General features: G+C 41.9%; 37 protein-coding genes (1 of these 37 running past the window's edge). 16 read left to right on the top strand and 21 right to left on the bottom strand.

All coding sequences use genetic code 11. From position 1 onward, the window contains the following. Positions 1 to 237: 237 nt before the first annotated feature. Positions 238 to 1,017, bottom strand: coding sequence for a hypothetical protein (locus tag R2Q66_RS19070; RefSeq protein WP_316752021.1), 780 nt, complete (start codon positions 1,015 to 1,017; stop codon positions 238 to 240). A gap of 211 nt (positions 1,018 to 1,228) precedes the next feature. On the opposite strand from R2Q66_RS19070, the gene R2Q66_RS19065 reads away from it, so the two are divergent. Genes R2Q66_RS19065 through R2Q66_RS19040 form a run of 6 tightly spaced genes read left to right on the top strand, consistent with a single transcriptional unit; the run spans position 1,229 to position 6,388 of the window. Continuing rightward, complete coding sequence (locus R2Q66_RS19065) at positions 1,229 to 1,837, top strand: MarR family winged helix-turn-helix transcriptional regulator (RefSeq protein ID WP_316752019.1); 609 nt, start codon at positions 1,229 to 1,231, stop codon at positions 1,835 to 1,837. Positions 1,838 to 1,867: 30 nt separating this feature from the next. Next, entirely contained in the window at positions 1,868 to 3,367 is a 1,500-nt protein-coding gene (locus tag R2Q66_RS19060; protein ID WP_316752017.1) for a phytoene desaturase family protein, read from the top strand. Between the two features lie 2 nt (positions 3,368 to 3,369). After that, positions 3,370 to 4,206, top strand: a complete 837-nt coding sequence (locus tag R2Q66_RS19055; RefSeq protein ID WP_316752013.1) for a phytoene/squalene synthase family protein — start codon at positions 3,370 to 3,372, stop codon at positions 4,204 to 4,206. Further along, positions 4,203 to 4,706: a hypothetical protein gene (locus R2Q66_RS19050; protein ID WP_316752010.1), complete on the top strand. Its 504-nt coding sequence runs from the start codon at positions 4,203 to 4,205 to the stop codon at positions 4,704 to 4,706. Before R2Q66_RS19055 ends, R2Q66_RS19050 begins: the two co-directional genes overlap by 4 nt. Before the next feature lie 25 nt (positions 4,707 to 4,731). Then, positions 4,732 to 5,208, top strand: a complete 477-nt coding sequence (locus R2Q66_RS19045) for a sterol desaturase family protein (protein ID WP_316752008.1) — start codon at positions 4,732 to 4,734, stop codon at positions 5,206 to 5,208. Beyond that, positions 5,195 to 6,388, top strand: a complete 1,194-nt coding sequence (locus R2Q66_RS19040; protein WP_316752006.1) for a lycopene cyclase family protein — start codon at positions 5,195 to 5,197, stop codon at positions 6,386 to 6,388. The genes R2Q66_RS19045 and R2Q66_RS19040 overlap by 14 nt, the downstream gene beginning before the upstream one ends. Here R2Q66_RS19040 and R2Q66_RS19035 read toward each other — a convergent pair. Further along, on the bottom strand, positions 6,334 to 10,371 hold the full coding sequence (locus R2Q66_RS19035; protein ID WP_316752004.1) for a two-component regulator propeller domain-containing protein: 4,038 nt from the start codon (positions 10,369 to 10,371) through the stop codon (positions 6,334 to 6,336). The genes R2Q66_RS19040 and R2Q66_RS19035 overlap by 55 nt on opposite strands. A gap of 355 nt (positions 10,372 to 10,726) precedes the next feature. On the opposite strand from R2Q66_RS19035, the gene R2Q66_RS19030 reads away from it, so the two are divergent. The 6 genes from R2Q66_RS19030 to R2Q66_RS19005 all read left to right on the top strand — a co-directional run bounded on the left by R2Q66_RS19030 (position 10,727) and on the right by R2Q66_RS19005 (position 20,468). After that, complete coding sequence (locus R2Q66_RS19030; RefSeq protein WP_316752001.1) at positions 10,727 to 13,729, top strand: TonB-dependent receptor; 3,003 nt, start codon at positions 10,727 to 10,729, stop codon at positions 13,727 to 13,729. A 40-nt stretch (positions 13,730 to 13,769) separates the two neighbouring features. After that, positions 13,770 to 15,278: a RagB/SusD family nutrient uptake outer membrane protein gene (locus R2Q66_RS19025; protein WP_316752000.1), complete on the top strand. Its 1,509-nt coding sequence runs from the start codon at positions 13,770 to 13,772 to the stop codon at positions 15,276 to 15,278. Positions 15,279 to 15,319: 41 nt separating this feature from the next. Beyond that, on the top strand, positions 15,320 to 16,594 hold the full coding sequence (locus tag R2Q66_RS19020) for a family 16 glycosylhydrolase (protein WP_316751997.1): 1,275 nt from the start codon (positions 15,320 to 15,322) through the stop codon (positions 16,592 to 16,594). A 24-nt stretch (positions 16,595 to 16,618) separates the two neighbouring features. Then, positions 16,619 to 18,256 (top strand): beta-N-acetylhexosaminidase, encoded by a 1,638-nt coding sequence (locus R2Q66_RS19015; protein WP_316751995.1) that lies wholly within the window; start codon positions 16,619 to 16,621, stop codon positions 18,254 to 18,256. Positions 18,257 to 18,415: 159 nt separating this feature from the next. Continuing rightward, on the top strand, positions 18,416 to 19,252 hold the full coding sequence (locus tag R2Q66_RS19010; protein WP_316751994.1) for an AraC family transcriptional regulator: 837 nt from the start codon (positions 18,416 to 18,418) through the stop codon (positions 19,250 to 19,252). 91 nt (positions 19,253 to 19,343) lie between these two features. Further along, on the top strand, positions 19,344 to 20,468 hold the full coding sequence (locus tag R2Q66_RS19005) for an agmatine deiminase family protein (protein WP_316751992.1): 1,125 nt from the start codon (positions 19,344 to 19,346) through the stop codon (positions 20,466 to 20,468). 186 nt (positions 20,469 to 20,654) lie between these two features. Here the strand turns inward: R2Q66_RS19005 and R2Q66_RS19000 are convergent, their stop codons facing one another. Together R2Q66_RS19000 and R2Q66_RS18995 are read right to left on the bottom strand one after the other, a co-directional pair. After that, positions 20,655 to 22,184, bottom strand: a complete 1,530-nt coding sequence (locus R2Q66_RS19000) for an alkaline phosphatase D family protein (protein WP_316751990.1) — start codon at positions 22,182 to 22,184, stop codon at positions 20,655 to 20,657. Positions 22,185 to 22,200: 16 nt separating this feature from the next. Next, positions 22,201 to 25,017 (bottom strand): TonB-dependent receptor, encoded by a 2,817-nt coding sequence (locus R2Q66_RS18995; protein ID WP_316751989.1) that lies wholly within the window; start codon positions 25,015 to 25,017, stop codon positions 22,201 to 22,203. A 360-nt stretch (positions 25,018 to 25,377) separates the two neighbouring features. Here R2Q66_RS18995 and R2Q66_RS18990 point away from each other — a divergent pair, with 360 nt between their 5' ends. Then, positions 25,378 to 26,454, top strand: coding sequence for an agmatinase family protein (locus tag R2Q66_RS18990; RefSeq protein WP_316751987.1), 1,077 nt, complete (start codon positions 25,378 to 25,380; stop codon positions 26,452 to 26,454). 71 nt (positions 26,455 to 26,525) lie between these two features. On the opposite strand, the gene R2Q66_RS18985 is transcribed toward R2Q66_RS18990, so the two are convergent. The 15 genes from R2Q66_RS18985 to R2Q66_RS18915 all read right to left on the bottom strand — a co-directional run bounded on the left by R2Q66_RS18985 (position 26,526) and on the right by R2Q66_RS18915 (position 49,571). Next, entirely contained in the window at positions 26,526 to 28,694 is a 2,169-nt protein-coding gene (locus R2Q66_RS18985) for an IPT/TIG domain-containing protein (protein WP_316751985.1), read from the bottom strand. 28 nt (positions 28,695 to 28,722) lie between these two features. Beyond that, a complete protein-coding gene (locus R2Q66_RS18980; protein ID WP_316751983.1) occupies positions 28,723 to 31,980 on the bottom strand; it encodes a carboxypeptidase regulatory-like domain-containing protein in 3,258 nt (1,085 codons plus the stop codon). Between the two features lie 29 nt (positions 31,981 to 32,009). Beyond that, a complete protein-coding gene (locus tag R2Q66_RS18975; protein ID WP_316751981.1) occupies positions 32,010 to 33,008 on the bottom strand; it encodes a fasciclin domain-containing protein in 999 nt (332 codons plus the stop codon). Positions 33,009 to 33,010: 2 nt separating this feature from the next. Beyond that, complete coding sequence (locus R2Q66_RS18970; protein WP_316751978.1) at positions 33,011 to 34,336, bottom strand: hypothetical protein; 1,326 nt, start codon at positions 34,334 to 34,336, stop codon at positions 33,011 to 33,013. Positions 34,337 to 34,351: 15 nt separating this feature from the next. After that, on the bottom strand, positions 34,352 to 35,440 hold the full coding sequence (locus R2Q66_RS18965; RefSeq protein ID WP_316751976.1) for a fasciclin domain-containing protein: 1,089 nt from the start codon (positions 35,438 to 35,440) through the stop codon (positions 34,352 to 34,354). A gap of 4 nt (positions 35,441 to 35,444) precedes the next feature. Further along, positions 35,445 to 36,734, bottom strand: coding sequence for a hypothetical protein (locus tag R2Q66_RS18960; protein WP_316751973.1), 1,290 nt, complete (start codon positions 36,732 to 36,734; stop codon positions 35,445 to 35,447). Then, positions 36,734 to 38,473 (bottom strand): DUF4397 domain-containing protein, encoded by a 1,740-nt coding sequence (locus R2Q66_RS18955; RefSeq protein WP_316751971.1) that lies wholly within the window; start codon positions 38,471 to 38,473, stop codon positions 36,734 to 36,736. Before R2Q66_RS18955 ends, R2Q66_RS18960 begins: the two co-directional genes overlap by 1 nt. Next, complete coding sequence (locus tag R2Q66_RS18950; RefSeq protein ID WP_316751968.1) at positions 38,473 to 41,913, bottom strand: TonB-dependent receptor; 3,441 nt, start codon at positions 41,911 to 41,913, stop codon at positions 38,473 to 38,475. The genes R2Q66_RS18955 and R2Q66_RS18950 overlap by 1 nt, the downstream gene beginning before the upstream one ends. 282 nt (positions 41,914 to 42,195) lie before the next feature. Next, positions 42,196 to 43,236, bottom strand: coding sequence for a FecR family protein (locus tag R2Q66_RS18945; RefSeq protein ID WP_316751966.1), 1,041 nt, complete (start codon positions 43,234 to 43,236; stop codon positions 42,196 to 42,198). Between the two features lie 55 nt (positions 43,237 to 43,291). After that, complete coding sequence (locus tag R2Q66_RS18940) at positions 43,292 to 43,867, bottom strand: RNA polymerase sigma-70 factor (protein ID WP_316751964.1); 576 nt, start codon at positions 43,865 to 43,867, stop codon at positions 43,292 to 43,294. Positions 43,868 to 43,998: 131 nt separating this feature from the next. Next, entirely contained in the window at positions 43,999 to 45,597 is a 1,599-nt protein-coding gene (locus R2Q66_RS18935; RefSeq protein ID WP_316751962.1) for a phage tail sheath family protein, read from the bottom strand. 30 nt (positions 45,598 to 45,627) lie between these two features. Further along, entirely contained in the window at positions 45,628 to 46,470 is an 843-nt protein-coding gene (locus R2Q66_RS18930) for a GNAT family N-acetyltransferase (RefSeq protein WP_316751959.1), read from the bottom strand. Positions 46,471 to 46,523: 53 nt separating this feature from the next. Continuing rightward, entirely contained in the window at positions 46,524 to 46,862 is a 339-nt protein-coding gene (locus tag R2Q66_RS18925; RefSeq protein ID WP_316751957.1) for a hypothetical protein, read from the bottom strand. 343 nt (positions 46,863 to 47,205) lie between these two features. Next, on the bottom strand, positions 47,206 to 48,213 hold the full coding sequence (locus R2Q66_RS18920) for a TlpA disulfide reductase family protein (RefSeq protein WP_316751955.1): 1,008 nt from the start codon (positions 48,211 to 48,213) through the stop codon (positions 47,206 to 47,208). A gap of 47 nt (positions 48,214 to 48,260) precedes the next feature. Beyond that, the gene (locus tag R2Q66_RS18915) at positions 48,261 to 49,571 is read right to left on the bottom strand and encodes a Gfo/Idh/MocA family oxidoreductase (protein WP_316751953.1); all 1,311 of its coding nucleotides are present in this window, start codon (positions 49,569 to 49,571) and stop codon (positions 48,261 to 48,263) included. Between the two features lie 253 nt (positions 49,572 to 49,824). Here R2Q66_RS18915 and R2Q66_RS18910 point away from each other — a divergent pair, with 253 nt between their 5' ends. Continuing rightward, positions 49,825 to 50,409, top strand: coding sequence for a hypothetical protein (locus R2Q66_RS18910; RefSeq protein WP_316751951.1), 585 nt, complete (start codon positions 49,825 to 49,827; stop codon positions 50,407 to 50,409). Between the two features lie 68 nt (positions 50,410 to 50,477). Here R2Q66_RS18910 and R2Q66_RS18905 read toward each other — a convergent pair whose 3' ends face one another. Both R2Q66_RS18905 and R2Q66_RS18900 read right to left on the bottom strand, forming a co-directional pair. After that, positions 50,478 to 51,302: an NAD(P)H-binding protein gene (locus R2Q66_RS18905; protein WP_316751949.1), complete on the bottom strand. Its 825-nt coding sequence runs from the start codon at positions 51,300 to 51,302 to the stop codon at positions 50,478 to 50,480. Positions 51,303 to 51,366: 64 nt separating this feature from the next. Then, positions 51,367 to 52,185 carry a helix-turn-helix domain-containing protein gene (locus R2Q66_RS18900; RefSeq protein WP_316751945.1) on the bottom strand — a complete coding sequence of 273 codons (819 nt, stop codon included), beginning with the start codon at positions 52,183 to 52,185 and terminating at the stop codon, positions 51,367 to 51,369. A gap of 153 nt (positions 52,186 to 52,338) precedes the next feature. Here R2Q66_RS18900 and R2Q66_RS18895 point away from each other — a divergent pair, with 153 nt between their 5' ends. Together R2Q66_RS18895 and R2Q66_RS18890 are read left to right on the top strand one after the other, a co-directional pair. Further along, a complete protein-coding gene (locus tag R2Q66_RS18895; RefSeq protein WP_316751943.1) occupies positions 52,339 to 52,551 on the top strand; it encodes a hypothetical protein in 213 nt (70 codons plus the stop codon). 268 nt (positions 52,552 to 52,819) lie between these two features. Continuing rightward, positions 52,820 to 53,063: the start of an erythromycin esterase family protein gene (locus tag R2Q66_RS18890; protein WP_316751941.1), read on the top strand. It continues 1,040 nt past the right edge of the window; only the first 244 of its 1,284 coding nucleotides appear in the window; it begins with the start codon at positions 52,820 to 52,822; the stop codon falls past the right edge of the window.

Below are 53,063 nucleotides of genomic sequence, written 5' to 3'. Positions count from 1 at the left end.
CATCATTGCTCCACAAGTTTTGGGATTGATCCGCGATTCGGTGAGTCATTTGTAAAATTCACCCTACTCACCGAATTACACATATTCAACTACTGAACAGGAAGTTACACACTGAATATCTTGTAATCGTTAAACTGAAAAGCTATTTTTGTTTCACCCTTAATCACCGTTTCTTCGTCTTCCCTGATAATTCTCCATAGAAGTCAAATGTTCTTTTAACCATTTCATAGCGTTGTTTTACATCTTTTCTAATGAGCTCTGACGATTTTTCATAGCGCTAATTGTGATGAAAACAAATACAATAACTGCAACTATATAACAAGCATACACAATTAATTCCGGACCATTGTTCTTTCCATTGGAGACTGCAATTGCGATTAATGCCCAAATCCCCACAACCGCATATTCGCGCATATTTCGCAGCCTGACCATCACAATATTGACCAAGCCTGCTGCTGTAATCATGATCACCGTCCAGGTTACCGCAGAAATCCCCCATCCAGACCATTGGATTTTGGTAAGCCAGGCGGATATATTGGCAATAAAAGCAACAGAAATCCATCCAGAATACAGTGCAAAAGGCCAGTAAATAAAAAGGTAACTTTTAAAGGGATGAGCATCCAACTCCATGCGGGTTTTGATGATAATCTTACCTAAGGAGATCAGCAGTACCGCCATCAGGAGAACAGACAATCCGGTATAATCATACAACCAGGCAACGACCCAAAGGGAATTGGCAGCACAAGAAAGTACAAACCACCAACCAATTTTCAGGACCACCGAATCCTCCCCTTTTTTTAAAAAATTACGTCCGGTATAAAATACAAAAGCCAGTAAGCCCAGGTAAATCAGTCCCCAGATAGAAAATGCATATCCCGCAGGCGTAAAATAATTGAAATACCGATCTGATACCGTTTTCATGGTATTCCCATTCAGCATTCCTGAATTAGAAAGGTAGTTGACAAAGATCGTGACAATTAGAGCGATGCCATTGGCGATAGGAAGTATTTTCTTCATGTGATTGTGGATTAATTACCCTTTTTTACCAGATGATCATGTTTTTGAGCGCATGTACTATACCTCAATAACAGCCTCAGCGGTAATTTGTTCAAGCCTGTATTAGTACAATAATACACTTTAAATGATCATAAAAACAAATTTAATTTATCTATTAGTGCAATATAACACTATATTAGCGTAATTATTAGCCTTAGTCAGTCTAGAAACTATGTATTACGATTTAATAAAGGAGGTGGTAAGTCTGATTGAGATTTACGAAAATGAGTCTGATCAGCATGCTCAGGATGTGCATTCATTTGGGCTATGGCTCAACGAATATTCCAAAAAAAAAGGCCTGCAGCCCCCTTCAGAGCCTGAATGGGAAGGGAAATCCAAAGGAAGATCAGCCGATAGCGTGATTAATACGTCCTTGGTACACCTGTCCAGGTATGCAAAACTACAGGCAAAGGTGGCGATCGCGAACACTTCATTTTCTACTCCTGATGATTTCATCTATTTAATCAGTTTGGTCGCTTTTGGAAGTATGACAAAAACTGCATTGATAAAATTGAATGTTCATGAAAAATCCGCTGGTATTCAAATCATCAATAGATTGATCAGCATGGATTTAGTAGGACAAACGACTATAGATACGGACAAAAGGAATAGAATGATCCACATCACTGCAAAAGGAACCCGGCTTTTAAATGAAAGTATGGAAAATATAAGAGCAGCAACGAAGAATGTCACGGAACCGCTCTCTCACGAAGAAAAAATGCAATTGATCAAAATACTGACCAAGCTTGAAGATTTTCACGAAGCAAAGTCAAGAGCATAAGCCCTAAACTCATCCAAAGGAACCACCAGAATGTCAACTAACACAAAGAAATCACAAACTCAAATTGCCATCATTGGTGCTGGTTTTGCCGGAATCAGCGCTGCAGCATACCTGTCAAAGCAAGGCTACAAAGTAGACGTTTATGAAAAAAACGCAGACATTGGAGGAAGGGCGCGGCAACTGATTACTGATAACGGCTACCTATTTGACATGGGCCCAAGCTGGTATTGGATGCCCGAAGTATTTGAAAAGTTCTTCAACGATTTTGGCTATAGAGCGGAAGACTTTTATGAGTTACAATTGCTTGATCCTGGTTTCACGGTAGTTTTCGGTGCCGATGATGTGTTAAATGTTCCGGCCAATTTTGAGGAATTGTGCCAGTTATTCGAAAGTATCGAAAAAGGAAGTGCCGTGAAGCTTAAGCAATTTTTAGCCGAAGCAGCGTATAAATACAATATAGGCATGGGCAAACTGGTGTACAAACCCGGACTTTCCCTATTAGAATTTGCAGATGTAGACCTGATCAAAGGCCTGTTTAAACTGCAGGTGTTTACCTCTTTCAGCGAGCACGTTAAAAAGTACTTCCAAGATCCCAGGCTCATTGCATTAATGGAATTTCCGGTCCTGTTTCTTGGCGCGATGCCTGAAGATACACCAGCACTCTACAGCCTAATGAACTATGCAGGGCTAAAACTAGGCACCTGGTACCCAAAAGGCGGCTTTGGAAAAGTAATCAAAGCGATGAAAACCATTGCTGAGACACAAGGTGCAAAATTCCATACCAATGCAGCGGTAACCGCAATCGAGGTAAAGGAAAATAAAATTGTGAGTTTAGTTTCCGAAAAAGGAAGTCAGCAATATGATGGGGTAATTGCGGCTGCAGACTACCATCACGTAGAAGAAAAATTGTTAAATGCTACGGAGCGGAACTACTCCGAAAAATATTGGGACAATAGAGTGCTGGCTCCCTCCTGCCTGATTTTCTATTTAGGGGTAAAAACGAAAGTAGCACGTTTAAATCACCATACCTTATTCTTTGATGAAGATTTAAAACAGCATTCAGAGGAGATCTATAAACAAGCCCAATGGCCAACAAAGCCATTATTCTATGTCTGCTGTCCGAGCGTCACCGATCCATCGGTAGCACCTGCCGGCCATGAGAATTTATTTGTATTAATGCCGCTTGCACCAGATATAAAAGACCCGGAAGCCATCAGGGCACAATATTTCGATCTAATTATGGACCGACTAGAGGCCTATACAGGGACTCCAATAAGAGCATACCTGGATTATAAAAAAAGCTATTGTGTAAGTGATTTCATCACAGATTACAATTCCTATAAAGGGAATGCCTATGGCTTAGCAAATACGCTGAGGCAAACCGCAAACTTGAAACCATCTATAAAGAATAAGAAAGTCAGCAACCTATTTTATGCCGGACAGCTGACCGTTCCTGGTCCGGGAGTACCTCCCTCGATTATTTCAGGAAATCTTGCCGCCCAACAATTGATTAAGCACCTAAATAAATAGCCATGAAAGAGATATATGATAAACTATCGGCCGAATGCAGCGAAATGATCACCAAGCGTTATAGTACTAGCTTTTCATTGGGTATATATTTTTTAGAGGAACGACTTCGTCATCCTATCTATGCCATTTATGGCTTTGTAAGGCTGGCCGATGAGATCGTAGATAGCTTTCACGATTATGACAAGGCTATTTTACTGTCTAAATTTAAAAGAGATTGCTTTGAGGCTATTGAAGATGGAATTAGCCTGAATCCGGTGCTCAATTCCTTTCAGCAGGCAGTCAATAAATATGACATTGATAAAGAGCTGATAGAATTGTTTCTTCGCAGTATGGAAATGGACCTTGAGCAAACGCTTTATACACCCGATAAATACAATGAATACATACTTGGATCAGCTCAGGTGGTAGGTTTAATGTGCTTGCAGGTTTTTACTGAAGGAGACAAATTGCAATACGAAAAATTGAAGGATTCGGCCATGCAACTAGGTTCTGCATTTCAAAAGGTAAATTTCCTAAGAGATGTAAATGCGGATTATTATACCTTAAGTCGCAATTATTTTCCAAATGTGAACCTGGCTACCTTCTCTAATATAGAGAAAAAACAGATTGAGGCAGAAATAGAAGCAGAATTCAAACAGGCGCTGATCGGCATCCGCCAATTACCTTCATCGGCAAGAAATGGCGTTTATCTTGCTTATGTTTACTATAAAAAATTGTTTCATAAAATTAAATGCAGCACAGCGGAGAAAGTCATGACCCAAAGGATCCGAATTTCTAATGCCCATAAGTTCGGATTGATGTTCGACTCTATCATCCGTTACAAAACAAACACCATATGAAGCAGACCCTCTTTTTTATGTTGCTCCTGTTTGTAACCAATGCTTATGCAGGAGAACCGAATATTCAGGAAATAAAAAATCTGTTCCAGGCCTCCGCGAAAAGCAAAGCTGCTGCAGACCGGCTTTTAAAATTATTAGCTGAGGTTGATGAGTCCTCACACCCGCTTTTAATCAGCTATAAAGGGGCTTCAGAAATGATGCAGGCGAAATATGTGTTCAGTCCAATCACTAAACTTAAGCGATTTAACAATGGGAAACGCCTGATAGAAACAGCGGTAAAAAAGGCACCTGATTACCTGGAAATAAGATTTTTAAGATTGGCAATTCAAACGAATCTCCCGGCTTTCCTGAACTACAATGACGAGATTCAAAAAGATAAAAAGTTTGTGTTGGCCAATTTAAAAACTACCAAAGACAATACACTAAAGCAAAACATAGTTAAATATTTGTCGACTTCTAAGTATTTAACTGCAGAAGAAAAGAAAAATTTAGATTTATGATCGAAGAAACGTTAAAATTATAATCATGGATAACTGGATGATTTATTTATTGATTACCATAGGCACGTTTATTTTTATGGAGGGAGTAGCATGGTTTACACACAAGTTTGTCATGCACGGGCTATTGTGGGTGCTCCATAAAGACCACCATCAAAAAAAACCACATTTCTTTGAGAAAAACGATGCCTTTTTCTTAATATTTGCTACTCCCAGCATTCTTTTGTTCTTTTTCGGGGCAAAAGAAGGCTTCAACTGGATGTTTTACATAGGATTGGGAATTCTATTGTATGGAATTGCTTATTTCATGATCCATGATGTAGTCATCCATCAACGTTTCAAATGGTTTTCAAGGAGCAATAATAAGTACATAAAAACGATCAAAAGAGCCCATAAAATGCACCATAAGCATCTCGACAGACATCATGGAGAATCCTTTGGCATGTTGTTCGCAGCAAAAAAATACTGGCAACAATCACAAAAGAACAAGCATGGAGCACTTTGATTATATCATAGCAGGAGCTGGATGTTCCGGACGAAGCCTTGCGGTACGGATGCTGCCCTATCTGAAAACAACAAATAAGCGGGCGTTACTTGTGGACCATACGGAGAAAAAAGCGAATGACAGAACATGGTGTTTTTGGGAAGAACATCCGGATGTATTTGAGGCTGTGGTATATCGGAAATGGGATCGTTTATCATTTGCCAGCAAATTTATTGATCGGGAACTGGACATCCAGCCCTACCAATACAAAATGATCCGTGGACTGGATTTTTATGCGCATACGGATCAATTATTAGCACAGCATAGTCAGCAAATTACCAGCCTGCAAGGAAAGGTAGAAAATCAGTACACTCAGAAAGACAAGGCCTATATAGTCATCAATGGCGAAACTTTCAGCAGTGACTATGTGTTTAGCAGCATTCCTCAAATCCAGGAGAAAAAACCAGATCGCTACCAATATTTCCTTCAGCATTTTGAAGGCTGGGTCATAGAAACTGAAGGTAATTTCTTCGATCCAGACTGTGCCACATTGATGGATTTTAACACCTCTCAGCAAGCAGGTACCTCATTCGTATACGTATTGCCGCTCAGCTCAAACCGCGCTTTAGTAGAATATACTATTTTCTCCAGGCAGGAATTGGCTCCTGAAGATTATCGTACTGCACTGCAGCAATACATTCGGGAGCAGCTCAAATGTGAGCACTATACCATAGTTGAACAAGAGCATGGCGTGATTCCAATGACTGATCATCCGAACAAACGACAACAAGACCGCATTATTTATTTAGGTACCGCAGGAGGATTTACAAAAGGCTCTACCGGTTATACCTTTCGATTTATACAGAAACATACCGCAGCAATTGTTAAACAGTTGATGAGATCCGGGCATCCCAACATTTCAGCAATTTCAGCAGCAAGGTTTGACCTTTACGATGCCACGCTTTTAAATTTACTTAGCAGGGAACGCATTTCCGGTGAAGAAATCTTCTCAAGGATGTTTCAGAAAAATAGCGCTGTGAAAATCTTAAAATTTCTGGACAATGAATCTTCTTTGCTGGAAGAACTGCAGATTTTCAGTACTTTACAGAAAAGAGAATTTGCTATGGCCTTCTTGAATCGTAGCGCTTATTTGATCAGATTAAACTCTTTACTAAAGGAATTTCGATATTTCTTAATGTAATCCGATGGGTTCATCCCATATAGTTTCTTGAATTGTGTCCTAAAAAACTTGATGTCATAAATCCCCACTTTAAATGCTGCCTCATTAACATTTGTATTGGTACTCAACATCAACAATGCTGCTTTGCGTAACCGGATAGACCTTATAAATGCATTTAAAGATAGTCCTGAGATGGATTTCACCTTCTTGTAGAGAATAGAATAGCTTAGGTTACAAGACCTGGCCAGCCATTGCGCATTGAAATCTTCGTTACTTAGGTTCTCCTCCACAATGGCAATACAATTCTCCAGAAAGGCCTTATAAGTAGCCGATATTTTCTGGTTGTTATTACGAAGAGTAATGTTGTCCCTAAAATATTGGTGCAAGGCATCTCTATTGTCTAAAACGGCATTTATTTTAGCAAGCAGCAGGTCCTTATCAAAGGGCTTAATGATGTAATCATCTGCCCCGCTTTCAATCCCTTTTAATTTACTTTCCGAAGAGCTGAGGCCAGATAAAAGAATCACAGGAATATGGTTTAGCATAGGATCCGTTTTTATCTTTTTGCAGAGTTCCACCCCATTACCTCTCTCCATCAGCACATCACTGATCACTAGATCCGGCACGTATTTTTGCGCCAATTCAAAACCAATATTACCATTTTCCGCTTCATAAACTACAAATTGCTGGATAAAAATCTTCTTCAGGTACTGTCTAAGTTCCGTGTTGTCATCCACGATCAGCAAGGATCTTTTTTCAGTAATCTCCAAGGTGTTGATATTGGGCATCTGCAGGATTTCTTCATCCGGGATCTGCTCAACTCGCTGCAACAATTGATTTTGATGTCCTTCTGGCTGGATGGATGTATCAAACCAGAGTCCTTTTTTAAGCTTTATATGAAATGAAGTCCCGGTATTCGGATCGCTGGAATAATTAAGTTCTCCTTTATGGGCATCAATAAGTTGCTTTGCCAGGTACAAACCAATTCCAAAGCCTTTTTCTTTATTTATGGAGCTGTCTTTTTCCTGATAGTACTTTTCAAAGAGCTTGTTCTTGACATTATTGTTGATTCCACATCCTGTATCATTAATGAAAATCTTTACTTCAAATTCATCCTCTTCCACCTTAAACAGAATCCGACCGTTTTTAGGTGTAAACTTGAAGGCGTTGGAGAGCAGGTTGAAAATGATAATTTCCAGTTTTTCATAATCACCAAAAATCATCAGTTCCTGGTTTTCACAGTCAAATTCATACTGGATATTTTTGCTGGAAGCAATCTTCAGATAGCTTTCATAAGTCTCTTTACACAGCTGGTAAAGGTTAAGTTCATTGATCTGGATATTGGTACTTTCCTGCTCAGTGGTCCTGAAAAGCATCAGCTGATCCACTAGCGCCAACAAGCGGTTCGCATTTCTATAGATGATATTCAGCTCCTGCTTTAAAGTATCTTCCGTTTTACTGATTAACTCCTTAACGGGGTTGACGATCAATGTGAGCGGGGTCCTCAACTCATGGGTGATGTTGGTGAAGAAAGAAAGCTTTTTTTCATTGAGTTCTTTTTCCTTTTCAATTTCAATTTGTGCCAAACGCACTTTATAGTTCAGATCCAGCTGTTGTTGCTTGTACCTGACGTATAAGTAAACACCAATCCCAACGACCAATGCATACAGCGAATAAGCCCACCAGGTACGCTGCCAAGGTGGTAAAACGATAATACTGACTAACTTTTCATCGCCCCATTCACCTTCACTATTACTTGCTTTGAGGTGAAGCGTATACGTTCCTTCTTTTAATCTGCTATAATTTGCCGTTCTTATTTTACCAGCGTTGATCCAATTGTTATCCCAGCCTTCCAGAAAATAGGCATAATTGATTTTATCTGGTTTAGAGTATTCCAGACTGGTATATCCAAAGGATAGCGAAGCCTTATGATAAGGGAGTACGAGCTTTTCAATTTCGCCGCCAGTTCTCTTTTTAATAAATCCAGCATTCGCAACATCACTTAAAGGCGAGTTGTCTATACTTACCTCAGTAAGTAATATCTGCTGTCTTTCTTTGGAAAAGCTTATTTTCTCCGGTGAAAAAACATTAAAACCTTTGATCCCTCCGAATATCAGCTCCCCTGTTTTTAATCTGGCAGCAGCCAGGTAACTGAACTGGTTACTTTGTAAGCCATCGGAGGCAAAGAAATTATGAAACTTCTGATTTGTCGGATTGAATTTTGAAAGCCCGTAAAAGGTGCTCAGCCAGAATGCCCCTCCGTTATCGCGCAGGATATTCAATACCGCATTATTTGGCAGTCCATCGCTTTCTGTAAATCTCCTGTACTTCTGGTTGCTGGTGTTCAGCGAGATTAGACCTCCACCCTCCGTTCCTAGCCATAATACCGCTCCTTTATCTTCAAGAATGGTCCTTACGCGATACCCAATATCATACACCAGGTGTTTTTTAGATTTCTTGTCAATACGAATCAGTTTGCTATCCGTACCCGCCCATAAATTACCTTGCCGGTCTTCCACAAAGCAGAGAACATTTCCAATCGCATCATCAAACAGCTCAAACCTATTCGATGATGGATTAAACCTATATAGGCCACCATTATCGAATGTACTTGCCCATAAATTCTGCTGTTTATCCTCGTATAATTTCCATACATTTTCGAACTCCAAACCTTTCGTAGGATGGATACAGCTAAAATGCTCAAAAACTCCTTTTGAAGGGTTGAATCGGTTAATTCCGCCACCCCAGGTCGCGATCCAAAGGGTGTTTTTATGGTCATTTAGAATGGTGGTGATATTATTGCTACTCAGGCCATTCTTAGCTTCTTTTTTATAGTTTACATATAAATTCTTTGTTCGGTCCCAGCGGCTCAGCCCATTCCCATCTGTCCCAATCCAGATATAATTGGCCGCATCCTGCGCGAAAGAAGAGATAAAATAATTATGGTAACTATTCTTTTCCGAGGGATCAGGATTAAGAGTTTTAAAGCGGTACCGCTGATCGTCTATGATGTTGATCCCTCCTCTTAAAGTAGCAACCCAGACCCTGCCCTGATTGTCTTTTAGCATTCCCTTTATCGCTGTGCTGGTAAACAGCTCTTTGCCATTCAGATTAAAAGGCTGGGTGATCTTTTCTTCATTGATGTTCATCATGAAAATACCGCCGCCATCTGTGGTGATGCAAAGCTGATCCGGCTGATCTAAATACAAGCTCGTCACTGTCCGCGGTAAGGGTTTAAAAGAAAACTGTCCGGCGGATACGCTGTATTTATATATTCCTGCGCTTGTGCCCAGCCATAGGTTTCCAGAGCGGTCCGCCTGGATACAGGAGGCATACTTTAAAGTACTGTTTAAAAGGCCAACTGTATGCGTTTTCCTATCGTATTGGCATAAACCAACACCCTCAATAAACAACCATACCTGATTGTTTTTATCAATTTCAATAGCCGTTACCTGGTAAGAAACACGTTTTGAGGAACCGGCGGAGGATAAAAGCGGGATCTGGATCGTCTTTCCAGTTTCTTTCACATACCGTAGCAGGCCATCTTTGGCAGTGCCGATCAGCATATCATCATTGCCTTCTCTTTTTAAGACCGTCGTATTGTCGACCCGCTGTGTGCCCGATTTTGAAAAAGGATTAAAATATAGCGTACTGAATTTTTCCTGTGGCTCATTGTAAATGGATACCCCACCCATCGTGCCAATCCAGAGATTTCCAGCGTCGTCTTCTGCCAGACATTGCACCCTGTTGTTGAGGAGCGAATTTCTATCCTTCAGCTTTTTCCGGAAGATCTTAAAACTGTATCCATCATAACGGTTTAAGCCATCAAAAGTCCCGAACCACATAAACCCATTTCTGCTCTGAAAAAGACAATTCACCTCATTATTAGAAAGGCCATGTTCAATGCCCAAATAGAACACAGAAGAAAAATCAATTGCAGCTAAGGGCAATGTGATCCATAACAATGAAACAGTGATTGCAAGTCTTTTAAGCGGATTAAACATGTGGAGGTAAAGGAATATGATATTTAGGGCTGAATGTAGGTATTATTTGTGTTTTAAATAGCGGACTTACCGAGTTTACCCCCCTTTTTTAACTACTTCACCCCCTTTCCCAGCTGTTAAACCTATATACCTTAGCAAAGCGATTTACCACATCTTATCGCCAATTACCTAACCTAAACCAAATATTATGAAAACACCGGCATGATCATGCGCTGTTTTATTCTGAGCTAATCAGGGCCCGGTATAAAATCAGTCTGCAAGAACCGAAGGCTTCCGCAGCAGCAGGTTCCATCTTTATACGCTCCAACAAAAAACCTAATTCTTTATATAAAAAAACAAACCAATCCAGTTAATTATGATCAAAAGACTATACCCTTCTTCTTTTTTTAAACACCCTATAGCGATGAGAACGCTCCTGCTCTTAGTCGTTCTTTTCTCCGGAATTTCGGCATTTGCCCAGCAGGCGATCACAGGAAAAGTAACCGAAGACGGCGCTCCTTTACCAGGGGTTGTGGTTAGGGTAAAAGGAGCTTCCATATCCACACAAACCAATCCGGAAGGTAAGTTCTCCATCAACGCCCCTACGGATGCCACGCTGTTATTCAACTATGTGGGCATGAAAGAAAAACAAGTTCCCGTGAACAACCAGAAAGTCATCAATGTAAGTCTGGAATCAGACGTAAAGACCCTGGATGCCGTTGCCGTAATTGGTTATGGTACGCAGAAACGTAAGGACCTGACCGGATCTATTACGACCTTAAAATCTGACGCGTATAAAGATCAGCCGGTGCTCAACGCAGCCAATGCCTTGCAGGGAAGAGTAGCCGGTGTATCGGTTACCCAAAGCTCTGGAGCGCCAGGCGGACAAGCAAAGATCAGGATCAGAGGGGCCAATTCCATAGGTGGCAGCAACGAACCTCTATACATTGTAGACGGTGTAGCGCTGGGAAGTATCGGCATACAAGACCTCAATGTCAATGATATTGAAGCGATGGATGTGTTAAAAGATGCCTCGGCGACTGCCATATATGGTTCAAGAGGTGCAAACGGCGTAGTCATTATCACCACTAAAAAGGGGAAATCAGGCGCAGTAAAAGTGGCCTATAATGGTTTCGTCAACTTCAGCAGTCCAATGAAAAGATACAAACTGATGGATGCGGTGACCTATGCAAACATCGCCAATCTTACTGCAGGTGCTCCGGTGATCCCCAATCCGGAATCCTATGCGGGTAAAACCACAGACTGGCAGGAGCTGCTTTTTAAAGATGCCATCACCCAAAATCATCAGCTGTCTGTAAATGGAGGCTCAGACAATGTAAAATACTATGTTTCCGGGTTCTATACCGAACAGGATGGATTACTCGTAAATACCAACCAAAATAAATTTGGACTTCGTACCAATCTGGATGCTAAATTAAGCAATAAAGTATCCTTGGGAGTTAACCTTTTTGCACAGCGCATCAACTCTAAAAACAATGGCGTTCAAACCTCTAAAGCAAATCCGGTGATGGCTTCCATTGCATGGGCACCTACAGAACCTGTTTATGATGATGAGGCGACCAAACAATACAACCGCACCGGATTGTCGCCGATTTGGCCAAACCCTTATATGACCGGTATGGAAAGTGACAATAACGTGTTTGCAAATGTAGCCACCATGAATGCAAACTTAAAATATAACATTACCGACTGGCTAACCTTTACTTCTACTTTTGGACTAGACCTTAACCTGTCAAAAGCAGCTTCTCTTTCGAACAACTGGATTTCCCAGGGCAATATGAAATCTGCACAGAGCTTCTCCGAAAATTACAACTTCCAGAACAACAATGTCCTGACCTTTCATAAAGTATTCCATGAAAAACATGACCTTACCGTTACCGCTGTAGAAGAGAGTACGCAAAATACTTCCAATAGCTTTAGTGCCAATGGATCAGGATTAAGCACTACTTCCAATGGTTATTATAATCTAGGGCTGAACTCCGCTCAAAGTATCTCCTCAGGCTATTCACAATGGTCGATCCTATCTTTTATGGGTAGAGCGGCCTACAGTTATGATGGAAAATACCTGGCCACAGTGACCATCAGAAGAGATGGATCTTCCAAATTTCAGGGCGACAATAAATGGAGTAATTTCCCTTCTGCAAGCTTAGGATGGAACCTTTCTGAGGAAACCTTCATCAAGAAACTGAATGTCTTTTCTGCGCTAAAGCTTAGAGCTGGCTGGGGAGTTACCGGAAACCAATCTATCGCCCCATACAGTACTTTGGGTTTATTGAGCCCGGTAAATTATTCTTACGGCAGTACCAGCTCCTTCCAGGGCTATACTTTGGGTAATCCAAATACACCGGATATCAAATGGGAAACCACAAAACAGACTGATATTGGTGTGGACATGAGCTTTTTCAACAGACGTTTGAACATCACCGCAGATTACTACAATAAAAACACCACAGATCTGCTGCTCTTCACCCCTATCGACAATTACCTGGGAGGCGGCACGCTATTAAAAAACATCGGTGCAGTGAACAACAGAGGTTTTGAATTTATGGTGGATTTCAACGCCATTGACCACGAAGATTTTAAGTGGAATACGAGTTTCAATGCTGCCCTGAATAAGAATAAAGTAGTCAGCCTTGGTGATCAAACCATGATCAGACGCGCTCAGATCGGCGGTGGTTTAATTAATTCGCCAATCCAGGTCATCCAGGTGGGTCAGCCCTTGGGTTCATTTTACCTGATTCCATGGGAAGGGGTATACCAAAATGACGAGAATGGACATAAAGCCGGAGATTATAAATATACTGACGTGAGTGGAAATGGTACAATTGGCTTTGAAGACATGGTGATTTCAGGAAATGCCATGCCAAAAGTGCAATGGGGTTTCAACAATAATTTCAACTATAAGGATTTAGAGCTAAATGTATTTATTCAAGGTGCTTATGGACATCAGATGTTCAATGCCACTTATGCTGCATCAGCAATTGCCAGCAGCGATGTAGCCTATCCAACACTTGCCGAAGCGGCCAATTACTGGACTCCTCAAAACACAGGTTCGCTATGGGCAAACCCGACAAGTACTGCAAAAGAATACATTGAATCTACACAGTTCCTGCAAAACGCTGCTTATGCCAGACTGAAAAACGTCAGCTTATCCTATAATTTCCCAAAAAGCATGCTGCATTTTGGAAATGCAAAACTTACGTTGAGTGGTCAAAACTTGTTTACCATCACAAAATATAAAGGATTTGATCCTGAGGCCAGTTCAACTGCTGCAAATAGTGATTCAGATGCCGGTATTGATTTAGGGGCCTACCCTTCTCCAAAAACCTTCACCATCATGCTCAATCTAACCTTTTAAAATCAGCCGGAGATGGCATCACAAACTTAAAACTATTCAAATGAAAAAATATATCATTACCCTTCTAATACCCGCGCTACTGATCTCCTCCTGCAAGAAAGATTTCTTAAAGGAAGATCCAAAAGGAAGCATCACCCCTCAAACTTTTTACAAGACCGGCGAAGACTTGAATGCCGCCACCCTTGGAATTGCGTTAACTTATAACCTGGCCTGGAATCAGACCGGTGGCCTGGCTACCACCTTTGGCAGTGATGACATTACGACGCATGCCGGAGGAAACAAAATGGGCTTTTCGAATTTCGACACCTTTCAGGCCAATTCTTCCAACGACAGGATGGCCATTTGGTGGAACTATTTCTATAAAACCATCAAGTCTTCCAACTCCCTGATTGAAAATTATCCAAAAGCAACGGAAGCTACGGAAGTAGAGCGGAACAACTCCGCTGGTGTAGGTTATTTCTACCGCGCCATGTCCTATTTTTTCCTGACGCGTACCTGGGGAGCCGTGCCGATGCCACTACAGGCTAGCCTGGAACCGAAAACAAATGCTTTGCCACAGGAAATCTATGCATTGGTGGTTGCCGATTTACAAAAAGCAGAAACGATGCTGCCAAATGCCTGGTCAGGTCCGAGGCGACAAAACAATACCGACATCCTGCCTACAATAGGGTCCGCCAAAGCATTGCTGGCCAATGTATACCTGACTATGGCCGGCTGGCCTTTGAAACAAACCGACAAATATGACCTCGCCGCCAAAAAAGCTAAAGAAGTCATAGATGGCAAAGCGACCTGGGGTTATGGACTGGTAAATGCCTATGCTGATCTTTGGGATAAGGATTCCAGGTTCAATAAAGAAGCCGTTTTTGCCTGTTATTACAATAAAAATATGCCAAGTATCTGGAATTACGGAGACAACTGGGGTAACGGCAGTCAGATGGGACCTCCAAACTTTGCCCCTGGTGAAGAAGGTGGATGGGATGAGGCTTTCGGAGAGATTGCATTTTACAACAAATTCCCTGCTGGTCCGAGAAAAGAGGCCACTTACCAGACGGTTTACTTTTTGGGTAATGACCCAGCTAAAGCAGTAGACTACACGAAACTGACGCACAAACATCCTTATTTCTTAAAATACAGAGATGATGAATCTTACGATCCAGTTACCCATAAATTGAACGACTGGTGGGGAAGTGCAACAGTGTATATGATTCGCTATTCGGAAGTACTCCTGACCTATGCAGAAGCAAAAGCGATGTCTTCCGCTGGACCAGATGAAACCGCTTACCAGGCCATCAATGAAGTGAGACTCAGAGCCGGTCTTGGTGAATTAGCCAAAGGTTTAAACCAAACTGATTTTAGAAATGCGGTCATCGCAGAGAAAGGCTGGGAATTTGCCGGTCCGGAGCCTGCAGCAAGATGGTTTGACCTGATCAGAACGGAAACAGTAGCCAAAGCAAGCGCAGACCGCGACCCATCTGAACTTCCATTGAAAGGGAAACCGAATGATGCTACACATGAATTTTACTGGTCTCCATTGCCTATCATTAAATAAACCTTAATCAATATCAACCAATCATCCCTAAACCAAAAATCATGAAAATCATGAACCTCCTGATGGGCAGCTCCATCCTGTTATTTTCTTGTTCGAAAACACTGCAGCCTGGTCAGGATCTGGCCGGCAGTAAAAAACAGGCAAGCACCGCGACTACAGCTGCTGCGCTGCAAAACACGGGGCTTGCTGCCCTTAGTTCTTCCTGGGACCTCGTTTTTTCCGATGAGTTTAACACTACCGGAAGCTTCGACACCAGCAAATGGACCTATTGTACAAGGTGGTCCCCTGCATGGGCGAAATACCTGACCTCCACAACAGATTATGTGTCTCAGAATGGAAGCGATCTCGTGTTGAAAATGGACAATGCAGTGATCGCCGGAGATCCGGTTCCCTACCATTCAGGAGGAATTCAGACTTCTACAAAGTTCAGCTTCCTTTACGGAAAGGTGGAAGTCCGGGCGAAGTTTAAACAAGGACAAGGTTCATGGCCTGCCATCTGGATGATGCCGGAAACGCCTGTGGCTTATGGAGACTGGCCAAACAGTGGTGAAATAGACATCATGGAGCATGTAAACTATGAAAATTCGATGCACCAGACGATCCACAATGGCGCAGTAACCGGTCCATCCGGCGGCAGTTCTGCCACAAAAACGACCGCTTACAATACTGCCGATTACAACATTTATGGCATCATCTGGAGCCCTTCTTCGATTCAGTTTTATGTGAACAATGTGCTCCAGTATACCTATACGAGACCGGCCAATGCCACCACTGCACAATGGCCATTTGACAAGCCGTTTTACCTGATTTTAAATCAATCCGGTGGCGCAGGATGGCCTGGCGCAATTACCAATACCGACCTTCCTTTTAACATGAACGTGGATTATATCAGGGTGTATAAGGAAGTGCCTGTCTTGGGAAATCCTGGTTTTGAGGACACTGCATTAGCGCCATGGGGCAATTGGAATCCTGCAGGAAATACCGCTGTCGTGACTACCAATTTCCGTTCCGGTGCAAAAGCGATCAGACAGCAAGGCGGCGAGACTTCGTTAGAGCAAGTGATTACTGGCCTCAGTCCAAATACCACCTACATTTTTGGAGGTTATGGAAAGGTAGGTACCGCTGGAGAATCCGCGATGTTTGGCGTTAAAAACTATGGCGGTGCGGCAGTAAACACCGCAATTACCGCAACTAGCTATACCAATTCCTCTGTTACTTTCAGCACCGGAGCCACCAATTCTTCCGTTACCGTTTACATGTATAAGCCGGTTGCGGGCACCGCCTATGGCGATGACTTTTACTTCAATAAATTATAATTCTATAGCGTTAAACACACACAAATGAACAAGTTCCTTCTTTGCATTTTTACTTTACTGCTGTTAAAAGCAGAACTATTTGCCCAAATTAATATCATCCCTCAACCCCTGGAAGTCAATAGTACTTCCAAGGGTTCTTTTAACTTGTCGGACAAGACTCCTGTGGTCTTTAAGCAGCAAGATTTAGCGAAATCAGCGGCTTTTTTAAACGATTATCTGAATCAGTTTTATGGATTTGGTCTGAAAAACAACAGCAAGACTGCTGTAAAAGGGATTTACCTCGCGCTGAACAATAAAACAAGCAAAACTAGTGAGACCAGCAAAATTGCAGAAAGGAGTAAAACTACTGGAAACTACTCCCTTGAAGTAAAAAAGGAAGGTATTTTCATTACCGCTGGCACTGAGGAAGGTGTTTTCTACGGTATTCAAACCTTAATTCAACTACTGGATCCAAGTACAAAAGAGAAAACATTGGCTATACCTTTTGTGAAAATCAAGGACGAGCCAAGGTTCCAATACCGCGGAATGCACCTGGATGTAGCCCGTCATTTTTCTACAGTGTCTTTTGTAAAAAAATACATTGACTACCTGGCGCTTCACAAGATGAACTATTTCCACTGGCATTTAACAGACGATCAGGGCTGGAGAATTGAAATCAAAAAGTACCCAAAACTGACGGAACTAGGTTCTATCCGCAAAGGAACGATCACTGGTTTCTTACCTGGTAACGGAAACACGAATAAACCTCATGGAGGATTTTACACCCAGGAGGAAATCAAAGCAGTGGTTAAATATGCTGCAGACCGTTACATTACGGTCATTCCAGAAATCGAAATGCCTGGCCATGCTTCCGCAGCATTAACGGCTTACAGTTATTTAGGATGTACCGGCGGGCCATACAAAGTTCAGGAAACCTTTGGTGTTTTTGACGAGGTTTTCTGTGCGGGAAACGAGCAGACTTTTACTTTTTTCCAGGATGTGATGGATGAAGTCGTTGCCCTTTTCCCTGCTAAATATATTCATATTGGCGGTGACGAATGTCCGAAAACCAGCTGGAAGAAATGTCCGAAATGTCAGCAGCGCATGAAAGACCACCAGCTGAAAGATGAACATGAATTACAAAGTTACTTTGTACAGCGCATGGAGAAATACATCAATTCAAAGGGGAAAAGCATTATTGGATGGGACGAGATACTGGAAGGTGGCCTCGCTCCTAATGCAACAGTAATGAGCTGGCGCGGTGAAGAAGGTGGTATTGAAGCGGCAAAACAAAATCATTATGCCATCATGACCCCTGGAAACTATATGTATTTTGATTACGCCCAAACTGCTAAAAGAGATTCATTAACGATGCCGGGTCTGACTACTTTGGAAAAGGTATACAGCTATGAGCCGATTCCTGCTGGTCTTCCTTTGGAATCCAGAAAATACATTCTTGGCGCACAAGCAAATGTCTGGACGGAATACATGAACAACCCTTCAAAAATAGAGTACATGATTTTCCCGCGGATGTCTGCGCTAAGTGAAGTGTTATGGAGCACTAAGGAAAGCAGGGACTGGACTTCATTTGAAAATCGCCTCAAACTGCAGTTTAACCGTTACAAACGCTGGGGCGCAAATTATTATAAAGACGTACTGGAGAACTCCGGTAAGGCAAAATAATCAACCCTATTTTAAGACACAAAGGCGGTATTTTGCATGCCCCTGGAAAGTTAACTACTTTCCAGGGGCATTTTTTTTCTCCTGTTCGCTTAAAGCCGATCTTAGTTCCGGGCACCTTTTTTGATTAGAAATTCTATTCATCCATGAACGGCATAAAAAATGAATAAAGAGGCATCTGCAAACCTGAATTGCGTTTACAATACCATTAGCCTTATTGAAAAAAACTACGATCAGGTGATTTCTATTGAGGAGCTGGAGGATGTCTCTCATTATTCCTACAGAAACATTCAAAGGATATTTAAATATACGTGTGGAGAAACGGTTGGTGCTTATCAGAAACGGCTGAAGGTAGAGAATGCTTATAAGATGATGATTTATACCCGTGCTAATATTTCTTCTATTGCCTTAAAAGTAGGATTTGCCAACCTGGCCTCATTTTCAAAAGCCTTTAAACAGCATTTCGGCATTGCCCCAAAAGAAGCAAAATCTCAAAAGAACCCATTGATGACCAAAGCTGAAATCTTTCCGGTTGAAGCAGCACATTTGTTAAAACCGAAAATTGTCTACCTCAGACCGCTAACCGTCTATTATGGAACTGCTTTTATCAGCTATATAGATGAAGAAATAGAAGAATTATGGGATAAGTTTATGCAAAATGAGTTTCCGGAACATGGAAATGAATTTTATGGAATTATAGCCGATGAGCCTTTGATAAGGGAAAACCTCAAATGCAGGTACGATACCTGCTCCGCGATGCAGGCAAAGAACTTTCGCCTGCCTTCGAAAACAATAGGCGGAGGGAAATATGCTCAGTTTATACACCCGGGGGGATATGAAACAATCGAAGACACCTATACACAGATCTATTCAGGCTGGATTTTGGAAACCGAACTAGAGTTTGGCCCTTCACCTGTAATCGAAAAATACATCAGACACCCAGGTAATACAGCCATGGCTGAAGAGCAGCTGACCTATATATTGCTACCGTTGAATTGAAATATCAGATTGTCAATTTTGGACAACAATACGGGTAATGGTCTGTATAGTTTTGCAGTACCAAAATCTTATTATTTAAATCATGAACAAAATGGCACTTACATTAATGATCTTATCGACCCTGTTTTTTTCCTGCGCAAAAGAAGGTGCAGACAATGGCACAGATATCGGACCTGGCACTCCCGCCGATTCTACCATATCGTACATCATGCCTGAGGAGTCTGCTCCCCATGAAGGTACCTGGCTACAATGGCCACATGAATACCAATATGGCAAAACTTACCGCAACCGCCTGGATGAAACCTGGGTGGCGATGACCAAAGCACTGGTACAAGGTGAAAAAGTGCATCTTGTAGTCTATGATCAATCTGAAAAGGAAAGGGTGACCGGGCTGCTGACCAATAACCATGTTCCTCTTGCGAATGTGGATTTTATGATCAGAAAGACAGATGATGTTTGGGTGCGCGACAATGGTCCTGTATATGTAAAGGATAAAAACGGGAAACTGTTGATCCAGGATTGGGGATTTAACGGTTGGGGCAAAAAAGCAGACTACAAAAACTGTAATCAGGTCCCTTCGGAAATAGCGCTCGATAGGAACACGCCGCGAATAGACCTCAATAACGTGATGATCAACGAGGGAGGAAGTGTGGAAATTGATGGAAACGGAGTTTTAATGGCCTGCAAAAGCTCAATATTAAACGACAATAGAAATCCCGGGATGACACAGCAACGGGCTGAAGCCATATTCACCAAATACCTTGGCGTTACCAAATTTATCTGGCTGGAGGGTAAAGCCGGTTTGGATATCACAGATATGCACATTGATGGTTTTGCGAGATTTGCGAACAATTCGACCATCGTTACCATGTCTGAAGATGATCTTGCGTATTGGCAGGTGCCTGATAAGGACATCACTATATTGTACAATGCGACAAATAAAACTGCTTCCGCCTATAAATTTGTAGAGGTACCGCTGACCAAAAATGAAGTGGTAACGAAGTACGGTAAAGATGTAGGAAAAGGTTCTTATGTTAACTATTACATTGGGAATAATGTGGTACTCGTTCCTAACTATAACGATCCGAATGATGCTGTTGCCAATAACATCATTCAGAAGCTCTACCCAGGGAGAAAGGTTATCGGTATCGATTGCCGTAACTTATTCGCTAACGGCGGAATGGTTCACTGTGTAACACAACAACAACCGAAGTAAGCCCTGTAATCATAAGACCAACAACACCTGGGCTGGACTACTGAAGTTGCCATTAGCTTCCATATAGGGAGAAAATCAGTATATGATGAAAGAACATCATAAAAGAGGTTTGATAAATAACACCCTCATGGGGAGCAGTCAAAACAGGGAGTAAAGGCTGCTTTCCCATAAAAGGTGTAAAAATATTTAGTTAGAAGTGATGCCAAACGTTTCTGCGTCAAGAATAAATGAGGCGGATTTATGCTCATTAGCAACATTTGTCAGCAGGTTATCTACAAAGTAATAATCTATCTGCATGCGTTTTTTGTTCATTGTAGCAATAAAATAGCCGTGGCTTTTAATGTCACCATAAACTAAATGAGGGTTAATATCCTTGTTATGGAGCATCTTTTCAAACGCCGCGATTTCTGACTCAGATCGTCTGTCAGCATTCTTCGAAGTTATAGAAGGTGTGAGCAGTTCCCATGCCAATGGCCTTTGCCGGTAGCTTTTGGTATACTCCATAAACTTATCCTCTTGATGTACAGCCAGTACAAATGACTCATGATGATCTCCGGTTAGAAAGATGGCATTACCTACTTTTTCCCTTTCCAGCAGGTCCAATACTTTAGCCCTTTCGTATGGATAGCCTAACCACCAATCGTTATATTTTGGCAATTTGAAACCTTTAGCTACCGCATAGCCCGAAAACATGACCTGGTTTCCAATCAATTTCCAGGTGGCCTTACTCTTTTTCAACTCATTAGCCAGCCAGCTATATTGACTCTCGCCAATAATTTGCCTTTCCTCCGCATTAAAACCAGGGTTGGTATTGTCCATTTGACGAGTACGGTCACTACTTCTTTCATCCATCAGATAAAGCGCAATCTCATCACCAATTTCAAATTTCCGGCGAACCTCAGTGGCATTTTTTGCTCTGATTGGCATCCACTCCAGATAGGCTTGTATGGCTGCTTTTTTCCTTACATCCCAGGTTCCTTCATTTGGCTGGTGATTCTTTGCACCATTTTTATAAGCATCATTTGCCAGCTCATGGTCATCCCAGATCAGATAAAAAGGCTTTTTAGCATGCAAAGCCTGTAAATCCTGATCGGTTCTGTATAACGCATACCTGGTTCTATAATCTTGCAGTGTCAAAATTTCATGCTTTGGCTCATTGATACGGCCCGATGCAGGATTTCCATACTCCCCCGTCGCATATTCATAAATATAATCCCCAAGATGGAGCACCAAATCTACTTCAGGTTTTTGGGCAAGAAACCGGAATGAATTAAAATATCCATCCTCCCAGTTGTTACAACTCACAACCGCCATGCTAAAATCAGCGCCGTTCAATTCTTTTGGCAAAGTTTTCGTCTCTCCGATTTCGGACATCATTTGCTGGTAGGAGAACCTATAGTAATAGGTACACCCGGCCTTCAGCCCTTTCACATCTACCTTTACAGTATAGTCTGAATGCGCTGAAATTTCAGTCCTCCCCTTCTTCACTACATTCAGGAACCCTGGATCGGTAGACACTTCCCAACCCAATGCAGTATCAGCATAATTGATGGGACTTATCCTCGTCCAGATAATTACCCGATCCTGCAGGGGATCGCCTGAAGCAACACCATGCTGGAAATAGTTCCTTTTAAAATCAACGCTCTCCGCCATCAGTCTCGACACAGGAACGAGTAAGACTGCTGATAACACGAATTTTCTTCTGGATATTTTCATTACAGATCTACTTTTGTTAGAAACTCCAGTTTACACCTACACGCCCCCTGGCAGAATAATATTCCACCTGTTCAGGTCGGCTTTTAACACCATGATAATAGCGAAGCGCTGCATTGGTCAGGTTGTTTGCATCCAGAAACAAAGTGATGTTCTTTGGGAAATTGTAGGACGTATTCAGGTCAAGGTGGAAATCTTTATCCTGGTACCGGTCTGCCCCACTATTGTCACGAACTTCTACGAGAAAAGCCTGACGATAATTGGCGGCAATACGGAATGAAAAACGATCTTTTTCATAAAACAGCGCTGCATTGATGATGTTCGGCGACTGGTTTAGCAAGCCAATTTTTTCATCTGGACGGTCATTAATCGTGGTTTCCGATTTAGTATAGGTATAGTTCAAATTAATACCCAACCCACTCAGTATGCCTGGAAGGAACGTTAATTTCTGGTTATAGCCCAGCTCAATTCCATAAAGTTTGGCATTATCTGAGTTTAAAGGCTGTGACACCTTGTAGCTTGCAGTTGTACCATCTACAGTCTGACTTTGATTAAAGGACTGTGTGTACACCGCATCTTTGATTTTCTTGTAGAACAAACCTCCGGTTAAATAGCTCGTATTGCTTAGGTAATAACTACCAATCAAGTCATAGTTCCAGGAGAAAGTTGGACGTAAATCCGGATTCCCAAGGGCCACAGTCAGTGTATTTGGATTTACCCTTGTTGTTGGACTAATTTCATTAAAAGAAGGTCTTGCAAAAGTGCGGGTAACCGCTGCACGCAGGTCCGTTTTGTCATTTGGCTTGTAAATAAAATGTAACATCGGAAGAACTGCAGGCACACTTTTACTCCCTGAAACCGGACTTACCTTTTTCGTAATGTCATTATAAACATAGCTATTAGATATAGCTGAAGTATGCTCAAAGCGCATCCCGCCAACGATTTTCCATGCTGCGTTCAAACCCCATTCGCCCATAGCATAACCTGCACTGACTTTTTCCGTTGCATCATAATTACCTGTAGCATAAGAAGAATTAGTAGCATCGTTTAACGTATAAGTTAAATTCGCTCCAACCTTAGGAATACTGTAAGGGTTGATAAAAGATGCTGCGGTCGGGTAATCAAATTTCAGGTTATCATAAGTATTGTTTAGCTCAGGAAACCAGTTCTTTGCAGGAAAGGCTTCTTTTTCCCATAATCCAAGATATGCTTTTGGAGCGGTGGTTTTATAAACCCAGGTGGCATAACGATAATCATAGGTACTGGTTTTATGTCTGAATTTTCCACCGAATTTCAAGAGCAGGTTATTTAATAGCTGATACTTAAAATCTACGGCAGCCACCTTATCATTATCGCTCACATTACGGATAGAGGTCACAAATCTATCCAGATAATAATTATCTGCACTGTAAGGTGTAGTTGCAGAGAAATGCGTTTGTACATTGTTCGGATCATCACCTTCATAACCTGCAGGGCCATCTCCTTTTAAGAACTTATAATCTTTTCCATCTACATTAACCATGTTGTCGTATTTTACGGTCTGTACCCAGTTGCCATAATAATAGCCTCGTAAATCCTTTGTAGCAGAAGACGGCCCCTTATAACCTGCCCATGATTTATACCAGGCAGCACGTGCATTCATGCTGAGTTTGGCACTAAGCGTGGACTCAATACCAGCTTCCCCACCATAATTCTTAAAATAATAGTCTACAACATTCCACCTTAAAACCGCATTGTTGGTTGCGCGATCAAAATAGTGCATGGTTTTACGGTTTCGCTCATTATCCAGCAATTCCGTATAATACCCTCTCGCATATACTTTAGTGCCGGGTGCAAGGCGATAATCTACTGCCGCATTCAGTCCTTTATTAGTCCGGGTTCCCTGATAGTTTCTAACATCAAGACTGTTCACATTGTGAAGCTGATTTCCATAGCCTACCTCATAATCATCTGTACCATAAGTACGTTGGTTGACCGTACCCAGCACTAAAAATCCGAATTTATCGTTTAGCAACCGGTCTCCATATAACAAGCTACCGTTATAACCTAGCTTATCATTTGGTCTTTCAGCATAAGGCAAAGCGCCCATGATACGGAATGTTCTTTTCTCAGGAGAAGTACGTGGAATAAAGTTAATTGTACCACCGATAGCATCCCCTTCATATTCCGGGGTAATTGCCTTGATGACTTGTATGTATTGAATAAACTCCGATGGCAATAAATCCATTGGAACGGTACGGTTCCCCAGCAGATCGCCTGATGTTTTAGCTGCAGGCATACGATCCCCGTTAATGGTGGTAGAGCTCCATTGAGATGGTGTACCTCTTACGGTTACATAACGACCTTCCCCCTGATCACGGTCTATACTCACACCGGGTATCCGCTGTACAGCTTCTGCAGCATTGATATCAGGAAGCTTACCAACCGCATCTGCACTGGCAACATCCATAATGGCGCTTGAATTTCTTCGCATCGCGATGGCTTTACGTTCTCCGGAGCTATACATTCCCTGAATTTCCACCTGTTGTAAATCTCCATTTGGGCTGAGGTTTATATTGCCTAAATTGGTTGTCTTACCATTGATCATATGAATCAGCGTATCCACTTTTCGGTATCCGACCATAGTTATGGAGATCTTGTGGAATCCTTCTGGTAATGAGATAGAGAATGTTCCGTCCAGTCCCGAAAGCTTTTGTATTTTTAGTTCGGTAACGCTGACGGTGGCGAAGGCAATTGGGTTGCTGCCATCAATAACAGTTCCCCTCAATGTACCCTGAGCATAAGAAATACTTAAACACAGGAAAAACACAGCAATTGTTAGATAAAAATATCTCATAGCAATTACTGATTAAAAAGTGGTTGATTTATGAACTGATAATTGAAGAAACTACGCGTTTCCATCTGCAGAAAGGCCAGTACCTGATTTTTTTGTTTAAAGTAGAAGTTATCCATGCTTTAGAAGTTTATGATTAAACATTGTTTAGCAAAACTAAACTTTGTTTACAACCATAAACCTACCTCAGCATTAAGTTTATGTTAAATTAAACCATCACCTTCTCTTGGTCATTTTTTGGAAAGGCTTTAAATTTATAAATGAGCACACCTTCTTGGTTATATAATGTAATCGAATATTTGACGCGGGGCCAAAGCTCATTAAAGATTTTTTATATTTGCAGCTCAATTAGTGAATCATAAAATGTCGACAAAGCAAACAAAAATTGAGAATTTCGATCCATCACAACCTGGATTGCCAGATTCAAGTATATATGGATTACCATTTACAGCAGAAGAAAGTGATATTATTATTATACCAGCACCCTGGGAAGTAACTGTAAGTTATGGTAGTGGCGCAAGTAATGGTCCTGAAGCTATTTTAAATGCCTCATTTCAAGTAGACCTATTGCACCAGGAATTTCCTGATTTGTGGAAATTAGGGATTTTCATGGACGAAGCTCCTGAACATTGGTCTCAAAACAGTGAAAAATATAAAAGTTTAGCCTTACCCATTATTGAAGCTTTGGAAAACGGTGTTGATATCAATACAGTACCTCAATTACAAAGTGATTTAGCGGAAATAAACAAAGCCTCAGCACAGTTCAATTCCGAGGTAAAAGAACGCGCCTTATATTGGATGAATCAAGGTAAAAAAGTGATCTTACTGGGTGGAGACCATTCTACACCGATGGGATTTTACCAGGCCTTAGCAGAAAGACACGCCTCCTTTGGAATCCTGCACTTTGATGCACACATGGACCTGCGTAATGCTTATGAAGGCTTTACTTATTCCCATGCCTCCATTATGTTTAACGCCATTAAACTCCCACAAATAGAGAAAATTGTACAAGTAGGTATTCGTGATTTTAGCGAGGGAGAACTGGAAGCGGTTCAAAACTCTGGTAAAGTTAAAGTATTTACAGATACTGATTTAAAAGGCAATAATTTTGAAGGAAAGAACTGGAAAGATCAATGCGATGAAATTCTGGCTCATTTACCTGAAAACGTTGCAGTAAGCTTTGATATTGATGCCTTACAGCGTTGGTACTGTCCAAATACAGGAACTCCGGTACCAGGCGGTCTATCTTATGAGCAAGCGACTTACTTATTGACTAAGTTGGCTAATAGCGATAAAAACATTATCGGTATCGACCTGGTTGAAGTAGCACCAGGTGAAGACGATTGGGATGGTAACGTAGGTGCCCGACTATTGTTCCATTTGTGTGGCGTATTTGCCAAAAACAATCAATTGGCAACAGGCGATAAAATTATTTTTTAGTGAAAACAGCATAAAAAAACAGCCTGTTGACTATGAGATCAACAGGCTGTTCTCTTTAAAAGCCGAACTGTTTACTTCAGAAACACTTTTCTTATCGCCTTATTCTGGGCATCCAGGATGTAAATATTGCCATCTTTATCAACGGCCATATCATCCATTGAACCGATTTTTGCCTGGGAGAATGCACCATCAGCAAATCCAGGATTCAATTTCACAAGCGTTGAAACTTTTCTGCTGTTCACATCAATCTCTCTTAATGCATAATTGTACCTGTCACCGGCAATCAATTTACCAGGACCATATATCGCCAATCCACCTCCAATACTGTTGAATCTTACAGAGAGTCCTGCTCCGTCCTGATACCCTGGATCAGAACTACCTATGAAATAACCTTCATTTCCAGCTCCGGCAGCGATACGTGAAACTGCATTGTTACTACTTGAACCAGAATCTACATAATAAAGATTTCCATTCGCATCTACTACCGCCTTAGCCATTGGCCAGGATGGCCCGCTAATTTTCGAATAGCCACCCGCAGTATTTACTTTGTTCATCCCTGCATAAGCAGCCACAACATTTACATACAGATTACCTGCATTGTCGAATGTCATCAAACCAGGTGAAAACCCGGAAACATAGACCGTATTTTGTCCGGATGGTGTGATCTTCCTGATGTGGTTACGTCCAATATCCGACACATATATATTGTCCTGTTTATCGATAACCACCCCATAAGGCGTATCAAAAACAACATCCGCACCATTGATTTGTAAAACACTGACTACACCTGCTGGCGTAATCTTTTTCACCAGATGATTCAACCTGTCGGCCACATAGATATTGCCAGAATTGTCTACTGCTATTCCGGCCATGAAACCTCCAAAAGTATCACTGTTAGGTCCACCAGCTAGTGTCAGCATTCCTGCTCTTCTAAAATCCTGTGGTGCCAGGGCTTCTTCCCCATCCACCACTACTTTTAGATCACCGGTGCTTAAGCCTGCCGGTGCATCCAGTACCAATGTATTTTCTGTGGCGGTTTTTACAGTTGCCAATAAGCCGTTAAAGTATACCTTATTGTTTACCGCGCTGCTGCTAAAACCCGATCCTTTAATTGTCACTGTGGTACCAGCCAGACCGTTATCCGGACTTACCGAAAGGATACCGAGCGTTTGGTCTTTAAACTGAGGACCATTCGTCGCCTGATCATTCACGACCACTTTTACCAATCCAGTCCCTGTACCGCCTGGCACTAACAACTTAATCTGGTTTTCTGTGGCAGACTGAACGGGAATCTCAATTCCATTAATGAACACTTTATTTTCGTCCAGTACCGTACTAAACAAAGCACCGGAAATGGTCATTTCGGCACCTTTTGGTCCGCTTAAAGGTGTTACGATTTGAATTGATGGCGAGGCTACTACCGTAAAGACAGGTCCAGCAGTTTTCTGACCATTGATATTTACAGAAAGTGGTCCGGTTTTAACCCCATCAGGGGCCAGCACAACCAGTTTTTCTTTCGTTGCTTCCAATACGGTCGCCGTTGTTCCGTTAAAATCGATCTGGTTACCTTCCGCTAATTCTTCAAAACCAACCCCATTAATCGTCACTTTTGTGTTTTTACCACCGCTTAAAGGTTTAATGCTGCTAATCGCCTGATAAGTGAAATTCTGACCTTTCGCTTCCTTGCCGTCCACCTTCACTACGATCGGCCCGAAACCTGCGTCTAAAGGCACTTCGGCAACGATAATCTCGTCAGATACGCTGACCACCAATGCCGGTTTTCCATTGATAAAAACCGTAGCCGGCCCGGTGGTACTGCTGAAACCCGCTCCGGTAATCCGGATCTGAGAACCCGCAGGTCCGTTGGCGGGGAATACATTTTGGACGCTTAAAGCCTGGTAGATATATTGCCCCAGGTTAAAATCACGTGAATCATATTTCAGTGCCAATGCACCGGTTGCGCCACCTTCCGGCATCCGAACCACGATGTTGCTTTCTGTGGCACTGATCACTTCCGCCGCTTTTCCGGAAATGGTAGCCGAGTACAAACTGAGATCAGTTCCAAAACCCTCGCCAACAATGGAAACCAGGGTCCCTGCATTCCCACTATTGGGGTAATAGCTGTCTATCTTGAAAGGCACCACAGGCACTGCTACCTTATCCTTTTTACAAGCGCCAATAAACAGCAGGAAGCACAGCATCATGCCAATACTAAAATTCCATTTGTGTTGAATATTCATCTTTTTATGACTTAATTTCTAAAATAAACTAAAAGCTATACCTCAATCCCAACTGCATTTGCGCTCTCGATCCGAAGTAATCTATACTATATGGCTGACCAGGGTTGTTAAAAGTAAAAACAGGATAATTACCCTCATTTTGCTGTGGTGGAAACAACGAAGGCGTTAAACCTACACTGCTGGTGGAATTAAAAGTGTTTGGCGAGAAATACTGAATGCCCCAGGTCTTGCTGATCAGGTTGGTGATATTCATAACATCTACCGTAAAGCTTAAAGACCGGGATTTCGCAGCGTTCACAAACAACTCATGGGAAAGGTGTAAATCTGCCTGTACATTCCAGGGTGTTCTGCCTTTATTCCGCTCCGTATACCTGCCTCTTCTACTGCTCAGGTATTCATTCCCATCAATAAACTGATTGAATGCTACGGCTTGCTGAACCGCAGTCTGAGTAGAAATATCCTTAAAATAACGGATCGCTTCCGCTCTTAAAGGGATGTAAGTTAAACTCAGCTGCTGTGGTAATCCCTGGATATTGCCGTTTACGATCCCATAAGTAAAAGGGCTCCCCGATTGCGCACTGAAAAACAAACTGATATTGGTTCTACCCGCTCTGCTCCATTCGTAATTATAACTGATGGTAGACACAATACGGTGGCGAATGTCAAAATTACTGGCGCTTAGTGTTGGGTTGTTTGGAATCAAAGCCTGATTCAATTGCCAGTTACTTTCCATGGAGTTACGCACCCCATTGCTCAGGTCTTTTGATTGTCCGTAGGTATAAGAACTGCTCAGATTTAGCCCATTGATGAATGTTCTGGCAATGGTACCAGTCAGGCTGTAACGATAGCCTTCTTTGGTATTGCTCAGCAGGTAAATATTGGAGAAACGTGGATCTACTACACCACCATAAACCGGCTGCTGCTTTTCTTTATCGTAACCATAATAAAGGGGATTGTCTTTGGTATTCAACTGCTGGAACAACACGTCTTTTAAGTTTTTAGTGTACATTCCTTCTACCGTAAATCGCCAGTTATTTGCTGTTTCGTAATCGATGCCTAAACTTCCACGCAATACCTGAGGCATTTCAAAACCATTATCCACCAGGTCGACTTGTGTACGACCGCTATTTGGATTATTGATAACTGTTCCGTTTTGTTCAATAAATCCGGCTATGCCATTCGGACTTGGTTTAATTGGATCTGTGCCTGGCAAGAACGCCTGCTGATCGGCCCTCTGATCAATCGCACCAAAAGTATTTCCGGTATTATAATAGGCATAAGCTAACCATGCAAAGGGAATCCGGCCGGTAAACATTCCTACTCCTCCTCTAAAGATTAATTTTTGATCACCCAATGCATCGTATCTGAAACCTAACCTTGGCGACAATTGCACCTTGTTTAAGAATTTGTTGTTGATTCGGTTCAGTGGTGTGTAGGTGTAAGTGCTTCCAAAATACGGGTCTGCATTAATATCGCGAACCTTATCGCTTAAAGTCGGCATGCCTGGCAAATTCACGAAATCAGCACGTAATCCTGGCGTGATGCGTAATTTATCACTGATCCTGATTTCGTCCTGCACATATAAACTGTACATATTGACGTTGAAATCCGCTGCCGGATTCGCCATCAAGTAATCTCTGCTATTGTTGAAATAATTGTAACTGCCTCTTACACGGTAAGGATTGTTGTTCGTAAAATCTTCAATACTCTGATAATCCACACGACCATTCCAGGCATTTACGAAACCATATTGAATGTTATACAGCTCGTTATGCGTCCCGATCAAGAACTTGTGACGCCCTTTTGTCCAGTTTAAGTTTGCGGTAAATTCCCAGGTTTTCTGTTTCATATTGAAGATACTCGCTTCGCGATCTGTCCCTAAATAAATGGTAGTTCCTGGTGTGCGCCCCATAATCTGCACTTGCGGCAAGGTTGGGTCGCTTAGTGGATCCCTGTTGTCATTTACATGGGTAAAACCGACTAACAAATTACCGGAAAGCTCATTATTGAATCTGCTTTTCAGCTCAGCAACCGTACTGGTCTGGTTGTTTTCCTGTAGAAAAGCCATGCTGCTGAACCGGAAATCCTGCTGATCGCGATCCATGTGGGTCGCCTTACTGAAAATCGTATTATTTCTAACTGCCAGCTGATGTTTATCGCTGATGTTCCAATCTAAACGGTTAAAGAATTTCTGCGATTTGCTCCAATTGGTGTATACGTCGGCAGTACCAGCGTCAAAGATGCTTCCATACCGGTTTTTCACGGTATTTGCAATGGATTTCGCATCTGCTACACTGAAAATAGCATCGGTTTCCGCAGTGCCTACAAACAATTGAGTCGGGTCCTGACGTCGGGTAATCTCTTCATTACTAAAAAAGAAGAGCTTGTTTTTGATGAAGGGAAAACCTATACGGAAACCTGCCTGGTAATCGTAGAAATCATTGTTCATTTTACCCAGACCACCTACCCGATCCTTGCCGGTAATTGCAGCATTTCTTCCTAAGCCATACACGGAACCTGTAACCGTGTTGGTACCGCTACGCGTTACAGCATTGACCGATCCACCGGTAAAGTTTCCGATTTTCACATCAAAAGGTGCCAGGTAAACCTGCATGTCTTCTATGGCATCCAGAGAAACCGGATTGGTCCGGGTGCTGCTGCCGTTCATGCCTGAAGTACCGGTTTGTCCGCCTTGTGAAGGGCTAAAACCAATGGCATCGTTGTTTACGGCCCCATCAATAGTCACGTTATTGTACCTGAAATTGGTTCCGCCGAAACTATTGTCGCGGCTGCCCTGAGGGGTTAAACGGGTGATATCAGTGATACTTCTGCTGATCGTTGGCATATTTTTCACCTGCTCCGAGCTGATGTTTTTACCGGTTCCGTAATTGCCCGCTTTCTGGCGGACGGTTTTTCTGGCGGATATATCTACGCCTTTCAGCTCCTGTGACGCTTCCAGCAAGACAAAGTTGAGCTGCTGACTGCCACCCAGACGAACTGAAATGTCATTTCGCACTGCATTCTGCATCCCCATCGTAGAAACGGTCACCAGATATGCTGCGCCAATACGCAGGTTATTCAGGAAATAACGACCGTCTTTATCCGCCGACATGGCGTAACGGGTACCCGATGGCGTGTGAACTGCTACAACCGTAGCACCAGGCACCGGTAATCCTTTGGCATCTTTCACCTGTCCGGTTAAGGAGCCACTTGTTTCTTGCGCCATGCTATAAAACGACACCAACATCAGGGCGCAAAGCATAACGACTGAATATATTTTCTTCATTTTTTAAGTTTAATTGTGTTACGAAGCCTTTATTGGGTGATTCGCAAAGCGCCATCAATAATATGTAATACACCATTTCCAGAAAGAATGTCTTGTTTAAGCAGTTTTACCTGACTGGTATTTCCGATTCCTTTCAGGGTAATTCCTTTAAAACTTCCAACGACACTTTCATCCGGCACCAGGGTCATCGTTACCGAATTACCGTCCAGCATCGTTTGCAGACTTGCATTAGAAGGTCCGCTGCTTAAAATATAATCGTAGATGAAGCGCCTGTCTTTCAAAATATGATAGTTTACGAAACGCTTCAGCAGGGCCTGATCAGTATGGCTGATTTGTTCGATACTGTGATACCCCATGGCCTGCATGGCGGTATTATCAGGTGCGAAAATGGTGAATGGACCTGCTTCATTAATCGTTGCTAAAAGACCCGAACTTCTTAAAGCCTGGGTAAAAAGTGTGGTGTTGGCTTCTGCAGCGATCGCATCACCCAATAAATCATGTAAGTATGGCGTCAGTACCCGGTTAACCACCTGAATCAATCCATTGGAAGCCGGAATATTCTGCGAGATTACCCGGGAACCATTCAGGGTCAGGATGGTATCCTGCCCTTTGATCCAGTGTGTGGCATACAGCTTACCTCCCCGGGAACGCAACTCCTGATTAAACAGGAAAGGGAGCTTGTTGAGCTCATACTTTCCGTCCAGGGTATGGTAGTTCGCAATCCGCGAAATGATGGTCGGATTGGCCGTCATGACACCTACCGCTCCTGAATACCCCGCAGCGGAAAAAGCGGCATCCGAAGGCACCAATGCCGTATAAGGACCCGAACCTTCCTGTAAGGACTTATCTAATCCACTACGTTTTAAGGCAGCGCTAAATGCAGAGAGGTTAAAGTTATCGGCAATCACCAGGTTGATCTTATTGTTATCGTATTCGTTCTTTTCCTGATCATCTTTACTGCATGATGTGCCCAATATGGTCAGCAGCATTAAAGAAAGTAAGGCGTTCTTTTTATATAAATTTGCCATGTTTAGTTTAATTTAAATCCTTTAGGAAAAATCAGGCGATCCACCACATGGATAGGTCCATTTAAGGTATTGATGTCAGTATCAATCACCGTTGCTGCCGGATATGCGGAGCCTTTTGCCTTCATCTGGATGCTGTTGTTTACTGATGAAAATTCGATTGGCATTTTATAGGCAAATTCTGCCGGTGGATTTCCCCCTGCATTCACCATGTAATCGTTCAGTCCAGCATGGAGTACATTGCCGTAGAACACCGTATTATTGGCGATCGCTTTATCACCACCAGTTGTTGCAGGCTGGAACATCCTTCCCCAGTCGCGGTGAAAGTTGTAAACCGTATCCATCGGATAACCACCCACTCCAGTAAACAAGTTCTCATCAAAGTAAATGGTACCTGCACTGCGCTCATTGAATTTCATCACATCGGCAAGCGTTTGAAATCCTGCTTGCTGAAAAGCTTCATCTGTTGGTGCAAACAAGGTCGATATCGTGATATTTGGCCCGATATACCCTTGATAAATCGGTTCATTAATGCCCCATCCAACGGAATACAGCTTTCTGTTACTGATGTAAGGCAGCACTTCTTCCGGCTCAGGTCTATAGCCGAAAAGCGGTTCCATATAATTGATCATGGTCTCGATATAACTTTCATCGGCCAGGCGCTGGGACTCCAGAAATATCGTAAATCTGCCATCCGCTTTTAAAGCTTCCAATATGGTTTTGGTTGGTTTTTCTATGGCCTTTTCCAGGACATACAATCCACCGTCGACCGCTGGAGCATAGTTCAGTTTACCGGAGTTTTTGCCATTGATCAGCAAAGATTCTCCTTTGATACCGACATAGTTTTTATAGTAATAAAGGTCATAGCGATTTACTCCTTCCCCTGTATTTTCATAATAAGGAAGGTAAAGACCCGGTTTCTGCAGCAAGGTTTTCACTACAAAATTGTCGACCCGCTGTTTCAATTCTGTCTGCGATACTATGCCAAGAGTCGTATAAAACATCATTAAACTATCCAGCTCTGCTACCGGCATCTGAGCGATTGCAGCAGCGCTTAAACCCGCAGCCTGCATCGCCGCATCATTTGGGGCGAAAACCGTATACACTACTTTGCTGCTCCTGGCTTTCAGGATCGTTTTGAGGTTACTTTTTTGCCAGGCACTATAGTATAGTTTTGCGGGAGATGCCGCTAACAATTCTTCTACGGTCTGTGTGGCTTCAGGTTGAAAAGGAACCTGGCTTCCTGCCGGGTCAGGTAGAAATTCGCTCTTGGTACAGGCGGCAAAAAGCAGCAGACCTGAGCATAAAATAACTGACCTTAAATTTCTCATATTCATCATGATGTTTTATTTTTTTATCGCTTGATCTGGTGTTACCATTGCATCGGCCAGGTGATGAACAAGCCCATTGCTACATAAATTGTCATTTTTCGCGACGATGTCGCTGGTCGCTGAGTTGATCAGATTACCCGTTGGTCCGTCTTGACGTAAGTTTAATCCATAACCGAGCTTAAAGGTGGGATATAGTTTTCCGCCTCCGAAGGTCATGTAATAGCTGCTGTTCTTTAGGTAATAATTAAAGGCGCCATTCGAATTGATCCTGGAGAATACCTGAGTATCGGACACAAAAAAGTGCCTGTCGTATAAGAGGTAAACCCCAAAAAGCAAGTCCCCCTGATATTTGCTGGCATCCATTTCATTTAAGGAAGCAGCAGTGATCCCTACATTTTTAAGGGCTTCATTATTGGGTGCAAAAACAGTAAATTCTGATGTTCCTGCCAGTTGATCCCATAAGTTGAACTTCTTTAAACCGCTCACAAACACGCTGTAATCCGGATGTCCAGCCAGCCAGGCTTGTACGGTTTTTTTGAAATTAGGTTTCATAACGTTATCCAGCACATGCAGGTTACCATTGGCCAGTACCACATCTTGTCTGATCACCTCAGATCCAGAGAAATACAATTCATTTTCTTCCCCGCCATTTGGGTTGGTAGATGCCCTGGAAACGTACAGATTCGCGTCAGATAAAGTGGCATAACGCACATCAATGCCATTGTTTGGAATGTCGCTTACTTTCAATTTACGAGGTATCAAATGATATCCAATCACCTTTTTTAAGCTATCCAGGTTCATTTTATCAAAATCCGAAGGGTTATAAACCCCCATCCTGTTGAATGCTTCATCGGTAGGTACCAATACCGTAAAAGGCCCTGCTCCATTCAGCTGATCTGCAAATCCTGTTTTTACAAGCGCGGCATAAAACAGGCGCATTTCATAGTTGTTCTTCACAAAATCACCTGCCGGACGGATGTTCTCATTCGGTACAGCAACCGTTAAATCCTCATGCTTACAGGATGCCAGCAATAAGATTTGCATTCCTATCGCCAGTATCATCAGCGTTTTACTTCTATATTTTCTTTTTTCTATGAAAGTCATATTCTTAATAAATTGGCGGTGCATATTTCCTTTGAACGGTGGTTAAATAAACCTTTCCGTTTACTATTTCAATGGTGTTTACGGTAGCGAATGTGGCAGGATTGTTGACTCCAGAGTGGATGTTGACCAATAGGTTAGGCAATATCGCAGCGTTATCATTGCTCTCCATTCTGATTTTACCGTTTCGCAGGCAATTCACAGAAACCCAGTTCCCACCATTATCGGTAGAGCCACTATAGAATGGATTATTAGCAATGTCCATTCCCGGCACAAAAAAGTCGAAGCGCTGCCAAATGTTGGTGCTGATGCCATTGGCTGATTTACTGGCCCAGATCGGGAAGCTAGAATAAGGGCTAACCGCCGGACTTTCGGTATTTAGCTTCACATTGGCGAAGTATTTCCCTTTATAACCCGGTACGGTAGGCGCTTGCGTACTCAATACTTGCTGATCTTCGAAAAGCGAGAGATAAACGTTCATGTCGTCCTTCATTCCCCACTGGAAACTTGCCAGCAAGAAATTGTCTTCTTTAAGCGACTTATCGGCCTGCCAATACCCTTTTGCGCTCATGTTATAGAAATTCACATAGGCCAGTGAGTCGGACAGCGGAAGTTTATGGAAGATCTCCTGACGCAATAGCACACCTGTCTTTTTACTCACAAAATCCTTCTGTAACAGATGCAGGGTATAAACTTCCTGATTGGTTAAATTGATGGTGGTATCAATCAGAATGTCCTTTTTAAGGTGGTTTTCCAATTGGAAGAAAGGCACGGTATTTTTAGGTCGGTAGGCAAACATGATGCGTACTTTTCCTGAAGGCACCTGTGCCCAGCTGCTCAAATCAAATCCGTTTAGAATCGGACCTACCAATACATTTTCTTTTCCGGGATACTCCGGATTGTTGATCGAAGTACTGTTTCCGATATGTGAAGGATATGGCGGTGCATATGCATCCCGCTGATCCAGAAAATCACCTACAATTTCTGCGCTTACCGGCATGCCGCTGGCATCGACTACCGGGTTGATGAACATACAGAAAAACGGCACTTTATTGTCCTTGCTACCCAGCGTTTGCACATAGTTCAGGTTGTTGAATACGCGCAGGTAGGCAGGTTCTTTAATTTTACTATATTCGACTTTTACACAACCCGAAGCCAATAGCAGAAAGTTACAGGCTAGCAGCCAGAGAAATGTTTTGTTCATTTGAAATAGCCAATTCTTTTTCATCAGATTATATTTTTTTATAGCGTAAAAGGCGATCATCAGCGGAGTCCTGAGGTTTTTTGCTGCTTTCATTATTTGTTATGTTTGACAATGATCATTTTTGCTTTGGTGGCTGCTACGCTTCCTGTGCCCGACTGCCCGATTAAGCTGACCGTATAAATCCCGGGTTCATGTACCGGCAATGCTCTTCCCGGCCGCAGGTACAGGTCTTTATTGGCGATAAAATCATCGCTTTTAAGCACCTCTATATCACTTGCCCAAATACCGGGAACCACGTTAGGCTTAGAGCGGTAAGCCATTATTTCATATGGGCTTTGCGCATAACTACTACTCACATAAGGACGTTCAAACAAAGGCACTCCCGGCTGAAGGTTGACGCCAGCATTGGGATTATCCTCGCCAGTGGCAATAGACTGGCCGTTATTCAGTGTAAACGTGAGGTATGGATTGCCCGTTGAAAGGTTTAAAAACCTTTTAAAGAAGAAATAGCGGTACTGATTTCTGGCATATGTAGCATCTTCCTGCGCAGGGCCACCGGTATAAGTTGCTCCACTCAAATCGTTGGCTACTATTAATAATTTAGGACTCCCCGCAGCATCCGGAGATAGCCAGGCGGTATAATTTTGCGCAGGACGAAGTACCTGTGATCCCGTAGCAATAACCTTACCTGAGGCAGCTACAGCTTCAATGGTATGTGTGCCCTGAATGAAATTGCTATAGGCACCAGCAGCGCCAAAACCAAGATCAGTTGCAATGGTTTTACCATCCACTCTAAAACTTACTTTTTCGGTGTTCAAGGCATTAACACCCTGGACCCTGAAATAGGTATTATTAACCGCAGCAGTATTGTCATTGAGTATTTGAAATGAATTCTGATACGTATCAGCAGTCTCCGAATTCTCATTGATCAGGTAATTAAAACGCTGTGGCGCGATTAAAATCGTGTAAATACCTCCAGGTTGATAGGTTTGAATCGGCGCATACGTTAAAGCGGTTGAGTTCATCATGTCCTTTGGAATCGTAGAAGTTGGCGGATCCAGGATCGTGTATGGATTCAATTCCGTACCAAGGGCAGGCATTTGTCGGCCATCTTCCATCAACACTTTAAACTGGTACGTGCCATAAGGCAACTCTACATACTCAGAAGCGAGATTAACTGAATTCATGTTACTGGTTTGCGTATTCACTAAAGTGCCATCCGAATAAGCCAGAGAAACGCGACCCGTTAAATCTTCCTGGCGGCCGCTGCTGTTGAAGGCGGGGTTTTTAATTTTACCGGCAAGGTTGACGATCCTGATTTTAAAATGATCCGGTTTTGAGGGTGCCGAAACCCCTCGTTTCACCGGAACTACGTCCGGCTGCCCTTCCATTGCAAAGGTTGGCATCAGGAAATAATCCGTTGGGTTGTTGTAATCATTTTTGATCTCGGTTTTGATATCATTCCCTAAGGAGGCTTGATAAGATCTGGTCATGAAGTCCAGCTTGACGACTTCCTGCGCATTAAAAAGGTTTTGCGGGATGTACCAGGTCTTGCTCAAATACCCGTTGACAGGGAAATACGGGGTTCCCGGTAATTTAACCGGTTGTCCAACAACCGGGCTTGGGGTGATAAAACTGGTCAGACTATCGCCATTGGCGATCACCTGATTATAAAGCGAAAGATTGATCACCCTGGCCGTAGAATTGGCGCGGTTCTCCGTTAACACACGGTTGTCTGCTTCAAAATTCAGCTTATCCTTTTTACAAGCCTGAAATAAGAACAATGCGACCAGGAAAAACAGGGGGAGGAATTTATATTTTAGCTTATTCATTATTTAAGAAGGTTATAGGTAAAGCCCAGCATAATTTCTGCACCACGGGTAAAACTGCGGTTGATGTATTCGTTACCGTACCATTTACCACCAGTCTGAGGATTTGCGTAAACAGTTTTTATAGCCGGATTCAGGATGTTCTTGGCATATCCTTTAAATTTTACGCTTTTAGTGATGCGCTGACTGAACACAAAATCCAATACTGGTACTGGTTGGGTGTACAAATCAGGTTCGCCGGTCAGGTTGATCTGCACCAAACGCTCTCCGACCATGTTAAAAGTCATGGTTAAATCAGTACCCGATTTTGGATTTTCATAGTTTAACCAAAGGTTGATAGAATACGGTGCCTGTTCAAAAAGCGGAGAGTTTTTTGGCGTATAACGATCCAGGGAACGGATGGCTTCATAACGCTCCGGTGTTTTTTTGATGTCACTCTGTGCCAGTAATAAGTTAGAGCCGAAGTAGAAGTTTTTCAAGGGATCATATAAAGAACCAAGGCTTTTCACGACCTCTAACTCCAATCCCCATACCCTACCTACGTTCGGATCGTTCTGAAACTGGATGGTTGGAAACTCCGGGTAAGTGGCTGCTAAACCTGCGGTTTGCAGACTAAATACCTTTACCAATTGGTTTTCGATACGTTTACCAAAGGCTGAAACCGCCAGTACTTCTCCTTTTTCCGGGAACCATTCCCAGCGGAAATCCAGATTTTGCGTAGATTGGTTTTTCAGGTTTGGATTACCAACCACCAATCCCATCTGGAAAGCATCGAACTCAAACACATTGGTGATTTCCCTTAACTCTGGTCTGGCCAAAGTGGTATTGTAAGCGGTCCGGAAATTCATGTTATCGTTCAGGGTGTAAGTGGCGTTTACCGAGTAATAAGGTTTAAAACCAGTCTTGTATACGGAATTAGGGTTGATTGGATTCAAGGGAATCCGTCCACCGTTGGCACCTCCGGCAGTTAATGAAGGATCTAAGAATACGCCGGCGGTATCTACTTTCGATCCGATATTAGTAGTTTCAAAACGCACACCCCCTGCAACACGTAGCTTTTCAGTGATTTTCAGATCTACCATCCCATACAGGGCATTGGTTTCAAAATAGCCGGTATAGTTGTTTGGAGACTTCTGGGTATTGTATAGGAAACCACCGACAGGCATCATGCCTTCGCCCTGATTGGCTGAAGGCAGCTTCACTCCGATCACCTGGTTACTTACTAATCGATTCAGGTCGCCCTCCACATCGTACAGTGGGATAGACTTATAAGTAGTGAAGTTAGAACCTGGCAAGAACAACTGGTTCTCGGTGAAAGTGCGGTCGCGGAACAGGTAATTTACCCCTGTTTTAAACTGCTGGGTTTGTCCGAACAATTTAAAAGGAATACTCAGATCTGCTTTATAGTTGTAATTTTTCTCATCCAGGTTACGCCATCTACGTCCGTTTGGTTCTGCCTGCATGATGCCATAAGGACCAAATCCATTCACATAACCGGAGGTTAAAGCGTAAAGATGTTTCGTATAGGTAAGCCCTTCAGAAGTACTTCCGGCGCCAATCCCTGGTCTCGAGTACCAGCCGCCGCCTCTTGGCATATAGTCTACTAAACTGGCGAAACGGAAATCCGGATCGTTTTGCTTAGACCTCGAGCTGGCCACATTATAGCTTAAACGAGGCGACATTTCTGTGTCCAGAAATTTATGCTCTCCCTGTAAATTGAAAGTATTCAGGTTACGAAAAGTCTGTTTTAGCGAATAAGTAGTGGTATATACATCGCCGGGTAAGCCGGTATATTCATAACGGCCGTACAGATTTGTTGCCTTGCTTTCTCCTCCCCAACTGCCCAGATACTGCATGCTGATTTCGTTACGACTGTTAAAACGGTAAGTTAAACCTGCCAGCGTACCGTAATTGAGCGTTTCTATGCCTGTGTTTTCTTTATAGGTCTGGTATTTACCCATGTATAGACTGTTGGGCGTGATGTAGTTTGGGATATTCCGGGGACTATATACATCGGGGTTACCAGTTACGACACCTTGATAGATACTGTATTGGGTTAAATCTCCCCCCGAAATATCGGTGATGCGCCGGTAGTAATTCCCGCCAAGGATCAAGCCTATTTTGTGCTTTTTAAACACATCGAAGCTATTTCCATAAGTTGCAGAATACAACTGATTTAAGGGCGCTTTTTTATATTGGGTAGTCATAACCGGATCAAAAGACTGCATGATGCTATTGATGCGATTGACTTCCTGATAAGCGTTTGGACTATAATTACTGTTCGCAATCATGCTTTGAATAGATCCCAATCCATCAGGATACTGCTTCGCCAGGTTCTTAAAATCAGTGCTTAGGTTTTTGTCTTTGATCTTTCCACCGAAGGTTCCCATCTCACTGTTCCAGAAGCTATTGTATTGACCATTTAAACCTACATTTGAATTCAATCCGCTTTGCGCGATAATTTCAAAGGTCTCCTTTTCAGGAACAGATTTGGTTTTCAACTCTACAATACCTGCAGCTGCGTCGGCAGGTTTATCCGGGGTCACTGTTTTATAAATGGTAATGTTGTCTAATAAAGACGCGGGTACTAAATCTAAAGGAATAGTACTGCGGTCCGGATCTGAAGAAGCCAGTCGAACGCCATTTAGCTGCCCGATCACACTCCTGTCACCCAAACCACGGATGGCTACATATTTATCATCAGTTACTGTTACGCCCGATACGCGTTGTAAAGCTTGCGTAGTGGTAATACTTCCGGTACGTTCAATCAATTGAGAAGAAATCGCATCCTGTATCACCGAAGATTTCTTTCTTTCGTCCAATACGGCAACTTCTGTATTCGCTTTCCTTCTTGCCTGTACCGTTACCTCATTCAAGGCATTGCTGGAAGCAGTCATGGCTATATTCAGGTTAGCGCTGTTTTTATCAATTTTAACAGTTCTGGTATGGTAGCCCATATAGCTGAATACCAGCGTCACTTCCATATCCGTAAGGCTCAGGCTAAAATTACCATCTACATCAGTGGAAGTTCCGCGCTGCTGGCCTTTGATCTGGATAGATACTCCGGGTAAACTTTCTTTGTTTGCAGCATCGGTTACTCTACCCCTGATCCTTTGCTCAACGGGGATCGCTTCAATCACCACATAATGTGCCACCACTTTATACCTTAGACCAGAATTGGAAAGCACATTTTTGATGGCTTCCGCAACGGTCATGTCATTTGTATTCAGGTTTACTTTTTTTGTACTAATGTCCAGCACCTTCTGTGGAAGCAGAAACTTAACGCCAGTCCGGGCTTCAATAAGAAGCAGACTTTCTTTAACGCCTATTCCTTCCAGCTTCAGATCTACCTTGCGGTTCAGATCCTGGCCGGTTACCGTGTTGGCATACAGCATGCCTACCATGGTCAGCTTAGTAAACAACAGGACAAATGAACATCTCATCAGCAAATAAATTATTCTTAAAAATCTGGAACCACCGGGTTCCTCCAAAAGTGAAGGATTAGCTATTGATCCTTTTTGCATATATTTGAATGTTATACGTGTTAAAATGCCCTCCGGGCTAATAATAGGTGTATCAGCCGGTTTCCCGGCTTTCATTTCATCCTGCCTCTGTGTCTTCGAAAACTAATAAGGCAGGAAGAATTTAATGAAGCGTTCCCTCTAGCCTTCCAGGGCCATTGGGAACGTTTTGTTTAGTAGCTAATCTGTCATAACCGCCTTTCCTTATTTAATGATGATGTTTTTACCTTGTATCTGATATTTGAAATGTGCACCGGCACTTAAAACCCGAAGGGTTTCGTTTAGAGGAATATTGTCCTGAAGGGTAACGGTGACCACTGTTTTTGCTTTTTCGGGAGATTTGAAGCTAAAGCTTACATCATAGGCCCGTTCCAGCTGTGCTGCGATTTCCTCAATAGTCTGACTATTGAAAACCAGCCTTGAATTCTTCCATCCCTGGATATCTGCAACCTTCACATCGCTGGAAACAGCCTGGTCATTTAAGGTTTTTAAACTGAGCTGCTGTCCGGGGGTTAATACTGCGAGTTGTTCTTTCCGGCCGTTATTGATCCGGTCTACCCTTACTTTTCCCGTAGCCACCTGCACCCTGAATGGTCTTCCCGAAATGGCATTCACTTTAAAGGAAGTTCCCAAAACCCGGGTGCGGATGTTTTTTGTTTGTATAATGAAAGGCTGTGCAGGGTTCTTTGCTACTTCGAAAAAGGCTTCTCCCTTTAAGGATACGCCCCGGATGGAATCTTTAAACTGTTCCGGATATTCCAGGCTGCTCTCTGCCCCCATGTAAACGATGGTTCCATCGGTTAAGGTGATCGTTGCCCGCTGTCCTTTTACCGTAGTAAATGTTTTTATGGACAACTGAACGGTTTCGGCTTCTGTAAGCGCCTTATCCTTAACGTTGTTAAAGGTATAGATCCCAATACCCAGAATGATCGTGCTCCACACTGCAGCATATTTTAGAAAGTTATTCCTTCCGAAAAAGCCTTTTACAATTTTTGGCTGATTACCTGATGTAGCCGGTTTACGCTGTTCAAATTTCGATTGCCAGCTGCTGAGCTGCGCATCGTATACGACAGGTGCCTTAGTTGCGCGCTCCCATTCTGCTTCAGATTCCTCATCGATCAGTTCCTGTAAAATTTCCAGGGTACCTGGTCTCTCTAAATACCCACGTACCAATTCCAGCTCGCTGGAAGTACAAGTATCCTTCAGGTATTTTTTTAGTAGTTTTTTATCTATGGGGTGTTGCATATCCTGGCTCCTTCAATAGGTATAGCGCAGAAAATGAGGGATAGGGTGAATGGGTTTAAAAAAATAAATTTACGTTCAGGTATTCATGTAAACTTTTACGCAGGTGGTTCAAAGAATAGCTCATATGACTTTTCACGGTATTGGCGGAAAGGTTCAGCTGATGCGCGATCTGTGGATAGGTCAGATCTTCTTCCCTGCTCATTTCATATACCTTGCGTCGCTGTGGACTCAATTCATTAAGTTTTTCCTGGAAGCAGGCTTCAATTTCGGTATAGATCTGGTTGTGGTCAGCATGTCTGGAATCAGGCATGGTTTCTTCATGATAACCTTCCAATGGCTGAGTAGCTAAGGTCTTTTTACGGAAGAAGCTGATCACGCTGTTGCGTATCGCGCGAAAGAGGTAGGCTTTTAAGTTCCCATCCGGACAAAAATCCAGGTGTCGCTTTTCCCATACCCACATCATCAGGTCCATCACCAATTCTTCGGCAACTTCCGGATCACGCACATATTTTAAAGAGAGCGAGTAAAGCGGTTTAAAATATCGCTGAAAGATGAAGTCAAAAGCTTTATCATTTCCATTGCAACAAGATTTCAACAGCTGATGGTCTGATAATTCACTTAATTCTTTCATAATCTTCCTGAATCTAACGGTGGTAAACCTAGCAGGAAGAAATAAGCTTATAGTTAATGTGGAGTTATGTGATTGTTAACTTCAGCAAAACGCATGATATAGCTGACGAAAATTATAAATCGCTGTTCAAATTAGGACTGTTGCAGCTGTTGCTGGAAGGTAACAACGATAAACTCAGCTGGTCTTACGATCGCTACTTTTAATGTAATGAGCATTTTACCATCTAAAATATCCGTTGGAGTCATGGTAGAGCCAAGTCCAATCTGAACATCAAAAGCTTGTTCCGGGTTTGCCCCTGCCAGAGCACCTTGTTTCCAGAGATTAGTGAGAAAGGTGTTCACCATCGACTTTACCGTCAACCAGGTATTGGCATTATTCGGTTCAAAAACATATGCCCTCAGCGCAGCCTTTATTGACTGTTCTATCATAATCAAGGTTCTTCTCACATTGATATACCTCCAGTCCTGGCTGTTTCCATCTAAAGTTCTAGCTCCCCAAACTAAGGTACCAATCCCTTCGAATGGAAGGATCACATTGATCGATTTTCCGGTATAAATATCTATATTAAAACACTGCTGGGCTTCGCTGGAAATTTTTACAGTAGGTGTCTTCACGCTATTCAGTGAGTAATTAGCCGGAGCTTTCCATACTCCCCTTGTATTGTCTACCATCGTATATAAACCAACCATAGCACCACATGCCGGCATCTTATTGAAAAGATCTCTTGCCTGATTTAAGAGCATACGATAAAATGGGCTGGAAGATTTTAAGGCCAGATGGTGTGTTTTATTAAGGTTAAAAATGGCTAGCTTAGTCTGATCATAGTCTTTTTTATCTTGTCTAAACGAAACAAGCTGTGCTTCAAGTTTAGTTTTCTCGTTTTGATAATTAACGAAAATTTCCGCCAGCTCTGCTTCTAGAAAAGTACTCAGACTTTCCGGGAGATTTTCAAAAGTCAATTCATCAGCATCAACAATTACAGTATTTAGCCATGGATAATAGGCTGCTCCATAATTCAGAAAATTAGTACCAATGCTTGTTCTGAACTCCTCAAGCACCGCATCAGGGTTTTCATTAGCGCTGTGATTCCTTAAATCAAATACAACAAAACAGCTTTGCATCGCTGAACAATGAATAAGTACTTGCTGATAAATATCATAGGCAGCCTTTCCCAGTACAATGATATCAGGTATCACGATCAGGGTCGGTAACGGTTCATTTTTAAGGAGGTCAAAAGGACTTTCCGGTAGTTCATCGCTGGGTTTAAAATCCCTGTCGGAAACCTTTATGCCTTGAGTCTTTCCACTATTATCTCCAGGATCGCCATAAGTACCAATAGACAAAATCACACAAGAACTACCACCATTTGCATAAAATAATCGAATGCTATTGTAAAAATAGAGTTCATGATCCTCCTCATAACACAAGGTGTAATCCTGAGTACCAAGCTTAAATTCCTGAACTGATTTCAGGTTAGTGATATGATCTGAACTACCCGCTGAATCCTTTTTCTGTACTAAAAACGAAGGCTTAAATGCGCCACCGAAACTTTCAATATATTCGGCGAATGAATTAATCTTAGTAGGGATACGGATCAGGGATTTACCAGCTCTTTCCGCTTTGAAAGTATAGCCGATAAAAGCAGGGATAGCGGTTTCAACTGCCACTGCAGAATTAGGGAAAGCATTTTCTTCCACGATGTAAACACCCGGTGAACTGTAATTTGCCATAAGAGCGTTTCAGATTAAATTATAATTACATCAGACCATTCTACTCATTTCAAACTGTGTTGTTTTTTTACAAAGCCCAAGTCCTTCTAAAAACACGGTGGCAGAAACAGCCGTATCATCTACATTATAAACATAGACTTCCTGTTGTTCAACAACCTTATAAATATAAGAAAATAACTGACTACCAACTCCTTTACCCCGATAAGCCGGGGCAACGGCAAATTGATTTACTTTTCTTGATGTTGGATTAAATATGGCATAACCTACCAATAAATCATCGAGATAAGCCCCTATAATCCGACCATGTGCTTTGCTATTTTCCAGGGATTGAATATCATTTTGCCAGGATGGAAGCGTATCCCAAAAAGCGATGAACTCCGGCCATTTAAAGCTGTCCATTTCTTTCAGAGAAGCGATCTGGTTAGGCTCCTTAACCTGAATTTTCCCTGAATAGCAATTCAGCGTTCTGGCCACAGTATAGCCCATTTTCTCATAGGCCTTTATGGCAGGATGGTTTCCGGTGATCACTTCCAGCACCATCTGCTGTACTTTTAGCTTCTTCAATTCAGGCAGCAGATGATCATACATTTTCCGCACTAAACCTTTACCCCGGTAATCTGGAATTACCCCTGTAGCACCATTGTAAACAGTTAATCCATTAGGAGTATCCCTTAATCCATGTAACATCACAGCAACCATCTGATCGGCATCAAAAACACCAATAGATAATTGAAGCTTAATATCTTCTGCAGCAATTTTAGACTTCAATTGATCCAGGGTCAGCTGTAATGGCACGATATAATCCGAAAATGATAAATTGATTACCGCAACCAACTTTTCAAGATCCAGATTTTCTAAATTTTTTATTTCCATATTCATTAGCAAGGAACACAAAAATAGAAAAAGCCCCTTATTAAAATAGTTTTTTAATTTATCCTGACAAAAATCTCTGGATCCAGCTCAGAACATACTACGGTCAGCGTATCACCGACCATCAGGGCATGCTCTTTATTAACTATATGCTGGGTCCAGATTTTACCATTAGCCGGATAAGAAAACACAGCATAGGGCGTTTGTCTATTCTTACTGTGTCTCACATACAACTCTGTCACGACTCCATCTACCTTAAGTTCGTGTCCAAACAACTGACTATCAACAAATAAATTATGCAAGAAAATCACTAAACCAGCAGCTGGTATGCAAACAAACAATCCAAACAAAATCGATTTCAACTTTTGCCATTTACCATGGTCAAGCCAGATCATATATAGCGCATACAAAGATCCCAGCCCGATTATACAGAGCCAGGTAACCATATTAAAACCATAATAACGATGGGAATGAAAGATCCCAAGGTAAGTACAGATCAAAAGGAGAAGCAGGATTACCCAGGACCAGATTATTTTTAATTTCGAAGCAGGCTTTCGGTTAGATCCGTAAAAGACATCACCCTTCATAAATAAATTTACCTTTCATTATATTCTCAGCATCTTATTAGTTAATCAGGGCAAGTATAATTAATAATCAGCAATATTCAACTGGTCTGAATGATTATTTTGAGATTCTCCAGGTGGCTATCGCCCTACAGATCAAAACTAAACAAAGGCATTACATCTGTTGATCTAAAAAATCATACAATTTAGTACCTACCAGATTTTCAGCGATAATCTTTCCATTCGGATCTATTAAATAGTTTTTTGGTAAGGAATTTACGTGATAGATACCTCTTGAAACACTATTCTGCCAGCCATTTAAATCAGATACATGTTGCCAATTTAATTTATCTTTTTCAATGGCTTCCAGCCAATTTGCTCTTTTCGTATCTAAAGAAACACTAAGAATTTCAAACCCTTTTTTATGAAAAGCCATATAAGCCTTTACCAAAGCCGGGTTTTCGGCTCTGCAGGGAATACACCAGGATGCCCAAAAATCCAGTAAAACGTATTTCCCTTTATAATCTGAAAGGTTAATACTTAGCCCATCTGGATTTAGCTGCGTAAAATTGGGGGCAGATTTGCCCATTAAAAACCTTGATTCTAATACCTTTAAGTCGATAGACCATGAATTTTGGTTATAAATTTCTGGCACCATTTGATGTAACCTTACAATTTGATGCTCAGGTAGTGTATACAGGTAAGACAATAAAAACCTGGTTCCGAAAGGAGTTTGTATATATTTTTCTATGCCCTTTACCAATAATGTCGTGTCATTTTTAACCTCCCTCAGTTCCTTTCGGGCTGTTTCAAAGCTTTCCCGAAAACCTTTATCCTGAATATCAAATGTTTTCAAGAGTGTATCTAAAAACCTGATTTTTACGTCCTGAGGTATAAAATCAAAAGATCGATTGTATTTTTCCCCATCATGTGTCATCTGAAAACTATACAGCTCCAGTCCTTTTGCAGTAGTTTCAAAAGAAAATTTGCCGTTTTTTATAATGGTCTCTAAAACTGGAGGTGTTTTTAAACTGGAAGCATTAGGAAGGATAAGGTACATCCTGATCACCTTGTTATCCATTCGTTTATCAATTTCCCCATGAATGACGAAACTCTTTTGTGCGATTAAAATATTAGGAAATATTAATAACCAAAGCACGCAAACGAACTTGAAATTCTTCATATTATGGGCCGATTAAATTAATTGAAATTGTACATTGCAGGCAGATCTTACACTCTCCATTCCTTTTTCATACTTCTCGTAGTTAACTGATTAGCTTCTTTATCATTATCGAATTTTTCCTTAACCGGATCCCATTTTAACGGACGTTTTAAAGTGTAAGCGATATTTGCCAAATTCCCTACAGTTGCAGTTCGGTGACCAGTTTCTACACTAGCAACCGTTTCTCCACGTTGTTGTATGGCATTAATAAAATCAAGATAGTGATTTGTGCTTACATAAACCTTTTTCTCCGACTCAGAAAATACGTGATCTTTTAAGTTTATTGGATCAGTTACCAAACTACCCCTTTGAACTTCTAATTTACCCTTACTTCCAATAATTTGTATTGCATTATTTTTGCCAAAATTCTCGTGCGTTACCTTAATTCCATTTGCATAGGTTAAGGATAAAAACGGTTGATCTTTGCCATTTGGTGGCGTGATAAGCTCAGGCCCACTTTTATCCATATCCAATCCCCATTGCACGATATCGAACATATGCGCGCCCCAATCCGTTACATCACCCCCACCTAAACCCTGATAATAACGCCATTTGGCCCAGTTAGATGGCTTTGCCAGCGTCGGATTAAGTAAATTATTATAATGCACATATTCATTCGGTCCCAGCCAAAAATTCCAATCTAAACCGGCCGGAACTTCTTCCTGAGGTAAGTCGTAAGGTAATGGTGCTCCCCCGATACTAACTTTGATGGACTGGATATCCCCCAAACAGCCATTCCTCATGATTAAAGCCGTTTTTCTGAATTCTTCATGGGAACGCTGCATGCTCCCGGTTTGGAAAACTCTTTTATATTTATTTGTCGCATTCACCATGGCCCTACCTTCCCCAATACTTAATGAAAGGGGTTTTTCGCAGTAAATATCTTTGCCTGCAGCCGCTGCTCTTACTGCAATAGGCGCATGCCAATGATCTGGCACTGCAATGACTACTGCATCAATGTCCTTACGGTTCAATAATGTTCTAAAATCGTCGTCTCTATAACAACTATTAGAAGAACCCGAGGCATTCCTGCCCGCGTAAAATTGGTTTACTTCATCCGCAAAAAGGTTCATTTTAGTTTTATGAACATCACAGGCGGCTAATATTCTGACCTTATCAATTCCCCTAAAGGAGTTAAATAACCCAAACGACTGCTTTCCTGTACCAATAAAACCCAATGCGATCTGATCGCTAGGTGCGATAAAACCAACACCCCCCAATACATGACGGGGAACAATCATAAAGCTGGACAAAATCGCAGCTCCCTTCAGGAAATCTCTTCTATTAATGCCTTTGGGCTTTTCTGGTTCAGAATTCATAAAAATTAGATTTAAAATAGGTTTACAAAAAAATTGCTCCAAATTTAATTGGATCACATTTAAAAATAACCACCCGACACCAACCAGACAATAGCGGATTATACTAAAATGATGGATTATGCTATCATTTTTACTCCTTTCTCATTTGGTCACCTGGATTGATTTGTAGAAATAATATAAATTAACAAACTTTTTTCTTTTCAGATTATGCTTAGAAGTAAGCAAGCCGTACCTTTGCGGAAAATTAAAAGACATGAGCGACTTCAAACCATACCCAGTATTAGAATACACTGTAAACCTAATTGAAAAGACCATCAGTGGTGCTAAAATTGAATATGCTTCTGCAAGCCTAGCAACATTGAAAGATGGTAATGACACCATAGATCTGGAACTGGATTTTGATAGCACTGGAAAATTGATAACCATCATTATTAAAGATCCAAAAGAGATTATCTATAGTGAAGATTTAATGGGCCCTTTAAATAATCTGGAGGAAAATGCTAAAGGAGAAATAAAGGCGGCATTAAAAGGTGTTACCGTTATCGTTAATGGTTTAGATGTAGCAACTAATATGATTTTCCAGGAAGTAAAAGACGAATTAGATCAGGTTAGTAACAGTTATGAATTTATAAGAAGTATCGAAAGAAAAGGAACAAAAGCTAAAAGCAGATTTAAATTTGGCAAACACCTTTTTGAATTAACGGTGATCAATGAACCAACTCAGGTTATTGTTACCGCAGAGTTCCCTGAGCCTTTTGATGCAACGATCAGAAAAACGATAGAAGCAGATGTATTAAAAGTACAAAGTGCAGTGTGTGCTGAATTCAAGTTCAGTTAAAATCAGCCTGCTATCCAGGTGATATTCATCAGATTATTGAATATCACCTGGCTTTACCACAAGCTACCTTACCAGATCTTCTCCGGGAGGCTCTCTTTTACAAACTGGCTAAAATCTTTTGGTTTTCTTCCCAGGGCATCTGTTACACCAGTGGTGATAAACTCATTACGTCCATCCAGAACTTCAGTAAACAGGTAAGCAAATAAATCAATGAATTCTTCGGGGACTTCATATTCCCGCATTTGAGCGACATACTCCGTTAAAGGGATATCATGGTATTCGATGGAGCGATTGCTAGCCCGGGCAATTTCATCAACAGCCTCCTTGAAACTCATCAGACGTGGACCGGTAAGCTCATAAACCTGCGCATTGTGCCGTTCTTCGGTAAGCGAGGCGACTACCACATCAGCAATATCATCAACATCCACAAATGGTTCTTTTACCCCCGCTACAGGCAGCGCAAAATAACCGGCTAAAATGGGTTCCAATAAAAAGCTTTCGCTAAAATTCTGATTGAACCAACTGGCCCTAACAATGGTCCATTTTAAACCACTTTCCATGACTAACTTTTCGCAACGCTGTGCCTCAGGTTCGCCACGGCCAGACAAAAGCACGACCTTTTGAACACCCGATTTTATGGCCATTTCCAGGAAAGCAGCGATAGATTCTTCTGAACCTTTAACCGCCAGATCTGGCTGAAAAGTGATATAAACACTCGAAATTTCTTTAAGCACCTCTTCCCAACTGGATTGATCCTCCCAATCAAATTTGGGCACAGCGCTGCGGGAGCCCTTTCTAACTGCAATATTTAAGGCCTCTAGTTTTTTGGCGACCCGACTTCCCGTCTTACCATTGGCTCCTAAAACCAATATTGTTTTTGAACTATTTTCCATGGTTTCTTTTTTTACTAAAACTATTGCTTTAGAAAAATAAAAAATAGAACAAAGCCGACAAAATTTAAAGGATCAATTCAGTAAGATTCTCCACCAATTCTGTAGAACGTTTTTGATATTGATGAGGAGATAACCCCGTAAACTCCTTGAAAGACCTGATAAAGTGCGATTGATCCGCATAATTATTTTCATAAGCAAGATCCGAAAGCTTATCAAACTGATTGGTCTGGAGTTGTTTTAAGGAAGATTGAAAACGACATATCCTGGAAAACAACTTCGGGCTAATCCCTACATACTCCTTAAACTTTCTTTCAAAGCTTCTTTCTGTAAGGCATAGTTCTTCCTGTAGCACTTTTAGGGAACTGGTGCCACCGGAATGTAGGAGTTGATCCAGGGCGAACTGTATCCCCCCTTCCTTTCCAGATCGTTTATCTTTAATTTTGCCTACCATAAAATGACTTAAGACTTCTATTTTCTGTGCGGTGGTGCAAACATCATTAAGTTTATCCGACAATGTAGACTCCTTTCGCGCAGAAAGTGCATCAAGTTCAAGACAGGAATCTGTTAGTAATTCCGCATTCAATCCAAATAATGAGTTTAAAGCGTTAGGATGAAGACAAACGCCCAGCGTATCAAAATCACCAGTCATAGAAATCTCCGAAGGCCTGGTGGATTGTCCGAACAAAAACAAGCTGGGTAATAATTTTTGATCCCGAACCAGTTTCCCTTTACTATTTTCCTGAAAAACAATTCCCGGACAGCCGTCTGCAATAGTCCTAAGGGTCTTTTCAGCTGTTGGAAGCCCCACATCGGTTTCCAATTTATAAAAATACCTGACATAGGGTTTCAATATTTCGGAAGGTAAGTAGGTCTGAAAATTCATAGCCTTGAATATTACTTCGGTATATTTGGTTCTCTCTAAGATACCAAAACGGATGCTAAAAATCATGCTAATTTTAATCTATACGATGTGGATAAGTTAGGCGCTATAAAACTATAAGTTCTTAATATCTTTACTCCCATGAAAATCGGGGTAATGATCATATTTGCTTTTTTAGTTTTTGGAACAGGCTATTATGTAGGCGTTATCCTGGAGTCTCCCCTGGTTGCTGCCGCAATCGGAATTATCATGATTTCTTTATTTTTCTGGAACCGCATCAGTCGCTCCAAAAAAGCAGCTCAAAGGAAGCATAGAGAACGTATGTTCCTATCACATATGAGAATGACTCATAAAAATCAATGGCATTAAAATATTAAGCTCTCAAAGTTAAAATCAATATGACTTTTCCTGGAAAACTCCTGTTTACAGTATTATTACTAATCCCTGTTTTATTCCTTTCCTGCAAAAAGAAGAAACCATCCCATCCGGATGAAGAACCACATGGTGGACAGTCCATATTCAATGATCATAATAGCGGAAATTTACCCACTGAAATATACCAAACCAGTTATCAGGAACTAAAAAATTAACCCGGGCAAAACAAACCTGTTGCAGCATTTGTCATCAACTATAGAAAATGGCTTATCGAATCAAATACTTCCTCATTGCCTTACTTTCAGTGAGCTGTAGCACGAATAATCTCTTTGCGCAAAAAACCAATAATTTAGTTAATGCCATCAATGAGCAACTAATTCCATTAAAGACAGTTTCTGATGAGCTGGATTTCATGGATTTTGCCCCATTAAATGCAATATTAAAAGACAAGCAAGTTATCGCCCTCGGCGAAGCCACTCATGGCACCCACGAATTCTTTCTGTATA

The organism is Pedobacter gandavensis (assembly GCF_032677645.1).
GTDB classification, from domain to species: Bacteria; Bacteroidota; Bacteroidia; order Sphingobacteriales; family Sphingobacteriaceae; genus Pedobacter; species Pedobacter gandavensis_A.
This window is presented reverse-complemented; position numbering and strand designations above follow the sequence as displayed.

Excerpts from the sequence above, each read along its gene's own strand:
- R2Q66_RS19070 (WP_316752021.1), bottom strand. The coding sequence starts at position 1,017 with ATGAAGAAAATACTTCCTATCGCCAATGGCATCGCTCTAATTGTCACG.
- R2Q66_RS19065 (WP_316752019.1), top strand. The coding sequence starts at position 1,229 with ATGTATTACGATTTAATAAAGGAGGTGGTAAGTCTGATTGAGATTTAC.
- R2Q66_RS19060 (WP_316752017.1), top strand. The coding sequence starts at position 1,868 with ATGTCAACTAACACAAAGAAATCACAAACTCAAATTGCCATCATTGGT.
- R2Q66_RS19055 (WP_316752013.1), top strand. The coding sequence starts at position 3,370 with ATGAAAGAGATATATGATAAACTATCGGCCGAATGCAGCGAAATGATC.
- R2Q66_RS19050 (WP_316752010.1), top strand. The coding sequence starts at position 4,203 with ATGAAGCAGACCCTCTTTTTTATGTTGCTCCTGTTTGTAACCAATGCT.
- R2Q66_RS19045 (WP_316752008.1), top strand. The coding sequence starts at position 4,732 with ATGGATAACTGGATGATTTATTTATTGATTACCATAGGCACGTTTATT.
- R2Q66_RS19040 (WP_316752006.1), top strand. The coding sequence starts at position 5,195 with ATGGAGCACTTTGATTATATCATAGCAGGAGCTGGATGTTCCGGACGA.
- R2Q66_RS19035 (WP_316752004.1), bottom strand. The coding sequence starts at position 10,371 with ATGTTTAATCCGCTTAAAAGACTTGCAATCACTGTTTCATTGTTATGG.
- R2Q66_RS19030 (WP_316752001.1), top strand. The coding sequence starts at position 10,727 with ATGATCAAAAGACTATACCCTTCTTCTTTTTTTAAACACCCTATAGCG.
- R2Q66_RS19025 (WP_316752000.1), top strand. The coding sequence starts at position 13,770 with ATGAAAAAATATATCATTACCCTTCTAATACCCGCGCTACTGATCTCC.
- R2Q66_RS19020 (WP_316751997.1), top strand. The coding sequence starts at position 15,320 with ATGAAAATCATGAACCTCCTGATGGGCAGCTCCATCCTGTTATTTTCT.
- R2Q66_RS19015 (WP_316751995.1), top strand. The coding sequence starts at position 16,619 with ATGAACAAGTTCCTTCTTTGCATTTTTACTTTACTGCTGTTAAAAGCA.
- R2Q66_RS19010 (WP_316751994.1), top strand. The coding sequence starts at position 18,416 with ATGAATAAAGAGGCATCTGCAAACCTGAATTGCGTTTACAATACCATT.
- R2Q66_RS19005 (WP_316751992.1), top strand. The coding sequence starts at position 19,344 with ATGGCACTTACATTAATGATCTTATCGACCCTGTTTTTTTCCTGCGCA.
- R2Q66_RS19000 (WP_316751990.1), bottom strand. The coding sequence starts at position 22,184 with ATGAAAATATCCAGAAGAAAATTCGTGTTATCAGCAGTCTTACTCGTT.
- R2Q66_RS18995 (WP_316751989.1), bottom strand. The coding sequence starts at position 25,017 with ATGAGATATTTTTATCTAACAATTGCTGTGTTTTTCCTGTGTTTAAGT.
- R2Q66_RS18990 (WP_316751987.1), top strand. The coding sequence starts at position 25,378 with ATGTCGACAAAGCAAACAAAAATTGAGAATTTCGATCCATCACAACCT.
- R2Q66_RS18985 (WP_316751985.1), bottom strand. The coding sequence starts at position 28,694 with ATGAATATTCAACACAAATGGAATTTTAGTATTGGCATGATGCTGTGC.
- R2Q66_RS18980 (WP_316751983.1), bottom strand. The coding sequence starts at position 31,980 with ATGAAGAAAATATATTCAGTCGTTATGCTTTGCGCCCTGATGTTGGTG.
- R2Q66_RS18975 (WP_316751981.1), bottom strand. The coding sequence starts at position 33,008 with ATGGCAAATTTATATAAAAAGAACGCCTTACTTTCTTTAATGCTGCTG.
- R2Q66_RS18970 (WP_316751978.1), bottom strand. The coding sequence starts at position 34,336 with ATGAGAAATTTAAGGTCAGTTATTTTATGCTCAGGTCTGCTGCTTTTT.
- R2Q66_RS18965 (WP_316751976.1), bottom strand. The coding sequence starts at position 35,440 with ATGACTTTCATAGAAAAAAGAAAATATAGAAGTAAAACGCTGATGATA.
- R2Q66_RS18960 (WP_316751973.1), bottom strand. The coding sequence starts at position 36,734 with ATGAAAGCAGCAAAAAACCTCAGGACTCCGCTGATGATCGCCTTTTAC.
- R2Q66_RS18955 (WP_316751971.1), bottom strand. The coding sequence starts at position 38,473 with ATGAATAAGCTAAAATATAAATTCCTCCCCCTGTTTTTCCTGGTCGCA.
- R2Q66_RS18950 (WP_316751968.1), bottom strand. The coding sequence starts at position 41,913 with ATGAGATGTTCATTTGTCCTGTTGTTTACTAAGCTGACCATGGTAGGC.
- R2Q66_RS18945 (WP_316751966.1), bottom strand. The coding sequence starts at position 43,236 with ATGCAACACCCCATAGATAAAAAACTACTAAAAAAATACCTGAAGGAT.
- R2Q66_RS18940 (WP_316751964.1), bottom strand. The coding sequence starts at position 43,867 with ATGAAAGAATTAAGTGAATTATCAGACCATCAGCTGTTGAAATCTTGT.
- R2Q66_RS18935 (WP_316751962.1), bottom strand. The coding sequence starts at position 45,597 with ATGGCAAATTACAGTTCACCGGGTGTTTACATCGTGGAAGAAAATGCT.
- R2Q66_RS18930 (WP_316751959.1), bottom strand. The coding sequence starts at position 46,470 with ATGGAAATAAAAAATTTAGAAAATCTGGATCTTGAAAAGTTGGTTGCG.
- R2Q66_RS18925 (WP_316751957.1), bottom strand. The coding sequence starts at position 46,862 with ATGATCTGGCTTGACCATGGTAAATGGCAAAAGTTGAAATCGATTTTG.
- R2Q66_RS18920 (WP_316751955.1), bottom strand. The coding sequence starts at position 48,213 with ATGAAGAATTTCAAGTTCGTTTGCGTGCTTTGGTTATTAATATTTCCT.
- R2Q66_RS18915 (WP_316751953.1), bottom strand. The coding sequence starts at position 49,571 with ATGAATTCTGAACCAGAAAAGCCCAAAGGCATTAATAGAAGAGATTTC.
- R2Q66_RS18910 (WP_316751951.1), top strand. The coding sequence starts at position 49,825 with ATGAGCGACTTCAAACCATACCCAGTATTAGAATACACTGTAAACCTA.
- R2Q66_RS18905 (WP_316751949.1), bottom strand. The coding sequence starts at position 51,302 with ATGGAAAATAGTTCAAAAACAATATTGGTTTTAGGAGCCAATGGTAAG.
- R2Q66_RS18900 (WP_316751945.1), bottom strand. The coding sequence starts at position 52,185 with ATGAATTTTCAGACCTACTTACCTTCCGAAATATTGAAACCCTATGTC.
- R2Q66_RS18895 (WP_316751943.1), top strand. The coding sequence starts at position 52,339 with ATGATCATATTTGCTTTTTTAGTTTTTGGAACAGGCTATTATGTAGGC.